This is a genomic window from Tistrella mobilis KA081020-065, assembly GCF_000264455.2.
Classification (GTDB): Bacteria; Pseudomonadota; Alphaproteobacteria; order Tistrellales; family Tistrellaceae; genus Tistrella; species Tistrella mobilis.
In genome coordinates this window covers 3,559,511-3,615,442 of the sequence record NC_017956.1, presented here as the reverse complement: position 1 = coordinate 3,615,442, position 55,932 = coordinate 3,559,511, and the positions used below count along the sequence as shown (strand labels likewise).

Below are 55,932 nucleotides of genomic sequence, written 5' to 3'. Positions count from 1 at the left end.
TGGCGCGGCCGGTACGGCCGACGGCGCTGCTCGGCCGGCATCCCGCTTCTACCCGGCGGGTGGTGAAGGAGGCCGGTTGCCCGGGTGGGTGACGAGGTATCCGTCGGAGCCAGGTTTCCAACACGAAACGGCCCGGCACTCTGCAGCGCCGGGCCGTTCGAAGCTGGTCGTCCGTTCACCGCCGGAGCCGGCGGGAGCGAATGGCGGAGAGGGTGGGATTCGAACCCACGGTACGCTCGCGCGCACAACGGTTTTCGAGACCGCCCCGATCGACCACTCTGGCACCTCTCCGCTCGGGACGGCGCGGACCTTATCCGAAGAGGGGCGGGGGCGCAAGCCCCGCGTGCGACGGAAGGATGACGATCAGCGGCGGCACTTCAGGGCCGAGGGGTTGACGCCGTGCTGCTTGCGGAAGGCGGCGGCGAAATGGCTGGTGTTGGTGTAGCCGAGATCGGCGGCAACGCGGGTGATCGACGTCTCGCCATCGAGCAGCCGGCGGCGGGCCTCTGCCATGCGCTCCTGCTGAAACAGGCCGTAGACGCTGGTGCCGAACAGCACATGGAACCCCCGTTCCAGCCGGGTGACGCTGAGCCCCGCGGCGCGGGCGAGGTCGGCGAGCGATGGTGCGCAGGAGAGATCGGCCAGCAGCAGATCGCGGGCACGGCGCAGCCGGGCGCGATCGGCGGGGGCTGCGGTCGGCAGGGCCGGTTCCTGGCGGCGGGCTTCGAGGAACAGCCCGACCAGAACGCTGCCCTGCGCCCGGTACCAGAGCGGATGGCGGGCGGCTGGTGACATTTCGCCGGCCAGACGCATCGCCCGGGCGATACCCCGCGCCGTGTCGGTCAGTTCGCGGCCACGATGATCAGCAAGGAAACCGCCTTCGGTGGCAAGCAGACCGACGAGTCCGCCATCGGCCTCGCCGGCCCAGGCGGCAAAGATGTCGGGGCGGACCATGACGGTGACGTTCTCGAGCATGCCCTGCTGGTGATAGCTGCCATGGCGGCCCTGACCGAAGCTGATGCAGCCGGTCTCCGCCCGGATCGCATGGTCCCGCCGGTCGGCTGGGAAGCTGCAGCGGGCGACGCCGTCGAGCCGGCTCGTGAAGCTGAAATGGATCCGGTCGCTGTCGTCATGCAGGGCGAAGCTGGCCGGCCGTTCGAAACGGCCACACCAATGGACCAGCTCCACCCCATCCTGGAGCCGGAGCAGGGTCACCTGCCAGGCGGGCGCCGTGGTGGCCGGATTGCGGCCGGCGATCAGCCGGGAGACCGGTATTTCGGCAGAAGGGGCAGGGCTCTTGATCATCGGCGGACCGGAAGTTCAGGGCCGGGAGGGGCCGGATTTGGCGCGGTTCCGGGTGGAGATCGACCGGATCCGGGCGGAAATGCGAATGCAACGCATTATCATCACGAAAGACCCGGTCGCGCAATGGATGCGACCGCATGTGTGACGGGCGAGGCGCCACAGCCGCACCCACTGACGCCAGGAACCGTTGATGATGATCGACCCGACACGACCGCCTGCCACCAAGGCCGGGCGGGGCCCTGCCCTTTCGCCATTCGGCCTCCTGCCATTCGGGCCGCTTGTTGCCGCTGCACTCGCCGCCACGCCTGCCTCCGGCCAGGCTGCCGAAGACGGTACGACGGCGGTTGAACTCGCGCCCATGACCGTCACCGCGCGGCGGGCCGAGGAGGGCGCCAAGGATGTGCCGTTCGGCCTTTCGGTGACGACGGGCGAGGAGATCGAGGCCCGCCGCCTGCAGACCATCGAGGATGTGCTGCGCGCGACGCCTGGCGTTTCGGTCAACTCCTCCGGCGGCCCCAATCTCTACAACGTCTCGATCCGCGGCGTCGGCGCGCTCTATCAGATGAGCATGGACGACGCGTCGGTGGTGCTGAACATCGACGGCACGGCGCTTACCCCGCACTATTCGGGCCTCGGCACACTTGATGTCGAGCGGGTGGAGGTGCTGAAGGGCCCGCAGGGCACGCTGTTCGGTGGCAATGGCGCGGCCGGTGCGATCAACGTCACGACCCGTCGCCCGACCCGGGAGCTGGAAGGCTATCTGCGCGGTGAATACGGCCAGGAGAACCAGCATCTCGTCGAAGGGGCGGTCGGTGGGCCGCTGACCGAAAATCTGAGCGGTCGCGTGGCGCTGCGCTCTTCCGGATCGGATCTCTGGGTCGACGATCTGAAAACCGGGGATCCGCTGAGCAAGCCCACGGATCTCGCCTTTCGCGGCAGCCTGCTCTGGGAGGATTTTGACGGCACCAGCATCTTCGCCACCGCCGAACGCCAGCAGGTGAAGGAACTGACCAACCTGCTGGTGCTGATGCCCTATCGCGACCCGCCGGTGAACGATCTGACCCCGGGGCTGTTCGACGACAACGAGAAGACCATGGAGCGCTATGCGCTCGAGATTGCCCATGACTTCCGGGACATGCGGCTGACCTCAACCACATCGGTGGCGCGGTCGGACTTCACCGGTCTGGTCGCCTATGACCGGCTGATCCAGCAGGCCATGGGACGGGGCGGCGAATACTGGATCGTCGATACTTCGGAAGAGACCGTTCTCGTCCAGGATGTCCGGCTGTCGTCTCTGCCGGAGGCGCCGGTGTTCTGGGTGGCCGGCATCAACCTGCATCATGGCGACCGGTCCTATGACACGCCGCGCAACACCTATGGCACGGGCAGCGCGGTGGAGCGTGACTTCACCACCCGACGCTATGCCGTTTATGGCGAGGCGACCGTGCCCGTGGCGCCGGACTGGAAGCTGACGGCCGGCCTGCGCCAGGCCTGGGAGGAGAAGACCTATGACGCGGTCTATCATGGCGGCGGCATGGCCACCCCGGACGCCCGCAGCCTTGATGACGCCTACACCACCGGCCGGATCGGCCTGTCCTGGGCGGTGACGCCCGAGACCACGCTGCATCTGCTGGCCTCGCGCGGTTACGATCCGGGCGGGTTCAGCGACTATTCCAATCAGCCGGCCGACAGCGTGCCCTACAAGGCCGCGGTCAATCGCAGCATCGAGGCCGGCTTCAAGACGCTGAGTGCCGACGGGCGTTTCGAACTGGCAGGCGCCGTCTTCTTCAACGACGTCAAGAACAACCATCTGCTGAGCTACGATCCGAACACCTACGTCACCAACGCGGTCAATGCCGATACCCGCAGCCAGGGGGCGGAGATCGACGGGACCCTGCGGCTTGAAAACGGTCTGACGCTGTCGGCGGGACTGACCTTCATCGACGCCCGGATCCGCAGTGATCTGATCGGGCTCGGCGCCGGCGACGTGCAGTCCGGCAACGACGTGCCCGACGTGCCGCGCTGGGCCGGCCGGTTCAGCGTCGGCTGGGTCCACGACCTGCCCGTGCGGCTGGGCAGCCTGCCTCAGCCGGCGCTGAACATCCGTGCCGACTACACCCATGTCGGGGCGCGGAGCGCCGACCCGCAGAACAGTTTCGACCTCGGCGCCTATGACGAGATCGATCTGCATCTGGGCGTGATGAGCGGCGGCGGCGAACTCTACCTCTGGGGCGACAACCTGCTCGACGAGACCCGCGACCTTTACGGCTATTTCTCGGCACCGTTGACGGCCTATGGCGCTCCTGCCCGTGGCAGGACCGTGGGTGTCGGTTTCGCCTGGCAGTTCTGACAGGGAAAGCCCGGATGATCAGATCTTCCCCTCCGGGCAGTATCGCCGCCACGCCCGCCGACCGTGTCGGTGGGCGCGAGCGGCTGCTGCTGCTCAGTCTCTACACCACCCAGACCCTGGCGCTGATGTTTTTCGTCGCGGCGCTGATTGCGATCCTGGCCGAGGCCGGCGCCGATATGGACCGCCTGACCCAGGTCTACATGCTGGGCCTGGTCTGGCCGGCCAAGCTGCTCTGGGCGCCGCTGGTCGACCGGGTGCGCTTCGGCCATGCCGGCCATTACCGGGCCTGGGCGATCATCATGCAGGCCGCGATGGTCGTGGTTCTGGCCGTGATGGCGGGCTTCGATCCGCTGGATGATTTCAGTACCGTCTATGTGCTGTGTCTGGCGCTGGCGCTGCTGTCGGCCACGCAGGATGTGGCGGTGGACGGGCTGGCCTGCCGGCTGCTGCCGGTAGAGGCGCGGGGGAGCGGCAATGCCCTGCAGATCGCGGGCGGGCTGCTCGGCACCATGGTCGGGGCAGGCGGCGTGCTCGCCCTCTACCCGCATCTGGGGTGGCCGGGGGCTATGGCCCTGCTCGCCGCGGTGACGGGGGTGAGCCTGGTTCAGCTGCTGGCCTTCCGTGAGCCCGGGTCCGTGACCGCCGTGATCACGCCCCCGCCATTGCGCCGCCGGCTTGCCGGGCTGCGTCGGCCGGACGTCCTGGGCTGGACGGCGCTGCTGCTGATCTGGCCGGCGGGATCGGGCATGGCCTACGCACTGATCATGCCGGCGCTGGTCGAGGCCGGCTGGTCGATGGAACGGATCGGCCTGGTGGTCAATGTCGCGGGACCGATGGCGGGCATCCTGGGGGCGCTGGCAGCGGGGCGGATCGCCGGACGGATCGGGCGGCGGCCGGCACTGATCCTGGCGGCTCTGGTCCAGCTGGCCGGCATCGCGGTCGTGGCGGTACCGGTGCTGAGCACGGGTGAGGGCTGGCTGCCGGTTGCGGCGGTCTGCCTGTATTTCCTGTTCTACAATCCCGGCGCCACGGTGATGGCGATGGTGATGATGGACCGGGCCTCGACTGCGCGACCGGCCACGGACTACAGCCTGCAAGCGACCTTCCATGCCGCTGTCGGGATGGGCTCGATTTCGACAGGGGCGGCGATCGCCGCGGCCGGCGGGGCGGGCGCCACGCTCCAGGTGGCCGGTATCGCCGGTCTGCTGGCCCTGATGGGCGCGGTACTGCTGCGCCACCCGTCGGGAGGTCGGTCGTGAGTGCAGCCCCCTGGCCGGTACTGGCGCCGGTGCGCGGGCGCATTCGCATCGCCATGGCGATGTCGGGCCTTTCCGCCCTGTCGGCGTTGAGTGCGCTGCTTCTGATCGCATTCGCGGCCGTGCGACCCCTGACCGCTGACGGCGGCTCGCCCTGGTTGCCGCTCCTGATCGCGGCCGGCTGCACGCTTGCCGCCCTCGCGCTCCGGCTTGCCGCCTTCGGTCAGTCGCACCGGGCTGCCTTCCGGCTGGAGCTGATCCTGCGCCGGCGGCTGGCGGCGCATGTCGCGGCCCTGCCCATGGGCCGGGTGCAGCAGATCGGCCCGGCGTCCCTTGCCAAGGTGATGCAGGACGACGTGAAGGCGCTGCATGTCTTCGTCGCCGACGCGACCCCTCTCTACGCCCGGGCCGTGGTCATGCCGGCAGCAACCGCGGTGGCGCTGTCGCTGCTGGACTGGCGGTATGCGGCTGCGGCGCTGGCTGTGGCGCTCGTCGGTCTTCTTGTCCTGATCTTTGCCATGCGAGACGGCACGGCGCTCATCCGTGCCTACAATGCCGCCCGCGAACAGGTGACGGCAGCGGTCACGGAATTCGTCCAGGCCATGCCGGTGGTGCGTACCTTCGATACCGGCCAGGACAGTTTCGGGCGCTATCAGCGGGCGCTCGAAACCTATCTGGACGTCCTGATCCTGTGGTATCGCCGCTCCGGACTGGCGGCGCGGGCCTCGCTCGCCATCCTGGCCCCTTTGCCGACGCTCGCCGTCCTGCTTGCGGTGGGGCTGTGGGGCGGGGGCGAAGAAGAGCCGGGGGCCTGGCTTGCGGCCCTGCTCGTCGGCACGGGGCTGGCCGAAGCGATGATGCCGGCAATGGCGCTGCGTCACATGGTGGCCCGGGCCGGTCTCTCGGCGGCCCGGATCGCCGAGGTGCTGGCCGAGGCGCCGCTGCCGACCATTGATGGTCCTGTCGCTTTCTCCACCCTGCCGCATGACACGACCATCCGGTTCGAGGCGGTGTCTTTCGGCTATGGCCAGGCGGCGATGCAGGCGATCACGGGGCTGTCCTTCACGGCTTCCCCCGGAACCATGACGGCGCTGGTCGGACCGTCGGGGGCCGGCAAGAGCACTGTTGCGGCCCTGCTCTGCCGCTTCCGCGACCCGGAAGCCGGGCGAATCACCATCGGGGGCACCGACCTTCGCGACCTGTCGCCGGACCGGCTGGCGGCTCTGGTCGGTTTCGTCTTTCAGGATGCCTTTCTGTTCACCGGCAGCATCGCCGACAACATCAGGCTCGGCCGGCCGGCGGCCGACATGGCCATGGTGGAGGCAGCTGCCCGGGCCGCCCGTGCGCATGATTTCATCCAGGTCCTGCCCCGTGGCTATGACACGCCCGTGGGTGAGCGGGGGGTGACCCTGTCGGGTGGCGAGCGACAGCGGATCACCATTGCCCGTGCCCTGCTGCTCGACCGGCCGATCCTGGTGCTGGACGAAGCGACAGCCTTTGCCGATGCCGAGAACGAAGCGGCGTTGATGGCCGGCCTGGCCGCCTTGATGCGTGGCCGCACGGTGATCATCATCGCCCACCGTCTGTCGACCATTCGCGGCGCCGACCGGATCCTGGTGCTGGATCGCGGCCGGCTGGTCGAGGCCGGGCCGCATGATCAGCTGGTGGCAGCGGACGGGCTCTATGCCCGGCTGTGGCGTGCGCATGAACGGGCGCGCGCCTGGGCCATCGGCCCCGATGTCATTGACGATGGCCGGGCGGGAGACATGGTATGAGCGACAGCGCAGCCTCATCGGGCGGTGTATCCCCGTTTCATCGCACGTTCACCCGCCTGTTCAGGGCCATGGGCCCTCACGCCCCGGCGCTGCGCCGGGCATTGGCGGAACTCGCAGCGGCCGCCGCTCTGCAGGGGGCGGCACTGGCCTTGCTCGCCCCGCTGCTGACGGCGGCGCTTGGGGGTGATCCGCAGGCTGCGCTGCCCTGGTTCGCCGGGGTCTGCGGCCTTGCGGCGGCGGCGGCAGTGCTGCGCTGGCGGGCCCAGGGCTTCGACTATGGCGGCGACATGGCGCGAGCGACCCACGAGCTCAGAACCCGGCTGGGAGCCCAGCTGAGGCGGATGCCGCTCGAACGCCTTCAGGACCGGCGGACCGGCGAGATCAGTGCGGCCCTGCTCGGGAATGTCGACGAGACCCTGCACTACGTGCTGACGGTGGCCAATCTTCTGCTTCAGGCGCTGGTGACGCCGCTGGTTGCGGCGGCGGGGCTGGTTTTTGTGGACTGGCCGGTTGCGGCGGCGCTGGCTGCGGTTTTCCCGCTGATCCTGTGGCTGACTCGCTGGCGGCGGCCCCGGCAGGGCGAACAGATGCGCCGCCTGGCCGAAGCCCATGCCCGAAGCGCTTCCGACATCACCGAATACCTTCAGGGGCTGGCCGTCCTGAAGTCGGCGGGCTGCGCCGGGGAACGGGCCGCGGCGCTAGACCGGAGCCTGACGGCACTGGAGGCGGTGCAGGTCGAGGATCACCGCCGGGCGGCAGGGCCAAATCTGACGGTGGCGAGTGCAACAGAACTCGCTCTGCTCGCGGTAGCCGGCTTCGGACTCTGGCGGGTGACGGCCGGTCTGCTCGATCCTGCGGCGCTTGCGGCGGTGCTGGTGGTGACGGTGCGCTTTGCCGAACCGCTCGCCACCGTCACCGCCTATACGGTGGTGATCGATCTGATCGAGGCGGCGCTCGACCGGATCGACGCGCTGATGGCCGTTCCGCCTCTGCCGGTCGCGATGAAGCCACGGCAGCCGGAGCATTTCGACATTGCCTTCGAGGATGTCACCTTCAGCTATGCGGCGGCGAAGGGGCCGGCGCTGCGCAGGGTGTCGGCCCGCCTGCCCGAACGCAGCCTGACGGCTCTGGTCGGTCCCTCGGGCTCGGGCAAGACCAGCTTTGCCCGGCTGATCCAGCGTCATGCCGATCCGGCAGAGGGGCGGGTGACGATCGGCGGCGTCGACCTGCGGGACATCGCGCCCGACCGGCTGGACCGGCTGGTGTCCGTGGTCTTCCAGACCGTGCACCTGTTCGACGATACCGTGCTGGCCAACATTCGCATCGGCCGGCCCGAGGCGGATGACGCGGCGGTGATGACAGCGGCACGGGCGGCGCTCTGCGACGGTTTCGTGAGCCGCCTGCCCGAGGGCTGGCAGACCTGTCTTGGCGAGGGCGGTGCACGGCTTTCAGGGGGGGAGCGCCAGCGAATCGCCATCGCCCGGGCGCTGCTGAAGGACGCGCCGATCGTGATCCTGGACGAGCCGACGGCCGCGCTCGATACCGAAAGTGAGGTCGCGGTACAGGTGGCGATCGATGCCCTGGTCCGCGACCGCACGGTGATCGTCATTGCCCACCGCCTGTCGACGGTGCGGGGAGCCGACCGCATCCTGGTACTGGAGGCGGGCTGCGTGGTCCAGGAGGGGCGCCACGACGATCTGGTCGCCGTGTCCGGCCGCTATCGCGCCCTCTGGACGGCTCTCACCGGCTGACAGGGGCCATGCAGAGCACGCAGATGAAAAACGGCCGGCCCCGTCACCAGGGCCGGCCGTTTTCATTGGTCCGAAGGGCGCCGTGCCTCAGTGGCGGGCGACCATCGTCCCGCCTCAGCGGCGGGCAACCATCGTCCCGCCTTAGCGGCGGGCAACCATCGTCCCGCCTTAGCGGCGGGCAACCATCGTCCCGCCTTAGCGGCGGGCAACCATCGTCCCGCCTTAGCGGCGGGCAACCATCATCTTCTTGATCTCCGCGATCGCCTTGGCCGGGTTCAGGCCCTTGGGGCAGGTCTTCGCGCAGTTCATGATGGTGTGGCAGCGATACAGGCGGAACGGATCCTCGAGCGTGTCGAGGCGGTCGCCGGTGTCCTCGTCGCGGCTGTCGGCCAGCCAGCGATAGGCCTGAAGCAGGATCGCCGGGCCCAGATAGCGGTCGCTGTTCCACCAGTAGCTGGGGCAGCTGGTCGAGCAGCAGGCGCAGAGAATGCACTCGTAGAGACCGTCGAGCTGCTCGCGCTCTTCGGGGCTCTGGAGGCGTTCACGCGCCGGCGCCGGGCTCTGGCTGCGCAGCCAGGGCTTGATCGACGCATACTGAGCGTAGAAGTTGCTCATGTCGGGAACGAGGTCCTTCACCACCTGCATGTGGGGAAGGGGGTAGATCTTCACCTCGCCATTCACGTCCTCGATCGGCTTCAAACACGCAAGCGTGTTGCCGCCGTCGATGTTCATGGCGCAGGAGCCGCAGATGCCTTCACGGCACGAACGGCGGAAGGTGAGGGTCGGATCGACCTCGTTCTTGATCTTGATCAGCGCGTCCAGAACCATCGGACCGCAATGATCGAGATCGACCTCGTAGGTGTCCACCGACGGCGTTTCGCCGCTGTCGGGGTTCCAACGGTAGATCTTGAAAACCTTGACGTTCTTCGCGCCGTCCGCCTTGTAGGTCTTGCCCTGGCGGATCTGCGAATTCTTGGGAAGCCGGAACTGGGCCATCGCTCGTCTCGTCCTCGGTCGACGTGGGGTCGTTAAGGCGGCGTCAGTAGACGCGCGCCTTCGGCGGGAACACCTCGACCTCGTTGGTCAGCGTCGTCATATGCACCGGGCGATAGTCGAAGGCGACCTCGCCCTCGTCCGAGCAGTAGGCGACGGTGTGCTTCATCCAGTCCTTGTCGTCGCGGTCCGGATAATCCTCGCGGGCATGGGCGCCCCGGCTTTCCGGCCGGTTTGCGGCACCGGCGATGGTGACCAGCGCCTGACCCAGAAGGTTGTCCAGCTCCAGCGTCTCGACCAGATCCGAGTTCCAGACCAGCGAGCGGTCGGTGACGCGGAGATTGTCGCGCTGGGCGTAGATCTTGTGCATCTCGGCCAGACCCTCTTCCAGCACCTCGCCGGTGCGGAAGACGGCGCAGTTGTTCTGCATGGTGCGCTGCATCTCGTCGCGGAGTTCCGCGGTCGAGACGGTGCCGTTGGCATGGCGCAGCTTGTCGAAGCGGGCGATCGCCCGTTCCGAGGCATCGGCGCCGATCGCCTTGTGCGGCTGGCCGGGGGTGACGATCTCGGCGGCGCGGATCGCGGCCGCGCGGCCGAACACCACCAGGTCGAGCAGCGAGTTGGAGCCCAGACGGTTGGCGCCGTGCACCGACACGCAGGCCGCCTCGCCGATCGCCATCAGCCCGGGCACGACCTCGTCCGGATTGCCGGCCGTGGGACGAACGACTTCGGTGCGATGATTGGTCGGGATGCCGCCCATGTTGTAATGGACGGTCGGCAGCACCGGGATCGGCTCCTTGGTCACGTCGACGCCCGCGAACACCTTCGCGGTTTCGGCGATGCCCGGCAGGCGCTGATGGATGATCTCGGGATCGAGATGCTCCAGGTGCAGATGGATGTGGTCGTTGCGCTTGCCGACGCCGCGGCCCTCGCGGATCTCGATGGTCATCGCGCGGCTGACGACGTCGCGTGAGGCAAGATCCTTGGCCGAGGGTGCATAGCGCTCCATGAAGCGCTCACCATTGGAGTTGGTGAGATAGCCGCCTTCGCCGCGCACGCCCTCGGTGATCAGGCAGCCGGCGCCGTAGATGCCGGTCGGGTGGAACTGCACGAATTCCATGTCCTGCAGCGGCAGGCCGGCGCGCAGCACCATCGCATTGCCGTCACCCGTGCAGGTATGGGCCGAGGTGCAGGAGAAATAGGCCCGGCCGTAGCCGCCGGTGGCGATCACGACCAGATGCGAGCGGAAGCGGTGCAGGATGCCGGTCGCCAGATCCCAGCTCATCACGCCGCGGCACGCGCCCTCGTCGTCCATGATCAGGTCGAGCGCGAAGTGCTCGATGAAGAACTCCGCGTCGTTCTTCAGGGCCTGCTGGTAGAGGGTGTGCAGGATGGCGTGGCCAGTGCGGTCGGCGGCGGCACAGGTGCGCTGGGCGCGTCCCTGGCCGAAGCGGGTGGTCATGCCGCCGAAGGGGCGCTGATAGATCTTGCCCTCTTCGGTGCGCGAGAACGGCACGCCGAAATGTTCGAGCTCGATGATCGCCGGGATCGCCTCGCGGCACATGTATTCGATGGCGTCCTGGTCGCCCAGCCAGTCCGACCCCTTGACGGTGTCGTACATGTGCCAGCGCCAGTCGTCCTCGCCCATGTTGCCGAGTGCGGCCGAGATGCCGCCCTGCGCCGCCACGGTGTGGCTGCGGGTGGGGAACACCTTGGTGATGCAGGCGGTCTTCAGACCCTTCGCGGCCATGCCCATGGTCGCACGCAGACCGGCGCCGCCGGCGCCGACGACCACGATGTCGTATTCATGGTCGATGATCTTGTAAGCCGTGGTCATTTCGCGTTCAGCCTCCGAAGGCGAGCTTCAGCACCGAGACGACGCAGGCGATGCCGACGATGACCACGGCGAAGGTCATGGCGGTCAGCGACGCGATCTTGCATGCCTCGTTGTGCACGTAATCCTCGATGACGACCTGCAGGCCCAGTTTTGCATGCCAGAACAGGCTGACCAGGAAAGCGATCATCAGTGCGGCGGAGACTGGCGAGGACATCCAGTCCACCATCTCCAGCCGGCCGGCGCCCAGATGCGCGATCACCGAAATCACGAACCACAGGGTCAACGGCACCATGGCCATGGCGGTCACCCGCTGAAGCCACCAGTGCTGGACACCTTCTTTAGCCGAGCCCAGCCCGCGAACGCGGGCGAGGGGATTGCGCAAGCTCATCTTGATCGTCCTCGAACCAGCCGCAGTTTCTGCAGTCTTTTCTCGCCCATCAGACCGACAGGCCGATGATCCAGGCCAGCAGGGTCAGGCCGCCGGCGGCGACCAGAACGATGCGGCCCACCTTCTCGGCCTGTTTGACGTCGAAGCCGTAGCCTGCATCCCAGACCAGGTGCCGGATGCCGTTCGCCATGTGGTAGAACAGCGCCAGCGTCCAGCCGAACATCAGCAGCATGCCGAACCACGAGCCGAGAAAGCCCTGCACGGTTTCGAAAGACTCAGCGCCCGTCGCAGCGGCGATCAGCCACCAGGCGAGCAGCAGGGTGCCGACGCTCAACGCCACGCCGGTGGCGCGGTGCGAGATCGACATGAGCGCCGTCAGCGGCAGGCGGTAGACCTGCAGATGCGGCGAAAGCGGTCGGTTGTCGGTCTTGGCCATGGGCTTCTAGAACCTGCACTCCAGGGGCTCGTCCCGGCATGGCGAGGATACCCCGCCGGGCGGCTCAACGTTTACGGCTTGAAAACGCACGCCTTTCGTCACGCCGTACTGAATAGGCCCACCCGCCGCCCAAGTCAACGAAAGCCCGGCGAAAGTCGCACCCCCCACGCCATGCGCAGGCACAGGGGGCAGGAACCGGGCGCCCGAAGGTTGTGGGCGGCGGCGCTGTTCAGCCGCGGCGCGGCACCAGCACGGTGTAATCTAGGTCGAGAACGACGTCGGCAAGATATTTGCCGTCGGCATCTTTGAGCGGGAAGTCGGCGGCGGCCCGATTCTTGGTGGCAATGAGACGCAGTCGCAATACACCCAGATCGGTGCGCCCGGGCAGGGCGTCGGCCGAGATCACTTCGGACCAGGCGTGGATGGTGTCGCCGGCGAAGGTGGGGTTGGCATGGGCACCGGCATTGATCGCCGCCACCCGCACCACATTGGCCAGGCCGTTGAACGACAGCGACCGGGCCAGGCTGATGATGTGACCGCCATAGATCAGCCGCCGGCCGAAGCGGTTGCCATTGGCTTCCAGCTGGTTGAAATGGACCTTGGCGGTATTCTGATAGAGGCGTGTCGCGATCTGATGCTCGGCTTCTTCGATGGTCATGCCGTCGACATGATCGATGCGCTCGCCGGGGGTGTAGTCCTCGAAGGCGTGCGGCTCCCCCGAGAGGGCGAAATCAAAGCCGCGGGCGTCGAGGTCAGTCGGCACCACCAGATCGCTGGCATCCACCGCCTTGGGCAGATCGGATGGCGGGCAGTCATGGGTGGCGGAGACATCAGTGCCGGGGGCGCGGCGCTTCACCATCACCCAGCGGACGTAGTCCAGCACCATCTCGCCCCGCTGATTGCGCCCGGTGGAGCGCACCCAGACCACACCGGTCTGGCCGTTGCCGTTGGGCTTGAGGCCGATGACGGTGGAGCGGGTGGAAAGCGTGTCGCCGGCAAAGACCGGCACGCCGAACCGGCCGCCGGCATAGCCCAGATTGGCGACCGCGTTCAGCGAGATGTCGGGGACGGTCTTGCCGAAGACGATGTGGAAGACGAGCAGATCGTCGATCGGCGCGCCGCCGAGACCCAGGCTGCGGGCGAATTCGGCCGAGGAATTCACTGCGAAGCGGGTGCCGTAGAGCGCGGTATAGAGCGACTGGTCGCCCTCGGTCACCGTGCGCGGGGTGGCGTGGACGATTTCCTCACCCAGGGTGAAGTCTTCGAAGAAGCGGCCGGGATTGGTCTTCTGTGCCATCGGTTCCGCCTCAGCCCAGGGTCTTGATCTGCTCTGCCATGTCGAGCAGGCGGCGCGCGCCGACCACATGCAGGTTCTCGACCAGCTTGCCGTCGACCACGACCACACCCTTGCCTTCGGCTGTGGCGGCCTGATGGGCGGCAATGATCTTTTCGGCCTTGGCGATATCGGCCTCCGACGGGCCGAAGGCCTCGTTGGCGGCGGCGAGCTGCTTGGGATGGATCAGGGTCTTGCCGTCCATGCCGAGTTCCGCACCCTGGCGGCAGACGCGGGCGAAGCCCTCTTCGTCGTCCAGATCCAGGTGCACGCCGTCCATGACCGCGAGGTCGAAGGCGCGGGCGGCCAGGATGCACAGCGACAGGCTGGCGAGGAAGGGCAGGCGCTCCGGGGTATGGGCGCAGTGGAGATCCTTGGCGAGATCCGAGGTGCCGAGCACCAGGCCGGCAAGGCGCGGAGTGGCGCCGGCGACTTCTTCGGCCCTCAGGATGGCGAGCGGGGTTTCCATCATCACCCACAGCTTCAGATCGTCGGGCGCCCCCGCATCGCGCAGTACCGCTTCCGCCTGACGCACGCCTTCGGCACCGTCGACCTTGGGGATCAGCACGCCATGGGCGCCGCTCTTCGCCGCCGCGACCAGATCCGCATGGCCCCAGGGGGTGGTGAGCGCATTGACGCGCATGATCAGCTCGCGATTGCCATAGCCACCCTCGGCCAGTGCCGCCACCACATTGGCGCGGGCGGCATCCTTCGCATCCGGCGCGCAGCTGTCTTCCAGGTCCAGGATCAGCGCGTCGGCCGCGAGGCTCCGGGCCTTGTCGAGGGCGCGGGTATTGGCACCCGGCATATAAAGCATGCTGCGGCGGGGACGATTGGTCTTGGCCATGTCGCGGGCTTCCGTGGCTGGGGTGAATGGTGGAAAGGCGATCCCCGGCCGGACCCCGAGAAGGCCGCCCCCGCGGCGCCGGATCCGCGGGCAGGGATCCGTGCGGCGGGACGGGAAGAAGGCCCGGCCGGCTCGCGCGCGACTATAAACCACCTTGTGCCGCTGCGAAAGCGTTGCGCAGATCCGTTCCGCAACGCAACAAAGTTGCCGACCCGCGCCTGCAGGATGTGCAGGTCCGGGCTGCAGCCGCCGACGGTGCGCAGGGGTTGAAGCCTCCGGCCCGGCCGTGCAAGCATCCAGGTCCGCGGCGCCTGCGAACACGGGCTGCCGCCGGAAGCCGGTCGCCACCCCCGACTTCCGTCTCCCGCCCCTGATCCCCTCTATGTCCGGTGCAGCCCGGGCGATACCGCATGCGCTGCCGGACCCTGCGTTTTGGGAGTACCGCCGATGACTGTCCTCAGCATCCAGTCACGGGTGAGCTTCGGCCATGTCGGCAACTGCGCCGCCACACTGCCGCTGGAGCGGCTGGGCCAGGAGGTCTGCCCGATCGACACGGTGCGGTTCAGCAGCAACCCCCGCTATCCCGGCTGGCGGGGCACCGTGATCGACGAGACCGAGATGCGCGGCATCGTCGAGGGGCTGGACGCCCTGCCCGAAGAGGCTGGCGGCGGGCTCGGTTTCGTGCGCGCCGTGCTGACCGGTTATTTCGGCAGTGCCGGCCAGGTGAGCGTGGCGGCTGAGGCGGTGGACCGGGTCCGCCGGCGGGTGCCCGGGGCCTTCTATCTGTTCGATCCGGTGATCGGCGACTATCCGGGCGGGCGCTATGTCCAGCCGGGCGTGGCCGAGGCGATGGTCGAACATCTGCTGCCGCGCGCCAATCTGGTGGTGCCCAATCATTTCGAACTCGACCATCTGACCGGCCGCCACACCCACACCCGCGCCGAGGTGATCGAGGCGCTGGACCGGCTGGCGGCCATGGGGCCCGAGATGGCGGTGGCGACCTCGGTCAAGGTCGCCGAGACGGCGGCGGGGTCGGTGGAGGTGATCGCGGTCGGCCGCGCCGGCCGCTTCCGGATCGAGACCCCACTGGTGCCGGTCCATTTCTCGGGCACCGGCGACATGTTCTCGGCCGTGCTGCTCGCCGACTGGCTGGCCCATCGCGACCTGTCCCGCGCCATCCGCCGGGCGGTCGCCGCCACCTGGGCGGTGGTGGAGGAAAGCCGCAAGCTGGGCGGGCCGGAACTGGCCCTGGTGGCGGCGCAGGAGGCGATGCTGGCCGCCGATTACCGTGCGGTCGGGGTCCATCCGCTCTGACATCGGCCGGTCGCCACCTCAGCCGTCGCGCTGCCAGCCGTCGAGGATCACCGCGGTCGAGACCGACTTGACCGCGGTGTGCCGGGCCAGGTGGTCGCGCAGGCCGTCGAGGGCTGCGACCGACAGGCAGTGGACGATGATGATCAGGTCGGGCGTGCCGGTCACCGCCCAGGCGGCGCGGCATTCCGGGCGCTGGCGGATGGTGGCGAGCAGGCCGCGATGGCTGCCGGTGCGGGCGACGATCGAGAACAGGGCGTCGATGCCGCGATCTGCGGTGGTGGCTGCCGGCAGGGCGGTTTCGACCGTGAAGCGGCGGATAACCCCCTGCGCCTGCAGGCGATCGATCCGGCGGCGGATGGCGGGACGCGAGGTGCCGATCAGGGCGGCCAGCGTGCTGATGCTGCGGCGGGCGTCTTCACGCAGCAGGTCGATCAGCTGCAGATCGGTCTCGCTCAGGGACGGCTCCGGCGCGTTGCGGCGCCGGCCGGGTGAGGCCTGGTCCTGAGACATGATCATGGGTTCCGGTGCGGATGCGTGCCCCCTGGTTATTGCCCAAGGGTTTCATTATGGTAGGAAGTGTTCAATTTGAACTCTGGTCTGGCGAGCAATGCAACGGTTAAGTGTGCGGTGACTGCGGTCGCAACTTATAGCTTCCAAATCGATGTGGGGACGTCGATTTGCGGGGCCTGCGGCCGTACCCCCGCCATCGCCAGTCATGGGAAGACATCATGTTCGATACGGGACCGATGTCCGCTGCACCCGCGCCCTATCTCTCGCGCGACGATCTTGCCGGCCGGCTGCCTGCGGGCAGCTGGCAGCGGGTGGTGTATGACGAATTCGCCACCACCATCTCGAGCCCGGTCCGGCCTTTCCCCTGCGTCTTCGGGGTGAAGGGCTTCGAGACCGACCAGCTGCGCTATCTGTTCATCGACGACGAGGCCGCCGATCCCGACGGGCCGGCGGCCGACCGGCTGGCCGCGGCGCTGGGCCGTTTCGTGGCCGAGGCCCGCAGCTTCGGGCCCCATGCCTCTCTGGTCGCCTTCTTCCGCCCCGGCCGCGTGGCCGGGATCGAGGAATACCGGGCGCGGATGTGGGGGCTGCTGGCGGCGCTGGCCCGGCGCGATGCGGCGCCCTGGCCGGCGGAGATTCCAGCCGGCACCGATGAACCGCTCTGGGAGTTCTGCTTCGCGGGCGAGCCGGTCTTCGTGGTCTGCAACACCCCCGCCCATATCGCCCGCCAGAGCCGGCGGTCCAGCACCTTCATGCTGACCTTCCAGCCGCGCTGGGTGTTCGACAAAATCCTGGGGACGGAACAGGCTGCCGCGACGTCGTTCGCCAAGGTGCGTCGGCGGCTGGTCGCCTTCGACATGCTGCCGGCCTCGCCCGATCTCGGCCGCTATGGCGCACCCGAGACCCGCGAGCATCGCCAGTATTTCCTGGACGACGCCAACCGGCCGGCACCCGCCTGCCCGTTTGCGCGGCTCAGGGATACCGATGCGGAGGTGGTCTGAGCCATGGTCGAGATCCTGACCCGCCACCTGACCCCGCCGGCCCTGCCTGACCTGATCCGGACGCTGATGCCGGAACAGGGGGCGGTCGAGGTGCAGCGCGACCGGCCGGGCAAGGAACATGCCTGGCATGCCCATCCGGTGGACGAGACCCTGGTGATCCTGGAGGGGAGCCTGCGATTCTATTGGGCGGACGCGTCCGGCAACACCGAGACCCTCTGCCGCCAGGGCGATGTGATCCGGCTGCCGGCCGGTATCCGCCACGGTTCGGTGGCGCTGGAGGGGGGCGTAGTCTATCTGATCGCGCCCCGCATCGTGGAGCTGGGAGGAGGAGGGACCGCATGAGCGAGGGCGGCCGCGAACTCGCACGCAATCTGGGCCCGCTCAAAGGGGCGGCGGTGATGCTGAACATCGTGCTGGGGGCGGGGCTGCTGATCCTGCCGGGCCTGGCGGTGCGGCAGGCGGGCGATCATGCCCTGCTGGCCTGGGGCATCTGTGCGCTCGCCGCCCTGCCGCTGCTTGCGGTGTTCGTGATCCTGGGGCGGCGGTTTCCGGATGCGGGCGGCATCGGCCATTTCGCCGCCCGCGCCTTCGGCCCCGCCTGGGCGCCGGCCTCGTCCTTCATCCTGCTGGGGGCGGTGGCGATCGGCCTGCCCTCGATCGCGCTGACCGGCGGGTATTATGCCGCGGGTGCGGTGGGCGGCAGCCCGCATGCCTGGGCGGCGGGGCTGGTCACGGCGGGGTTTGCGGTGAACCTGCTGTCGGCCGCGGGGGCCGCCAGGGTCAACCAGGCGATGGCGGCCGTGCTGCTGGTGCTGCTGGGCGCGATTGCGGTGACCGGCGCCGTGCTGGTCCCGGAAGCCGCCACCCCCCTGCCGCTGCTGCCGGACCAAGTGGACTGGGGGCTGGCTCTGGCGCCGTTCATGATGATCTTCTTCGCCTTCACGGGCTGGGAGATCGCGTCCAACCTGTCGGAGGAGTTCCGCGACCCGGCCCGGGATTTCCCGCGGGCGATGGCGCTGTCTTTCGTGGTGGCGGTGGTGCTCTACCTGGTCATGGCCTGGATCGCCCAGACCCGCGATCTGGACGGCCGGTTCGAAACCCCGTTCGCGGCGATCATGGACGGCCGGTTCGGGGCTGTCGGCGGCCGGGCGGTGGCGGCGGTCGTGACCGTGATGATCCTGGCCAATCTGGCTGCCGCCATCTGGGGCGTGTCGCGGATGATTTTCGCCCTCGCCCGCGCCGGCACCCTGCCGTCGGCGCTGGCCGGCCTGCGGGGCGACCAGCCGGTCAGGGCGGCCGGTGTACTGGTCGTGGTGTTGCTGGCGGTGATCGCCGCCGACGCGGCCGGCTTCAGCCGGGTCGATGTCCTGCTCGGCATCGCCGGACAGAATTTCCTGATCCTGTACGGGGTTGCGGCGGCGGCGCTGTTCCGGCTGTCGGAAGGCCCGGGCACCCGGCTGCTCGCCGCCGCCTGCGTGGTTCTGGTGGCCGGCCTCGCCCTGGCCCAGGGCGGATCGGTGATCTATCCGCTGGTGCTGGCGGCGCTGGGGCTTGCCGTCCAGCGAAGACCGGCGGCCATGTCGAAGTTGCGGGCAGCACCGCCGAAGGCAGACCGCAGCAACCGCACCCGGTAGGTCCAGCGGTGCAGCGGGTGTTCGAGGGTCAGGCCCATGGCACCCATGAACTGGTGCAGGTCGTAGATCACCCGGGTGGCAATGTCCTGGACATAGCCGAGGGCGATGGCCGCCTCTGTCGGGGCCCGATGCTCTGCTGCCTTCAGGACCAGAAGTCGCGCCCCTTCGATACGGGTCGCAGCCTCGGCCAGCCGGTGCTGGATCGTCTGGAAGCTGCCGAGCGGCCGGCCGAACTGGCGCCGGTCGCGGACATGACTGACGACGCTGTCGAGTGCCCCGTCGAGTGCCCCCGCCATCTCAGCTGCAATCGCGATCCGCCAGAGATCGGCGAGAGCTGCCGGATCGGCGTTGATCGGCTCCCAGTCGGGCCCCCGTTCGGTGAACCGTCCCATCGGATAGGCGAAGAGACTGTCCACCGTCACCACCTGACCTGGTGCCGGCCGGGCGATCGCCGCCCTGCCCGGGCCGAGTCTCAGCACGCTGCGGGCCTGGGGGAGGAAACGGACCGGTTCGCCCGCCGCCTCTTCGAGCACGGCAAGGGGCCGGGGAAGGTCGGCCGGCAGGGCGCTGCGCAGCAGGGCCGAGGCAGCACATTCAACGACCACCGGCAACCGTGCGAGCCTGCGGACCAGTTCGGCGGCGGCGACAGGGCCCAGGGTCTCTTCGTTGGCCGCATCGTAGAAGCCGTTGGCATCCAATGTCGCATCGAGCGTTGCCGACCAGGCGAAACGAGCATAATCGGGTGCGACCGCCCACCCGGCCTCGGGGGCTTCGGTCATGCGGTCGAGCATGGCGAAGAAGGCGGTCTGATCCTCGTTCGGAGTGAAATCCATCACGGAGCCTCTCTGGGCAGGTCGAGGTGGCGTCGGGCAATCAGCCCCAGCTGGATTTCGGCGGCACCGGCGGCGATGCCGGCGACGATCGCCCGCTCGTGATGGGCGAGCAGGTCGGGATCGCCACCGGTCGAGACGCCATCACCGCTGAAACTGTGGGGTAGGAAATCCAGGCCGAAATCGGTTACGGCATGGTCGGCGGCGATCACAGCCACCCGGGCGATGTTGGACTCAGGACCCGGTGCAGCACCGCGTGCCCGCTGGTCGACCACCCGATAGACCAGCATCCGGGCCGCCTCGCAGGCGGCGAAGGCGGCGCCGGCCCGGCTGCGGATGACCGGGTCGTCGAAGCGGCCCCGCGCAGCCAGATCGGCAACCATGCCGTCCAGGACCCGCGCCGAGAGTTGATAGCGCGGGATGCCGACCCGTTCATTGGCGAGCGCGTAGGCGATGATCGACCAGCCTTCGCCCTCGGCGCCCAGCCGGGCCGTGGCCGGTATCCGGACGTCGGTGAAGAAGGTCTCGTGTATGTCGCCATGGCCGATCAGGCTGGGGATGGCGCGCACCTGGATGCCGGCGGTCGACATCGGTACCAGGAAGATCGCGATCCCCGCGCGATCGCTGCCCGATCCGGCCTCACCCGATCCGACCCGGGCCAGCAGGAAGCAGTGATCGGCCAGCGCGGCATAGGAGGTCCAGATCTTGGTGCCGTTGATCACGTAGTCGTCGCCGTCGCGTTCTGCGCGGGTTCGCAGGGCGGCCAGATCCGAGCCGGCCCCGGGTTCCGAAAACCCCTGGCACCAGATCGCCTGCCCCGCCGCCATTTCGGGCAGATAGCGCTGCTGCTGCTCGGGCGTGCCATAGCGCATCAGCGTCGGGCCGATCCAGTTCACGTTCATGTATTGGGCGCCCCGCGGCTCGCCCGCCGCCCACATTTCCTCGCCCAGAATGAAGTGCTCCCAGGTCGGCCGGTTCTCGCCGCCCCATTCCCGCGGCCAGTGCGGTACCAGCAGGCCTTCGGCTGCGAGCTTGGCGCAGAATTCCAGGCTGAAGGCGGTCTGCTCCCGCGAGCCGGGGCCGTGGCGGGCAATGCTGTGCCAGTCGGCCGGCAACTCCCGGCGCAGAAAATCCCGGATCCGGGCGCGATAGGCGCGGTCTTCCTCGGTCCAGTTGAAATTCACGGACGGAGCCCTCCCCTTGCTGGCGCAGATTTGCCTGCCGGCGGGGGCGCGAGGACGGCCATCCCGTCCACGGCGACGGCCCGATCAGGCAGGCAGATCAGCGGATTGACCTCGAATTCGGCCAGCCGGCCGCCGCTGTCGGCGGCGAGCTGCGAGAGTGTCGCCACCACCCCTGCCACCGCGACGAGATCGATCGGTGGTGCGCCGCGAAAACCGTTGAACACCCTGGCCCCGCGAAGGCCGCGCAGCATGGCCAGTGCTTCACTGATATCGACCGGGGCGAGGGCTGTGCGGGTGTCGCGGAGCAGTTCGGTGAACACCCCGCCCAGACCGACGGTGACCGTCGGGCCGAACCCTTCCTGATCGCGGATGCCGATGATCACCTCTACGCCGGGCGGGATCATTTCCTCGACGGTGATGCCCGTGATCCGGGCGCCGGGGGCTGCTGCGCGGCAGCGTGTCAGGACCCTCTGGAACGCCTCGGCCGCGGCCTCGGGCCCGGTGACGCCCAGCATCACGCCGCCCGCCTCGGTCTTGTGCGGGATGTCGGGGCTGTCGATCTTGATCGCGACCGGACCCGCAATCCGCTCCGCAAGCTCAGCTGCCCCGGCGGCGTCGGCGGCGCGCCCGCCTTGGGGCAGGGCGATTCCACAGGCGGCGAGGATCGCCTTGGATGCGCCCTCGCCGAGCGGTCCAGGTCCGGCATCGGTGAACAGGGCTCTGACCCTGTCGCGATCATATGTCGCCAGGGCAGACCGGACCGGCCGGCGGCGACGGGCCCCCCGGTCGTGCCAGGCACGGAGGGTGCGGAAGCAGCGGCGCATGGACCGGAACACGATCAGGTTCGGATCGGCTTCGGCCTCGCGCGTGCCGGGGCCTTCAAGAAGCTGGGTCAGCCAGACCAGGCAGATCGGTTTGCCATGTCGCGCAGCCAGTGCGCTCAGATGCGGCTGACGGGCAGTGGCGGTGTCATAGGCGTAGGGGTAGCCGAAAACCAGCGTGCCGAAGGCCGGATCACCGAGCAGCGCGTCGGCGCAGTCGAGCAGCGCCGACATGTCGTTGATGATCTGTGCCGTGGCATCGACCGGATTGCGGGGCTGGACGAAAGGCGGCAACCCGGCGCGTAGCCGTGCCCGCACCGCCTCGGACGGCTGGGGCAGGGCGACACCTTCCGTCTCGGCGCAGTCGGCGGCCATGATCGCGGCACCGCCCGAGCCTGAGAGCACGGCGACGCCGGAGGCGTCCGGGCGGGTGCCTTGGCGAAGAAGGCCGCTGTTTCGACCAGGGCATCGAAGTCTTCGACCACGATCGCACCGGCGCGATCGAACAGCGCGGTCCAGGCTGCGTGAGAACCGGCGAGGGACCCGGTATGCGACATGGCCGCGACGGCCCCCTCCTCGCCGGTCGCAAGCTTGAAGACCACCAGCGGCTTGTCGCGCGCCCAGGCCCGTTCGGCTGCCGCCAGAAAACGCCGTGGATCCGGGGCGCCCTCGAAGGCGCAGGCGATCACAGAACAATGGGGATCGTCGGCCAGGGCCGAAATCCAGTCGGCGACATCGACATCGGCGGAATTGCCGCAGCTCAGCACGTGGCTGAAAGCGACGCCGCGATCCATCGCCTGGGCAAGGGCGAAGCCGAGCGCGCCCGACTGGCAGATCAGCCCGATCGCCGGGCCCTCGGTCACCCGGCCTGCGGGCACGCCGGCGAAGGTGACCCGGGCGCCGGAGACATAGTCGAGCATCCCGACGCAATTGGGGCCGAGCAGCCGGAGTCCGGCTTCGGCTGCGCGGGTGGCAAGCCGGTCCTGACGGGCGGCATCCTCCGGATCCCCGGTCTCGGCAAAGCCCGAAGCATAGACGATCGCAGCCGGCACGCCGGCCGCAATGCAGTCTTCCAGAACCTCTTCGACGGTCGGCGCCGGGGTGGTGATCACCACCAGATCCGGCACTTCGGGCAGGACCCCGACCGAAGCATGGCAGGGCCGCCCGTCGATCGTGTCGTAACGTGCATTCACCAGATGGATGCGGCCGTCATAGGCATCGAGATTGCCGAGCGTGCGGGCACCGAAAGAGCCGGGGCGCATGGAGGCACCGACGATGGCGATGCTCCGCGGAGCATAGAGTGGGAGCAGCGCTTCCCGCGTCCAAGGATCGCCGCGGGCGGCGGATGCGGCAGTCGTCATGAGCGTTTCTCCTGGGGCGTCTTCGTGGCCGCGTGGGGGTCGCCACCCAGGAAGGCGTCGACGGCGGCGGCGTGGTGGGCCGAGGTAACGAGGGCGATCTGGGTTGAAGTCTCGATCTGCAGCATCACCTCGTGGCTTTCGGTCTCGGCCATGGCGAGCAGACGCTTCATGGCAAGCCTTGCATCGGCAGGAAGCCGGGCGAGGCGGGTGGCGCAATCGAGCGCCTGTGCCGCCAGCTCGGCACGCGGCACCACTTGGGCGACCAGACCGGCTTCCGCGGCGGCACGGGCCGTCAACACCTCATCCAGATAGATCAGGCGCCGGGCCATGGCCGGCCCGGCCAGCCGGACCAGCTGGTAGGCGAGGCCGAAATCGCTGGCGAGACCCTGCTTCAGAAAGGCCGTGCCGAAACGGGCGTCGTCGGCTGCCAGAACCAGATCACAGCCGAGAGCCAGGGCAAAACCGGCGCCATAGGCGGGGCCGGCGACGGCCGCCACTACCGGCTGGGGCATGGCCCTGAGCAGTCGCGGTATGTCGTGCATCCGGGCCAGATCCCGCCGGCGCTGATCGACGGTCTTCGCACGGTTGGTGCGCATCTCCCTGACATCGCCACCGGCGCAGAAACCGCGCCCGTGGCCGGTCAGGATCACGGCACCGGTTCCCGCATCGGCCGCGATGGTGCGAAGGGCTTCGAGCAGGCCGTCTGCAACTGCCGTCGAGAGGGCGTTAAGCCGCTCCGTACGGTCGAGCGCCACCATCGCCACGCCCGGAGCGGGGTGGCTCACCTCTACGAACATCCTGTCGTCCTCGTGCTGCGGCCGGCTCAGGCGCCGGCGGTGCCGCCCGGCGCATCCCGCCCGGGCGGGTGACGGGCCACCTGGGACACGAACAGATCGGCGATGAACTTCGCATCCTCACCCAGCCGACGGGTATCGCCATCGGCGATGAGCGCCTGGATGCAGATGCCGCTGATCGTGCCCGAGATGGTCCTGACGTACTGGTCGATATCGAGGCCGTCGCGCAGTTCTCCCATCTCGCGCGCCTGCAGCAGATAGGTGCGCAGATTGTCGCGATAGGCGGCGTGCAGCAGGGCGATACGGGGCTTGAGTTCCGGCACGGCGCCGGCCGAGTCGACGATCAGATGATAGAGGGCGATCGCCGAATCGGGCATGTCGCGCACCGCCTCGATCTGGACCCTGATCCTCTCGACCAGCGCCGCACAGCCGCGCTTGCCGGCGGTACGGCGTTCGACATGGCGCAGGAAACGGTCCTGCACTGCATCGATCACGGCTTCGAGCAGGGCGAGCTTGGTGCCGAAACGCTGGACCGGCAGGCCGCGGCTATAGCCGGCATCGATGCCGATCTGTGCCATGCTGGCGCCGACGGTGCCGTGGCGCGCGATCAGCGCGAGTGCTGCCCGGAGCATCTTCCGGTCGGATTCCTCCCGGCGCCTCTGTTTCGAGCCCAGCGGCTCGGTCCGGTCCGTCGAGGCGATGTCGGTCTGCATGGCGCGGGTCTGCCCTCAGCTTTTGGTCGGATGGCGGATGGTCGGGGGGGATGTCAGGGGGCGGGCGGTGGTGTCAGCCCATCAGTTCCGGCAGCCAGGTGATGATGCCCGGGAAGGCGATGAAGGCTGCAACCACCACGAAGTCTGCGGCCAGGAACCACAATATACCGCGGAAGATGGTGGTCAGCGGGACTTGCCGGCCCAGCACGCCCTTGAGCACGAAGACATTGAGGCCGATGGGAGGCGTGATCATGCCGATCTCCAGGAACTTGACCAGGAAGACGCCGAACCAGATGAGATCGATTCTGGCCTGGTCCAGCACCGGCAGCAGCACGGGCAGGGTCAGCAGCATTGCGCCCAGCGGATCCAGAAACATCCCCATCAGCAGGTAGATCACCGACAGCCCGATCAGCAGGGTCAGCGGGTCGGCCTGCAGCGCCATGATGGCGTCGGCGATGTAGTGGCTGGCGCCGGACAGGGTCAGGAAGCGGGTCAGCAGATTGGCGCCGACCGCGATCAGGAACAGCGACGCGGTGGTGACGATGGTTTCGCGGATCGACTGCCAGAGGCCGGCAAGCCCGATGCTGCGGCGAAACAGGGCGATGACGATCGCGAAGAAGGCACCTACCGCCCCCGCCTCGGTGGCGGTGAACAGGCCGAAGAACATGCCACCGATCACGATCACCAGCAGGGCGAAGACGGGCCAGCTTTCGCGCAGCTGCCGCATCCGCTCTGCCATGTCGGGGCGCTCTCGCATCCGGGGGGCATAGTCGGGCCGGATCACCGCTACCGAGATGATCACCCCCATGTAGAGCAGGGCGGTGAGCAGACCTGCGCCGATGCCGCCGATGAACAGTTTCGAGATCGGCACTTCGGCGAAGACGCCGAACAGGATCAGCAGGATCGAGGGTGGAATAAGGGCGCCGAGGGTGCCGGCTGCGGCGATCGTGCCGGTGGCGAGTGCCGGTTGATAGCCGGCCTTCAGCATTTCGGGCACCGCGATCCGGCCCATGGCGGCGCAGCAGGCGATCGACGAGCCGGTGACCGCTGCGAAGCCGGCGGAACCCCAGACCGAGGCGACGGCAAGCCCGCCGGGCAGCCAGGCGAGCCAGCTGCGTGCGGTCTGGAACAGCCCGCGGGTCAGCCCGGCATTGAAGCAGACGAAGCCCATCAGCAGGAACATCGGCACCGAGGACAGCGTCCATTTCGATGCGAAATCGTAGGGCAGCGATGCAAGCATGCCGAAGGCGGGACGTGGGCCGATCAGGTAGTAGATGCCCGAGAAGGACACCGCGATGAGGGAGATGCCGATCGGCGCCCGCAGCATCAGCAGGCCCATCAACACCACGAGGCCGAGCAGGCCGATGATCTCGCTGTCCATCAGCCATGCACCTTGCCGGTCATGTCGTCATCCGTGCGGTCGGTATCGATCGGCACCTCGTTCAGACCGCTTTCGGCGCCCGTCCAGAGGATGACGGTGCGGTAGAGCAGGACCAGGGCGAAAAGGCCGAACCCGACGGGCAGGAAGAAATAGGCCTCCCAGACCGACAGCCGGTCGCCGTTCTCGACGATGAAGCTGCCAGCCGCCATGCGCTTCATGGCCTCGTCCCAGAGCGGTACGACCATCAGGCCGGCAATCCCGGCCGAGAGCAGGCAGACGGCACCGCCCAAGATCCGCTTCCAGCGTCGGGTGAGGTGCTGGAAGAGCACCTCGACCGCGACATTGCGGTCGAGGATCTCGGTCAGCGCCAGCGGCAGGAAGGCGGCCGCGACCATGTACCATTTGGTGACCAGGGTCGCGGTCAGCGGCACCGGCCAGGTGAAGAGGTTCTTGAGCAGAACGTCGACCACGATCTGCAGCATCATCAGGATGACGGCGACGCCGCCGATCGCGGCCGAGAGGGTCGACAGCCGGTTCAGGATGCGGCCGAGTGAGCGCATCGGACGGAATTCCTCATGGGCGGGGCGTCAGAGAGCCGAGGGGTCGATCCTGGTGAAGATCTCCCGGTCATAGATCGCGGCCACGGCGGCGACGTCCGTCTTGTCGACGTCCTGCATCAGCCCCTCCCACTTCTTCACCAGCCCACGCAGCCGCGCCACCCGCTCGGTCGCATCGGTGATGCCGTATTTCTCGGCATTGATTTTCGCGACCGTGTCGAGATCTGCTTCCCGGAAGGCTGCCGAAGCGGCGGCGAGTTTTTCGTCGGGTTTCACGATCTCGACCCCGCCGGTTTCGGGATGGGTCAGGAAGACATTGTTCTCGGCGAAGTAGTTGATCGTGGTCCAAGCATGGCCCTCGGCCGCCGCGGCCAGGAAGGCGCGGCGATGTTCGGGGGTCATGTCGTCCCAGACATCGCGGTTCACGTCATAGAGCGCGCTGCCCAGATAGAGGCCGATCGGGATGTCGAGCACGTAGTCGACGATGTCGCCCAGCGACATGCTCTTCAGCGTGTCCAGCCCCTGGGTGTTGCCGTCGAGCTGGCCCTGGTTGAGCGATTCGTAGACATCCGTTGAGGTGACCAGCACCGATTTGCCGCCCATCGCCTCGATCCAGCGGCCGAAGGGGCCGATACCACGGATGGTCTTGCCGCGGAAATCGTCGAGCGAGGCAATCTTCTTCGTCGACATCAGGTAGTAGGGGCCAGCCACAGAGAAGCCCAGGAAGACCTGGTTCAGGGCATCGAATTCTTTCAGGCAGGGCGCGCACGAGAACATGTAGTCGTTGATCGCCCCTGCCATGACGACCGGATCGGAGGAAGCGGTCGACATGTCGATCAGGAGGTTGGTCTGGGGAAATTCCGCCCGGGTATAGGCAGGGATCACATAGCCCACATCGACCACGCCATCGCGTACGCCGTTGGTCATCTCGGCGAAGGAGAGCAGCGTGCCCGGGAACACCTTGCCGGTATAGGTGCCGTCGGTCTTCTGCGCGATCAACTCGGCGAACTTGTACATGCCGCCATTGAGCGCGTTCTTGCTCACCGTCCCGCTGGCGATGCGCAGCTCCGTCGCGGATGCGGACAGCGTGCCGGCCCCGATTGCGAGCCCCAGCACGGCGGCAGCGCCGGTGCGCAGGATCCTTGCCCCGTTCATCTTCCTGTTCCCTCCCGTGATCTTGGCAATCTTCGGATTGCATGCCCGGAGCGTATTTGATAGCTAGTCAGCAAGCAAGTGAAATGACCGGGCACATCCGCATGTGGTATGCCCGGCGCTCAGGAAGGGTAAGGCGTTGTTTTCACTCGACGGTAAAGTTGCGGTCGTAACCGGCGGTGGCCGTGGGATCGGCAAGGGGATCAGCCACGCCCTGGCTGAGGCAGGGGCCAGGGTGGTCTGCACCGGCCGTGCCGAAGCGCCGCTGGAGGCTACGGTCGCGGCGATCCGTGCCGCCGGTGGTACGGCGCTGGCGGTGCCGCAGGACATCACCGCCCCGGGCGCAGCCCAGACGATCGTCGCGCGGACACTGGAGGCTTTCGGCCGGCTGGACATCTGGGTCAACAATGCCGGCAGTGCCGACCCGGCCGATGTCGGCCCGCTGATCGATATCGACGAGGGGCAGTGGGACCGGGTGGTCGACCTCAACATGAAGGCGACCTTCTTCGCCGCTCAGGCGGCGGCGCGGGCGATGACCGACGGCGGCTCGATCATCAACATCACCTCGCGCTCGGGCTCCCATCCCAACCCGATGACGGGTCAGTACGGTGCCGCCAAGGCCGGGGTGGAAAACCTGACCCAGACCATGGCGGTGGAATGGGGCCATCGCAACATCCGGGTGAATGCGGTCGCCCCGGGTGTGGTGGTCACGGAGGAGAATGCCGAATTCATGTCGGGTCCGCGGGCACAGAAGCAGATCGACACCGTGCCGCTGGGCCGGTTGGGCACGCCGGAAGATGTGGCGGGCATCTGCGTCTATCTGGCGGCCGACGAGGCGGCCTGGGTCTCAGGCACTGTCATCCAGGTCCACGGCGCCAGCCGCATCCCGATCGGCTACATGGCCTATCTGCACAAGATCGCCAAGGCTCGCAGCGCCTGAGAAAGATCGGAGGCCGGCCGCGGTCTCAGACGAAGCCGGGCCCGTGCACCCAGGCGACGAAGCTGTAGCGGCAGCCGCGGGTGACGGGCGTGACCTCGTGGACGACATAGGACGGAAAGGCGATGGCGGTGCCCCGGCGGCGGGGTCCGGTGATCGGCACCGCCTGGGGTTCGAGAATCAGGTCGCCGCCCTCGTATTCCTCTGGCGCCGAAAGCTGGATCGAGATGCCGAGCTTGCGGCGCCGGGCGCGCGGGCCTTCGCCGCGGTCGACATGGCGGATATAGCCGCCGGCGATCTCCGCATCATAGCGGGCGATCTGGAAGGCTTCGTCGAAGCCGTCGAGGGCGAAGCCGAAGCGGGTGCGGTTGAGAAGGGCCGTCACTTCGGCCATCCGCCGGTCGACCGCGGCGGTGAGGTCGGGGTCGGGGCTGCTCTCGGCGTCGAACCACAGCACGCGTGATCGGCGGATGCCGGCCGACTGCACGCCCTTGACCAGAGAGGCGGTATGGCCGCCCACGGCATCGAAGGCGGCGATCAGCGCATCGCAGAGTGCATCGTCGAAGACGCCGTCGAGGGCCGCGAATCCGGCCGGGCGCAGGCCGCTTGCCGGATAGACCGCCTCGTCGCGGAGCGGGGCCGGGCGGAAGGCCGGCACAGAAAGATCAAGACGGTCGGCCGGCCCCATATGGATCTCCGGATCAGGCCTCGGGTGTGCTGCCGAGGCGGGGGGTGAGATGGTCGCGCAGCAGGGCTTCCGCAATTTCCACCGCGGTCAGCGCCTGGCCGCGATGCAGGTTGTCGGCCACGATCCAGAGATCGAGCGTGCGCGCATCGCTCCGGTCCGACAGCAGGCGCGAGACATAGACCGGCGCCTCGCCGACGATCTCGACCGGGGTGGTGGCGGCATCCTGGTCGGCCTCGCCGCCCGGCACCGGGGCGGTGACCGCCAGATCGCGATCGTCATGCAGCGCCGCCCAGGCCGCGGCCGGGTCGATCGCGCGCTCGAAGGTGACGGAGAGCGCGATGCTGTCGCCGATGAACACCGGCACCTGTGCGGTGATGATCCGGGCGGCGATGGCGGGGCCGAGCAGGGCGCCGATGGCACCGGCAATCTCGTGCTCTTCCCGCGTGCGGCCGGTGGCGGCATCGTCGGCCTCGGCGCCGATCACGTTGAAGGCGATCTGCTTCGGAAACTGCTCGGGATCGCGGCGGTTGCCGATGAAGATGTCCTTGGTCTGGTCGAACAACTCGTCCATCGCCGCCTTGCCGGCGCCCGAAACGGATTGCAGCACGGTGGCGGAGAGGGCGGTCACAGGGACCAGGGCATGCAGCGGCTTCAGTGCCATGGCGATCGCGACGGCGGCCGCCGGCGGGCAGGCGACGGCACGGTGGCGGCTCCAGGCCCTGAGCGCGCGCGGGTTCACCGGCACCAGGGCCTGGGGCACGCCGTCGATGCTGCGATAGGCGCCGGTCATGTCGACCACCACCGCACCCGCGGCAGCGGCGCGGGGGCCGTGCACCCTGGCGATGGCCGGCAGGCCGGCGAAGATCGCGATCGCAACGCCCGCGAAATCGAAATCGGCAAGCTTCACGAGCGGCACTTCGTGGTCGTCGCCATAGGTGAGGGCGTCGCCGCGCTGAACCTCGGTCTCCAGCGCGCGGACCCGTTCGACGCCGATTCCGCGGGCCGCCAGAACCTGCAGCACCTCGCGTCCGGCGGCACCGGCGGCACCGATCACCGCGATCACATCGGCCATGACGTCTTCCTTCGATCTCGTCTGAAAAGGGCGGAAGCGCCGTCGGGGAGGCCTCGGCCCGTTGCGGGGAGGAGGCGGTCCGGAACGGCATTGCGCCCGCCGGGCAGCGGCGAAACTCGCCGATGCCTTGCGGGCGCAAGATAGGGGCGGAGCCCTGCCGATGGAAGGGCTTCGCCGTTCTGTCGTCGTAAAGATCGTCTCGGCAAGGGCCGGCCGGGGGCCGGGGCGTGGTGCCTCAGCCCAGCTTCGCCAGCTCCTCGACGATCGCCTCGCCCATGGCCTGGGTCGAGACCCGGGTCATGCCAGGCTGCATGATGTCGCCGGTGCGCAGGCCGCGCGCCAGCACGTTGCGGACCGACTGCTCGACCTGGTTCGCCGCCTCGTCGAGGTCGAAGGAATAGCGCAGCATCATGGCGAAGCTGAGCACGGTGGCGAGCGGGTTGGCGATGCCCTGGCCGGCGATGTCGGGGGCCGAACCGTGCACCGGCTCGTAAAGGGCGCGACGGCGGCCGGTCTCGTCGGGATCGCCCAGCGAGGCCGAGGGCAGCATGCCGAGCGAGCCGGTCAGCATCGCGGCCTCGTCCGACAGGATGTCGCCGAAGATGTTGCCGGTGACGATCACGTCGAACTGCTTCGGATTGCGGACCAGCTGCATGGCGGCATTGTCGACATACATGTGGCTGAGCTGGATGTCCTCATAGCCCTCGCCGTGGAGCTTGATGACCTCTTCGCGCCACATCTCGGTGGTCTCGACCACATTGGCCTTGTCGACCGAGCAGACCTTCGAGCCGCGCTTGCGGGCCAGATCGAAGGCGATCTTCGTCACGCGGCGGACTTCCGGCGAGGTGTAGACCATGGTGTTGATGCCGCGGCGGGTACCGTCGGGCAGGGTCTCCACGCCGCGCGGCGTGCCGAAATAGAGGTCGCCGGTCAGCTCGCGGATGATCAGGATGTCGAGGCCCGCCACCACCTCACGCTTCAACGTCGAGGCATCGGCCAGCTCGTCGAAGACGATCGCCGGGCGCAGATTGGCGTAGAGCTGCATTTCCTTGCGCAGCTTCAGCAGGCCGCGCTCGGGCCGGATCTCGAAGGGCAGCGGCTCCCATTTCGGGCCGCCGACCGCGCCCAGCAGCACCGCATCGGCGCCCATGGCGAGGTCCAGGGTCTTGTCCGCCAGCGGCGTGCCGTAGGCGTCGATGGCGGCGCCGCCGACGAGATCTTCTGCGATATCGAAGGAGAGCCCGCGGGCCTTTTCGAACCAGCCGATGATGCGGCGAACCTCGCCCATCACCTCGGGGCCGATGCCGTCACCCGGCAGGATCAGCAGCTTCTTGTTGGCGGCCATGTGTCGCGTCCGTCTTTCTGTCTCGAATGGGGGGCGATCGTCTGGGGGAGCGGTCGTCGCATCGAAGACGGCCGCGGCCGGGTTTTGCCTCCCGCCGCGGCCCTCCTCAAGGGTCGGATCGGTCGTTCAGCCGGCGGCGTAGAGCCAGGGCTGGGCGGCCTTCTGCTTCGCCTCGAAGGCAGTGATCCGGTCTTCCGAGGTCAGCGTGATGCCGATGTCGTCGAGGCCTTCGAGCAGGCAGTGACGGCGGAAACCGTCGATCTCGAAACGGATCGGCTCGCGGCCCTGGGCGCGGATCTCCTGCGCCGCCAGATCCACGGTCATCACCGCGGTCTCGGGGTTCTCGGCCAGCGGCATCAGGCTCTGCACCAGGGCCTCGTCCAGCTTGACCGGCAGGATGCCGTTCTTGAAGCAGTTGTTGTAGAAGATGTCGGCGAAGCTCGGCGCGATCACGCAGCGGATGCCGAAATCGAGCAGCGCCCAGGGGGCATGCTCGCGGCTGGAGCCGCAGCCGAAATTGTCGCCGGCGAGCAGGATCTTCGCCTCGCGCCACGGCGCCTTGTTCAGCACGAAATCGCCGGTCTCGTTGCCGTCGCGATCATAGCGGACGTCCGAGAACAGGCCGACCCCCAGGCCGGTGCGCTTGATGGTGGTCAGATACTGCTTCGGGATGATCAGGTCGGTATCGATATTGACCCGCGGGAAGGACGCGGCGATGCCGGTCAGGGTCGTGAACTTGTCCATGGGATCAGGCTTTCGGCCGGAAGTTCAGAGAGCGGGGCTCAGAGGGCGCGCACATCGGCGAGCGTGCCGGAGATGGCAGCGGCAGCGGCCATCGACGGGCTCATCAGATGGGTGCGGCCACCGCGGCCCTGCCGGCCCTCGAAATTGCGGTTCGACGTGGAGGCGCACCGCTCGCCTTCGCCCAGCCGGTCGGCATTCATGGCAAGGCACATCGAGCAGCCCGCTTCGCGCCATTCGAAACCGGCCTCGACGAAGATCCTGTCCAGACCCTCGGCCTCGGCCTGCTTCTTCACCAGGCCCGAGCCGGGCACGACCAGCGCCTGCACGCCCTCTGCGACCTTGCGGCCCCGGGCGATGGCTGCCGCCTCGCGCAGATCCTCGATCCGGCCGTTGGTGCACGAGCCGATGAAGACCTTCTGCACCGGCACGGCAGCAAGCGGCGTGCCGGGCTCGAGGCCCATATAGCTCAGCGCCCGCTCCATGGCCGCGCGGCGCATGGGGTCGGCGACCTCGGCCGGGTTCGGCACGGTGCCGGTGATCGGCGCCACATCCTGCGGGCTGGTGCCCCAGGTCACCTGCGGCACGATGCTGGCGGCATCGATGGTGATCTCGTCGTCGAACACCGCACCTTCGTCGGAGACCAGCGTCCGCCAATAGGCGGCGGCCTGCTCGAACATCTCGCCCTTGGGCGACATCGGCCGGTCGCGCAGATAGTCGATGGTCTTCTCGTCGACGGCGACCAGGCCGGCACGGGCGCCGGCCTCGATCGACATGTTGCAGACCGTCATCCGGCCTTCCATCGACAGGCTGCGCATCGCCGAGCCGGCATATTCGACCACGCGGCCGGTGGCGCCGCCGGTGCCGATGCGGCCGATGATCGCGAGCACGATATCCTTGGGGCCCACACCCTGGGGCAGATCACCCTCGACATTGATCCGCATGGTCTTCGACGGCGATTGAACCAGGGTCTGGGTCGCCATCACATGCTCGACCTCGGAGGTGCCGATGCCGAAGGCCAGGGCGCCGAAGGCACCATGGGTCGAGGTGTGGCTGTCGCCGCAGACGATGACCGTGCCGGGCAGGGTGAAGCCCTGCTCGGGCCCGATCACGTGCACGATGCCCTGACGGTCGTCCATGATCGGGAAATAGGGCACGTCGAAATGGGCGCAGTTCTCTTCCAGCGTCTCGACCTGGGTGCGCGAGACCGGATCCGCGATGCCCTGGGCCCGCTGCACGGTCGGCACGTTGTGGTCAGCCACCGCCAGCAGCGCGTCGAGGCGCCGCGGCTTGCGGCCGGCGACACGCAGGCCCTCGAAGGCCTGCGGGCTCGTGACCTCGTGGATGAGCATGCGGTCGACATAGATCAGGGCCGAACCGTCCTCACGGCTCTCGACCAGGTGGCTCTCCCAGATCTTGTCGTACAGGGTACGTGGGGCGGACATCGGTTCCTCGTTCACGCTTGGGCGGTCAGCGGGCCGTCTTGACGGCGGCGATTTCCGCTGCGCGACAGATTGCGTCGCATCGGCTGCTTCGACGGCAAGAATAATATGTCATCGCGCCCTTGGGAAGCGGAAAGAAATGTTTAAATTCAATAAGTTAACAGGTGGGGCCCCATTTTGGTATACCAATTGGGCATTCCGGTTGGCCGTCCTGCCCCCGCCGGCGGGTGGGCGATGCCCTGCGGGAGGGCGACGCGGGGGCGACCCCCAAACGAAAACCGCCGGCCATCCCGAAGGACGGCCGGCGGTTCGAAGCCCTGCGACTGCTGGCCCCTTGCGGGATCAGCCGGCGGCCTGGCCGCGGGTGTCGCGACGCTCGGCGATGCGGGCGGCCTTGCCGGTCCGGCCACGCAGATAGTAGAGCTTCGCGCGACGCACGCGGCCGCGGCGGACCACGTCGATGCTCTCGATCAGCGGGCTGTAGAGCGGGAACACGCGCTCGACGCCCTCGCCATACGAGATCTTGCGGACGGTGAACGAGGCGTTCAGCGAGCCGCCCTTGCGGGCGATGCACACGCCCTCATAGGCCTGCACGCGCTCGCGGTTGCCCTCGACGACGCGCAGGTTCACGCGCACCGTGTCGCCCGGCTCGAAATCCGGCACGGCGCGGGCGGCGGTCAGCTGCGCGATCTGCTCCTGTTCGAGCTGCTGGATGATGTTCATCGCACCCTACCTCTTTCGACATCCGGCGGGCGGACCGGGCCGCCTGCCTTCGCCATGTTGGGGGCCGCGCCCCGGGCGCAGGCCAGTTTCAAGTCAATGCTTTCCCGGATGATCCGGGGGTCTTCCAGGTCTTCAGCGTCTTCGGTCTTCAGCTTCTTCCGGCGACCCTGACGGTGCCCGGACGAAACACCGGGGCCGGCAAGGTTGCGCGGCGTCAGGTCCCGCCGCCGCTGCCGCGGCGGCGCGCCTCACGCCGCGCCCACAGATCGGGCCGTCGCTCCCGCGTCACCGCCTCTGCCCGGTCCTGTCTCCAGGCCCGGATCCGCTCGTGGTGGCCCGAGGTCAAAACCTCCGGCACCGCGCGCCCTTCCCAGACATCGGGACGGGTGTAGTGCGGGTATTCGAGCAGGTCGTCCTCGAAACTTTCCTCTGCCTGGGAGGCATGGGCCCCCATGACACCCGGCAACAGGCGCACGCAAGCGTCGATCATGACCAACGCTGCGAGTTCCCCACCGGAGAGGATGAAATCACCGAGGCAGATCTCCTCGAACGGCCGGGCATCGAGAAGGCGTTGATCCACGCCTTCGAACCGGCCGCACAGGACAATGACGCCGGGCCCGGCGGCCAGACGTCTGATCCGCGATTGGGTAAGCGGTTGCCCGCGCGGAGTCAAGTAAATCAAGGCGTGGCCGGGGCATTTTTCGATCGCGGCATCGATCGCGGGGGCCAGGACATCGGCCCTCATGACCATGCCGGGACCGCCCCCGGACGGCGTATCGTCGACCGCGCGATGCCGGCCGAGACCATAATCGCGCAGCTGCGTGACGCCGAGCTTCCAAAGCCCGCGGTCGAGCGCCCGCCCCGCCAGGGAATGCCCCAGCGGCCCGGGAAACATCTCGGGATAAAGGGTCAGGATTTCGGCAGACCAGGGACTCTCGCCCCTGCCGTCCTCGATCCCGTCCCCGGCCGCGGGGCCGCTCATTCCAGCCCCTCCGGCGGATCGATCACCATCCGTCCGGCTGCGACCGACACTTCGGGAACATAGGCGCGGGTGAAGGGCAGCATCATCGATGCCCGGTCGCCCGGCCGGTCGATCTCCAGAATGTCGCCCGCGCCGAAATCGTGGACGGCCCGCACGCGGCCCACCACGGCGCCCGCCTGATCCACCACCTCGAGGCCGATCAGATCGGCCTGATACCAGGTCTCTTCGTCATCCTCGATCGCCGGCAGGGCGGAGCGGGGGACGTGGAGCCGGGTGCCGGTGAGGGCGGCGGCGGCATCGCGGTCGTCCACGCCATCCACCTTCACCACCAGCCCCACCTTGTGGGGGCCGGTGATGCGGATGCGGAAGGCGCGGGTGCCGGTGCGGTCATAGAGGGGGCCGTAATCGGCCACCGCCTCGGGATCCTCGGTGAACGGGCGCAGACGCACCAGCCCGCGCACCCCCTGGGGGGCGGCAAACTCGGCGATGCAGACCAGTTCTGCCGGATCGACCGGGGCGGGCTGCGGCGGGGCAGCCCGGCCCCCGGTGGGGCCGGCGGGACGTCCGGGGCGGGACATGGACGAACGGTGTTCCCTCTATGGATCGGGCCGGAAGCCTTGGCCCGGATCAGGCCTCGGCGGCAGCGGCTTCGGCGGCGGCAGCGGCGGCGGCCGCTTCCTTCATGCGCTCCTGCGCCTTCGCCTTCGGCTTGCCCTTGCTCGGGTTGCTGCGGTCGACCTTGGCGATGATGCCGGCGGCGGCCAGGAAGCGGGCGACGCGATCGGTCGGCTGGGCGCCGACGCCGACCCAGTACTGGGCGCGCTCGGTGTTCAGCACGATCCGGTTCGGATCGTCCTTGGCCGCCAGCGGGTTGTAGGTGCCGATCTTCTCGATATAGGCGCCGTCGCGGGCGTTGCGCGAATTGGCGACGACGATGCGGTAGACGGGGCTCTTCTTCGCACCCAGGCGGGTCAGGCGGATCTTCACGGACATCGGATGGAGGGTCCTGTATCGGAGGTGGTGTCTTCTTTGGAAAGACGGGGATCTTGGGAAGCGTGCGCGCGGGATGAGGCGGGGCGGAATGGCCCGGATCACATGCGCGGCAACAGGTTCTGCAGGCCGCCGCGCATCATGCCCTTCTTGCCGAGCTTGCCGACCTGTTTCATCATCTTGGCCATGTCCTGGTGCTGCTTGAGCAGCTTGTTCACGTCCTGGACGCTGCTGCCCGAGCCGGCGGCGATGCGCTTCTTGCGCGAGGCCTTGATGATCTCGGGATTGCGGCGTTCCTTCGGCGTCATCGACATGATGATCGCCTCCTGACGAACCAGGATCTTCTCGTCCAGCTTGGCGTCGTTCAGCTGCGCCTTCATCTTGGCGACACCCGGCAGCATGCCGAGCATGCCCTTCATGCCGCCCATCTTGCGCAGCTGGCGCAGCTGCTTGGCCATGTCGTCGAGATCGAAGCCCGTGCCCTTCTGGATCTTGGCGGCGAGCTTTTCGGCCTCTTCGCGGTCGATGGTCTCGGCCGCCTTCTCCACCAGCGAGACCACGTCACCCATGCCGAGAATGCGCGAGGCGATGCGCTCGGGGTGGAAGGTCTCGAGCTGGTCGAGCTTTTCGCCCTGACCCAGCAGCTTGATCGGCTTGCCGGTGACCGAACGCATGGCCAGCGCCGCACCACCGCGGGCGTCGCCGTCGACGCGGGTCAGTGCGATGCCGGTCAGGCCGACACGGTCCTGGAACGTCTTGGCGATGGTCACCGCGTCCTGGCCGGTCATGGCGTCGGCGACCAGGATGGTTTCGTGCGGGCGGGCCTTCGACTTGACCGCCGCGACCTCGTCCATCAGCACGTCGTCGATATGCAGCCGGCCGGCGGTGTCGAGGATGACGACGTCATAGCCTTCGCGGGCGGCGATCTTCATCGCGCGCTCGGCGATCGCCACCGGCTTTTCGCCGAAGACGATCGGCAGGCTGCCGACCTCGGCCTGCTTCGCCAGAACTTCCAGCTGCTGCTGCGCCGCCGGGCGGTAGACGTCGAGCGAGGCGAGCAGAACGCGCTTCTTGTCGCGCAGGCGGAAACGGCGGGCGAGTTTGGCGGAGGTGGTGGTCTTGCCCGAGCCCTGCAGGCCGACCATCATGATCGCGACCGGGGCCGGCGCGTTCAGGTCGACCTCGACCGCGTCGCCGCCCAGCATGTCCGTCAGATGATCGTGGACGATCTTGATGACCATCTGCGCGGGGTTGATGCCACGCAGCACCTCCTGGCCGACGGCGCGTTCGCGCACGGCGGAGATGAAGTCCTTGACGACGGGGAGGGCGACATCGGCTTCCAGCAGCGCGATGCGCACTTCGCGCAGCGCCGCGGTCACGTCGGCTTCGGTCAGCGCACCACGGCGCTTCAGGCGGTCGAAGACCTCGCCGAGCCGGCCGGTCAGATTCTCGAACATCGTATCGGTTTCCGTCTCGCTCGGAGCGGGCCGGCGACGATCGCCGGCCTCTGATGCTCCCATCGGCGGGGACACATGCCTTCGTCGCCGAAGGTCCGTATCGCCCGACCGGGCGGGCGCCGGCCGGCCCCCGGCATCGGCCCCCGTTCCAGGGTGGTGATGCTGAAGATCGATCGGCGTGACGTTCCGCACAAGGGTGATGGCGGCGGATGTCGCCCGCCCTCGCGCGAAGACAGGCTTGTGACTCAATCCGGTGGCCCTTGTCAAGTCGCTGCCGCAAAGCGGCCATTGCCGCGGCCGCGCCGACAGGCTAGAACCCGCGGATGTGCATGACGATCCGCCATGGCGCCGGCCCGGGATCCCGTCTCTGTCGGGCCCCCGAAACCGGCGGAACCGGTGCCCCGGCGCCGGTGATCCGCCTCGCAAGCGAGGCGGAGACGGAGGCCTTTGCGCAGCGCCTGGCGCCGGTGATGGCCGCCGGCGGCATGGTCCTGCTCGACGGCGATCTGGGGGCCGGCAAGACGGCGTTTTCGCGCGCGCTGATCCGGGCGCTTGCCGGTGCCCCGATCGAGGTGCCGAGCCCGACCTTCACCCTGGTCCAGCTGTATGATCTGCCGGACCTTCCGGTCGTTCATGCCGATCTTTATCGGATCGAGGATCCGGACGAGATCGACGAGCTGGGGCTGTGGGAGGCCGCGGAAGACGGGCTGGCGCTGATCGAATGGCCGGATCGTGCCGGCGGCCGGCTCGATCCGGGGGCGCTGCGCCTGTCGATCGCCATCGCGCCCGACGGCGCACGGCTGGTCACGCTCCACCCGTCCGGCGACTGGACGGCGCGGCTCGGCCATCTTACCTCTGGGAACCCGGCCGCGCCCGGTTCACCGCCACGGACATGCTCATGACCGATACCCCTTCCGCAGCCCCGGTCCCGACCGATGCCCGCGATCTCGATCGCGCCCGCTTCGTCGCCCGTGCCGGCTGGCGCGGTGCCGAACGCACGGTGCTGGCGGGCGATGCCTCGTTCCGGCGCTATGACCGGCTGAAGCTCGATCGCCAGACCGCCGTGCTGATGGACGCGCCGCCGCCGCATGAAGATGTGCGCCCCTTCCTGAAGGTGGCGGCCCATCTGAAGGCGATGGGCTATGCAGCACCCACCATTCTGGCGGCCGACGCCGAGACCGGCTTCGTGCTGCAGGAGGATCTGGGCGACGATCTGGTGCGGGTGGTGCTGGACCGCGACCCGACGCTCGAGACCGCGATCTATGCGGCGGCCGTCGACCTGCTGGCCGATCTGCACGACCGGCCGGGGGCGGCGGCGCTGGATGTGCCGGTCTATGACGCGGCGACGCTTGAACGCGAGGCCCTGCTGCTGATCGACTGGTACTGGCCGCTTGCGCTCGGCCGCGCGGCGACCGCGGCCGAGCGCGCAGGCTTCCTCGACCGGCTGAGACCGCTGATCGACCAGGTGGCTCGGCCCGAGGTGCTGGTGCTGCGCGACTATCATGCCGAAAATCTGCTGTGGATGCCGGCCCGGCGCGGGCTGTCGCGGGTGGGGCTGATCGACTTCCAGGACGCGCTGATCGGCCATCCCGGTTATGATCTGGTCTCGCTGCTGGAGGATGCCCGCCGCGACGTGGCGCCGGATCTGGCCGAGGCGATGGTGGAGCGCTATCTGCGGCGCAGGCGCGATGCCCTGGACGGCGAGACCTTCCGCACGGCGCTGGCCATCCTTGGGGTCCAGCGCAACATGAAGATCGCCGGCATTTTCGCCCGGCTGCATCTGCGCGACGGCAAGCCGCGCTACCTGAACTACCAGCCGCGGGTCTGGGGGCTGATCGAGCGCGATCTGGTGCATCCCGCCCTGCATGCGCTGGCCGACTGGCTGGACGAGACCTTGCCCTGGGATGCCCGCGGCTGCACCCGGCCGCGCGATCCGGACGCGGCCGGCACGACGACGACTGAAGGAGATCCCGCATGACCAGGACCGACCCCATCCGCTTTGCCGGTGCGCCCCGGACGGCCATGGTGCTGGCGGCAGGGCTCGGCACCCGCATGCGGCCCCTGACCGAGACCCGTCCCAAGCCGCTGGTCGAGGTGGCCGACCGGCCGCTGATCGACTGGACATTGGACCGGCTGACAGAGACGGGTGTGCGTCGGATCGTGGTCAATACCTACCATCATGCCGGGCAGATGCGCGCCCATCTGGACGCGGTGCGCCCGCGGTTGCCGGCCGGGGTGGAACTGCTGGAAAGCCACGAAGAGGATCTGTTGGAAACCGGCGGCGGCGTGGCGAAGGCGCTGCCGCTGCTGGGCGATGCCCCCTTCTTCGTCAGCAATGCCGACCAGCTGCTTCTGAACGGTCCGCGGCCCGCGGCCGAGGTGCTGGCCCGCGCCTTCGATGCCGGGCGGATGGATGCGCTGCTGCTGCTGGTGCCGATGCCCTATGCGCTGAGCGTCGGCGGCACCGGCGATTTCGTCATGGACCAGACCGGCCGCCTGCGCCGCCGGCGGGAACGCGAGGTCGCCCCCTTCCTCTATTCCGGCCTGCAGATCCTGAGCCCGGCGCTGTTCGAGGACGCGCCCGCCGGCAAATTCTCGCTGAACCTGCTGTTCGATCGGGCGATCGAGCGCGAGCGGCTTTACGGCGTGGTCCATGACGGCGCCTTCGTCGCCGTGGGCACGCCCGACGCGGTCAGACTGGCCGACCGGGTGGTCCGCGGCCGGTACGACCGGATCGGCTGAGGCCATGGCCCGCTGGCCGCAAGGGGTCTGGCGCATCCCGGCCGGGGCCGGCTTTCTGGATGCGCTGGCCCGGGGGCTAATCGCCGCGGCCGATGGTGATCCGGACCGGCTGGGGCGGATGACCGTGCTGCTGCCGACCCGGCGCGCGATCGACGAACTGGCCCGGGCCTTTCTGATCGCCGCCGACGGCGAGGCGGCCTTGCTGCCGCGGCTGAAGCCGCTCGGCGATGTCGAGGCCGAAGAGCTGATGCTGGCGGAGGCGGGCGATCCCGGCAGCGCCGCCGACATCCTGGACCTGCCGCCGGCCATGTCGCCGCTGGCCCGCCGACTGCGGTTGGCGCGGCTGATCGAGCGCTGGAGCGCCCGCGATCACGGTCAGGCCCTGACGCTGGATGAAGCGGCGCGGCTGGCCGATGCACTGGCGCGCCTGCTCGACGAGGCGCTGGTCGAGGATGTGGATCTGGCCTGCCTGGACCGGCTGGTGCCCGAAGCCTATGCGAAGCACTGGCAGGAGGTGCTGGCCTTCGTCGACATCGTCCGCCGCTTCTGGCCCGAGATCCTGGCCGAATCGGGCGCGATCGACGCCATCGACCGCCGCAACCGGCTGATCCGGGCCGAGGCGGCGCGGCTGGAAGCCATGCCGCCCGCCGACCCCGTCATCGTGGCCGGCTCGACCGGCAGCCAGGCGGCGACGCGGGCGCTGATCCGGGTGATCGCCCGCCTGCCCAACGGGGCGGTGGTGCTGCCGGCGCTGGACGAAACCCCGGACGAGGATACCCGTGCCGCCATCCGCCAGGATCCGACCCATCCCCAGCATGGCCTGACCCGACTGCTCGACGAGCTGGGCCTGAGGCCCGCGGCCATACCGGTCTGGCCCGGTGTGCCGGCGGCGGCGGTGCGGGCCGGCCGCGACCGGCGGGTGCTGCTGGCCGAGGCCTTCCGCCCGGCGGAGACCACAGACCGCTGGGCCGACCTCTCCCATGTCCGGGCGGCGGCGCTGGAGGGGTTGACCCGGCTGGAGGCGCCGGATCCCCGCACCGAGGCGACGGCCATTGCACTCGCCCTGCGCGAGACGCTGGAAGTGCCGGGTCGGACGGCGATGCTCGTCACCCCCGACCGCCGCCTTGCCCGCCGGGTGACCGGCGAACTCCGCCGCTGGGGGCTGGATATCGACGACAGTGCCGGACGGCCGCTGATGTCGTCGGGACCGGCGGTGTTTCTGGACCTGATCGCGCGGGTGGCCGCCGAGCGCATGGCGCCGGTGCCGCTGCTGGCCCTGGTGAAGCATCCGCTGGCCGGCGGCGGCCTGGCGCCGGGACGGTTCCGGGCGGGTGGGCGGCTGCTGGAACGCAGCCTGCTGCGCGGGCCACGGCCCGCGGCCGACATCGCCGGGCTGCGCGCGGCGCTCGACGGCGCGCTGGCGGACGGGGAGGCACGCGAGGCCGGACGCATCCGCCGCGCGGCCGCGGAACTCAGGCCCTGGATCGACCGGCTGGAGGCCTGTCTCGGCGATTTCGCCGCGGCGATGACGGCCGGTGAGGCGCCGTTCGATGCTCTGCTCGACGCCCATGTCGCCGCGGCCGAGGCGCTGGCCGAGGTGGCGGCCGCCGATCTTGCCGAGGCGATGGCCGCGGGCGGCACCGCCGCCCTGCCCGAGACCGGTGCCGAACGGCTTTGGCGCGGCGAGGCCGGCGAGGCGCTGATGCAGGCGCTGGCGGAGCTGCGCGACGAGGCGGGGGTTCTGGGCGATGTGCCGACCGCGCGCTATCCCGCCCTGCTGTCGGCCTTGCTGGCCGAACGCACGCTCAGGCCGCGCTGGCGCAGCCATCCCCGGTTGCAGGTGCTGGGTCCGCTGGAAGCGCGACTGCTCTCGGCCGATCTGGTCATTCTGGGGGCGATGAACGAGGGCGACTGGCCGCGTGATCCGGGCCCCGACCCCTGGCTCAGCCCGGCCATGCGCCGGCAGGCGGGCTTCCCGCCGGCCGAACGGCGGATCGGCCTGTCGGCGCATGACGCCTGGGCCCTGCTGTCGAGCCCCAATGTGATGGTGACCCGCTCGGCCAAGGTCGACGGCACGCCGACCGTGCCCTCGCGCTGGCTGCTCAGGCTGGATGCGGTGATTGCCGGTGCCGGTCTGGCCCGGGCCGAGGCGGCAGCGCGGGTGGCCATACCGCTGATCGCCTGGGCGCGGGCGCTGGACATGGTGGCGCCGGGCCCCCGCCCCGGCCCGCCGGCACCGGTGCCGCCGGTCGACCGGCGGCCGCGCCGGCTGTCGGTCACCCAGATCGAGACCCTGATGCGCGACCCTTACGCCGTCTATGCCCGCCATGTTCTGGGGCTGGAGGCGCTGGATCCGGTGGATGCCGACCCGGGTGCCGCCGAGCGCGGCCGGTTCATCCATGCGGTGCTGGACCGGTTCCTGCGCGAACAGGCGCCGGCCCCTGCCCCTCTGCCCGAGGATGCGGTCGAGCGGCTGCTGGCGCTGGGGCGACGGGTTACGGACGAGCTGCGCCTGCCGCCTGCGGTGCTGGCCTTCTGGTGGCCGCGTTTCGAGCGCATCGCCGCCTGGTTCGCCGGCATCGAACGCGCCCGTCGCGCCCATATTTCCGCCACCCTGACCGAGATCCGCGGCGAGTTCGCCTTTGATGCACCTGGCGGGCGGTTCGTGCTGTCGGCGATCGCCGACCGGATCGACCGGCTGCCCGACGGATCCTTCGCGATCATCGACTACAAGACCGGTGCACCGCCCTCGACCAAGGAGGTGCAGCGCGGGTTGGCCCCGCAGCTGCCGCTGGAGGCGGCCATTCTGGATCGTGGCGGGTTTGCCGGCGTGCCCGGTGCGACCGTGTCGGAACTGGCCTTCTGGCGGCTGTCGGGCCGGCGGCCGGCCGGGGAGCAGCGCTTCGTGCTCAAGCCCGGCGGGGATGCCCGGGCGCTGATCGATGATGCGGCGGCGGGGCTGGTGCGGCTGATCACCGCCTTCGACCGGCCCGACCAGCCCTACCATGCCCGACCGCGCGCCTGGGCGGCCCCGCGCTACTCGGATTACGTCCATCTCGCCCGCGTCCAGGAATGGCAGGCCGGGGAGGACGAGGCATGAGCCGGGAACAGGCGATCGCGGCCGATCCGGCCCTGTCGGTCTGGGTGGGTGCCTCGGCCGGCACCGGCAAGACCAAGGTGCTGACCGACCGGGTGCTGCGGCTGATGCTGGCCGGGGCGGCACCCGAACGGATCCTGTGCATCACCTTCACCAAGGCGGCTGCGGCGGAGATGGCGCTTCGCCTGTCGGGCCGCCTGGCGCGCTGGGCGACGGCGGATGCCGGGCTGCTGATGGAGGAGTTGATCACTCTGCTCGGGCGCTCTCCCGAAGCTCCTGAACTCGCCGCGGCACGGCGGCTGTTCGCGCGGCTGCTCGACACGCCGGGCGGTATGAACATCCAGACCATTCATTCGCTCTGCCAGTCGCTGCTGCGGCGCTTCCCGCTGGAAGCCGGGCTGCCGCCGCATTTCGAACTGATGGACGAGCGCGATGCCGCCGAGCTGATCGCCGGCGCCCGCGAGCGGCTGTTCGCCGAGGCGGCGGGCGATGCCGAACTGGGGGCGGCGGTCGACCGGCTGGCGACCCTGTTCGATGCCGAGGCCTTCGCCGGGCTGATGACCACGGTGATCGGCGAACGCCACCGGCTGGGCCGGATCGTGGCCGCGGCGGGATCGCTGGAGGCCGCCTGCCGACGGGTGGCGGCGGCCCATGACCTCGATCCGCGGGCGACGCCCGAAAGCGAGCTGGCGGCCGCCTGTGCCCCGGGCGGCTTCGACGAGGCGGGGCTCAAGGCCGCAGCCGAGGCCCTGGTCGCGTCGTCCGGCAAGGACGATGTGGTGCGCGGCCGGGCGCTGGCCGGCTGGCTGGCGGCCGGTGAGGCGGAGCGCGTCACCCGCTTCGAGGACCGGCTGGGCGCCACCATGACCGCCGAGCGCAAGCCGCGTGCCCGGCTGATGGTGAAGGCGACCCAGGAAGCGGCGCCAGCGGCCTTTGCGGCGCTCCGCCGCGAACAGGACCGGATGGTGGAGCTGGAGGATCAGCGCCGCGCGGCTGCGACGGTCGCGGCCTCGGTGGCGCTGCTCCGGGTGGGGCACCGGCTGGCGGAACTGTATGACGGACAGAAGCGCATCCGGGCGCGGCTCGATTATGACGATCTGATCCTGGGGGCGGGGCGGTTGCTGGATACGCCCGGCATCGCGCCCTGGGTGCTCTACAAGCTCGACGGCGGCATCATGCATCTGCTGCTCGACGAGGCCCAGGACACCAGCCCCGAACAGTGGAAGGTCGTCGAGCGGCTGACCGAAGAGTTTTTCGCCGGCGACGGTGCGGTCCACGAGCAGGCGGGCAGCGATGCGGACGGCCTGCCGCTGGCCCGCACCGTGTTCGCCGTCGGTGATCCGAAACAGTCGATCTACCGCTTCCAGCGCGCGGACCCGGCCGGCTTCAAGCGCATGCAGGCCTTTTTCGAGGCCCGGGTGACCGGGGCTGCGCGCGGGTGGCGGCCGGTCGAACTCCGCCAGTCCTTCCGGTCGGTCCGCGCGGTGCTGGATGCGGTGGATGCGGTCTTCGCCCGCCAGCCGGCGGCCGACGGCGTGGTCGAACCCGGCCGGACCCTCAGGCACGAGGCGGCCCGCATCGGTCAGGCCGGGGTGGTGGAAGTCTGGCCGCTGGCGGTGGCCGAAAAGCCGGACCCGGACGATGCCTGGGTGGCGCCGGTGGTGCGCGAACCCCAGGACGATCCGATGGGCCGGGTGGCAGATGCCATCGCCGACACGCTCCGCCGCTGGCTGGACGAGGGCGAGATGCTGGAGGCGCAGGGCCGGCCGATCCGGGCGGGCGATGTGCTGATTCTGGTCCAGCGCCGCAACGCCTTCGTCGGCCGGATGGCCCGGGCGCTGAAGATGGCGGGCGTGCCGGTGGCGGGTGTCGACCGCATGGCGCTGATCGACCAGATCGCCGTGGCCGATCTGGTGGCGCTGGGGCGCGCCCTGCTGCTGCCCGAGGATGATCTGACCCTGGCGGCGGTGCTCAAGGGACCGATCATCGGCCTGGACGAGGCGGCGCTCTACCGGGCGGCGGTGGATCGCCGCACGCCCGAGGGACGGATGCCGCTGATCCGGGCCCTGCGGGAGCGGGCCCGCGGGGATGACGAGCTTCGCGCCGCGGCCGGGACCCTGTCGACGCTGGCCCGCGCGGCCGACCGGATGGGGCCTTATGATTTCTACGCCGATCTGCTGGCGGCCCGGGGTGGGCGGCAGCGGCTGGTGGCGCGGCTTGGTCCCGAGGCCGAGGATGCGATCGACGAGTTCCTGAACCTGGCGCTTGCCTTTGAGCAGACCGAGCCGCCGAGCCTGGAAGGCTTCCTCGCCTGGGTCGGGCGCAGTGCGGTGGAGGTCAAGCGCGACCTTGAGCAGGGCCGCGACGAGGTCCGGATCATGACCGTGCACGGCGCCAAGGGGCTGCAGGCGCCGGTGGTGTTCCTGCCCGACACGATCCGCCTGCCACGCCCGCCGGCAGGGCCGGTCTGGCTGGAGGATCCGGCGCCGATGCTGCTGATCTCGCCCGGATCGGCGGATGTCTCCGACACGGTGCGCGACGCCCAGGCGGTGACGGCGGTGGAAGACCGGCAGGAATACCGCCGGTTGCTTTACGTCGCCATGACCCGGGCGGCCGACCGGCTGTATGTCTGTGGCTGGCACGGCAAGACCGAGGCGCCCGCGGACAGCTGGTATGCCCTGGTTCAGGGGGCGTTGGCAGGGATGGCGGCACCGGTGGAGATGGTGCTGCCGGGCGGTATTGCCGGCCCCGGCTGGCGGCTCACCTGCCCGCAGGATGGCGCTGTTGAGCGGAAAGCCGCCGAGGTGGCGGAACCCGACGTCGTGACGGTCGGCCTGCCGGCGGCACTGCATCCCGATCGGGGGGTACCGCCCGAACCGGTGCCGTCGCGACCGCTGGCGCCGTCGCGTCCCGATGACGACCCGCCGCCCGCCCGATCGCCGCTGGGCGACGCCGGCGTGCGCCATTTCCGGCGCGGCCGGCTGGTGCATCGCCTGCTGCAGGTGCTGCCGGATCTGGATCCGGAAGCCCGCGCCGGGGCCGCCCGCCGCTTCCTGGCCGCCCCCGCCCATGGCCTGGCACCCGACGAGGTCGAGGGACTGGCCGCAGAGGTGGAGGCGGTGCTGATGCACCCGGATTTCGCGCCGATCTTCGGGCCGGGCTCGCGTGCCGAGGTGCCGCTGGGTGCCGTGATCGGATCCCGCGTGGTTTCCGGCGCGGTCGACCGGCTGCTGATTTCTGCCGACCGCGTGCTGGTGGTGGACTACAAGACCGACCGGCCGCCGCCATCCGATCCGGACAGGGTGGCCCGGCACTACCTGCGCCAGATGGCCGCCTATCGTGCGGTGCTGCGCCGGATCTATCCCGGCCGGCAGGTGGAGACGGCGCTGGTCTGGACCGACGGGCCGTCGCTGATGCACCTGCCGGACCGCCTGCTCGACCGCTGGGCCCCGGATCCGGATCCCGGCGATCTTCTGGAACACCCTGGTTGAATTGCGCCCGATCAACGGATTGCCGCCGTGCATCCGACGCAAAGGTCGGTGTGCTTGACCGTCTTCGCGCGGCTTTCTACATTGAGCCAAGCGTGCCCGCCGGCCTCGTCGTGCCGGCTTCCGCCGGCCTCCGCGGCCGCTCACGATTTGAGGGGACAACTCCCATGGCCATCGCCACCGTCACCGACAGCTCGTTCGAGCAGGATGTGCTGAAGTCCGAAACGCCCGTCCTGGTCGACTATTGGGCCGAGTGGTGCGGCCCCTGCCGGATGATCGCTCCGGCGCTGGAAGACCTGTCGAAGGAATTCGACGGCAAGGTCACCATCGCCAAGCTGAACATCGACCACAACCCGCAGACCCCGTCGAAATACGGTGTGCGCGGCATTCCGACCCTGATGGTCTTCAAGGGCGGCCAGATCGCGGCGACCAAGGTCGGCGCGATGCAGAAGAGCGATCTGGCGAAGTGGATCAAGTCGGTCGTCGGCTGACTTCCGCTTCCGGTCCTGCCGGAAACGCTGTCGAAGCCCGCATCGTCCCCGGGGGCGGTGCGGGCTTCGCTTTGTCCGGCGGTCCTGCGGCGCCCGACCCCGGTGCCGCGACGGGATGCGCGCTGGATGCGATCTATGCCGGTGCCATGGCGGCACGTCCGGCCAGACCGGGCTTCGACCGGGATCTGCGCCGGCCGGACCGGCTGCTGGGGCTGATCGCCGCCGCCGGGCTGATGCCCGATCCGGACCGGGTGATCCTGGTGACGGGATCGAAGGGCAAGGGCAGTACCGCCCGGTTGATCGCGGCGGGGGAGACGGCCGCCGGCCGCCGGACCCTGCTGTTCACCTCGCCCGAAGAGACCACCGCGCTCGACCGCATCCGCCTGGACGGCGCGGTGATCGGGGCGGAGGATTTCCTGCGCCACCATGCGGCGCTCGCCCCGCAATTCGAGGCCCTGGCCGCCGGTTTGCCGGCGGGCGAGGCCTTGTCGCCCTTCGGCCAGTTCCTGGCCATCGCCCTGTCCCATGCGCGGGAGGTCGGGGCCGACCGGCTGGTGATCGAAACCGGCCGGGGCGCTGCCCATGACGAGGCCGGCCGGCTTCGGGCGCGGATCGGCGTAGTGACCGCGATCCTGCCTGAACATCTGGACCGGCTGGGGCCGACACTCGCCGATGTCGCGGCCGAGAAGCTCGACATCCATGGGCGGTGCGGCCGGACCATTCTGACCGCCACCGCCGCCAGGACCGGCAGGGACGCGGGGATCCGTCTTGCCGATGCTCTGGTCGTCGGGGCGCCGCCGGTCGATGCGGCCGATGACCGGCCGGGCTGGCTGCGCCAGGATCTGGCGCTGGCCCGTGCGGCGCTTGTGGCCGACGAGATCGACCCCATGGCAGCCGTGGTCGCCGAGGCGCTGGACCGGATGGCGGCTTCGGTGCCCTCCTGGGGGCGAGCCACGACCGCAGACGGGCGCGAGATCGGCTGGGAGGCGGCGGTGCAGGCGGCGAGCCTGGATGCCGGACGCCTTGCCCGGCTGGGGCAGGCGGGCTGGCGGGTCCTGCTGTCGGTCACCGACGACAAGGATGTCGACGGGCTGATCGACGCGCTTGCCATAGCGGGGCTTCCTGCCCACGGCGTGGTGCTTCAGGGGCGGCGCGGGCCGCTGGTTCATGGTCCGGGCGTGCATCGCCGGCTGGCGGCCCGGCTGGGACAGGGGCCGGACGCGCCGCTTTACGGGCCCATCGATCATGACGACGTGCCGGCCATGGTCCGGCTGCTGTACGATACCGGCGGTGCCGATGCGGCCCCCGTGCTTGCGGTCGGCACCCAGACCTTCCTGCGCCTTGTGCGCGCCGCCATCAGGACCGGAGCCGATGCCCGATCGCAGTCGCCGTGACGTCGCCCCCCGCAGCCGCGACGACGTGATGGGACGCCTGCAGCTGCGCCTGCCCGCATCGATGCCGCTGGATGCAGAGGCTGCCGCCGTCGTCGCGACGGTCGCGGGGCGGATGGCCGGGGATCTGATCCAGGCCGGAAGTTTTGAGCAGGTCTTCGACGGCATGAACCGCAGCCTGGTCGAGGCCGGTCTGCCGGTTCGCCGGGTGTATCTCGCTTTCCGGACCCTCCATCCGCTGATTGCGGCCGTGTCCTTCTTCTGGCAGGCCGGGCAGCCGGTGGAGCGCATGGTGATGGCACATGGCCTGACCGGCGTGTCCGAGGCCTGGCAGCGGTCGCCGCTCAACTACATGCTGACCCACGACATGCACTGGATGCGCCGCCGGCTGACCGGGCCCGAGGCGAGCCGGGAATTCGCGCTGTTCGAGGATCTGGTCGCGGAGGGCATGACCGACTATGTCGCCACCGCCACCGCCTTCGGCAGCGGGCTTGGCGGCAACGGCGTGCTCGCCTCGTGGGCCGCCGACGCACCCGACGGGTTCAGTGATCGCGATCTGGCCATCCTTTCGGCCCTGCAGGTGCATCTGGCGGCAGCCTGCCGGCTGGCCTTCACGGCCCAGGTATCGGATACGGTGGCGATGACCTATCTGGGCCAGCATGCCGGTCGGCGGGTGTTGTCGGGCCAGATCCGCCGCGGCGACGGCGAGTTGATTCCGGCGGCGATCTTTCTGTCGGATCTGCGCGGGTCCACCGCCATGGCCGAGCGGCTGGGCGTCGGCCGGTTCATGGAACTGGTGAACCGCTATTTCGAATGCGCGGCCGAACCGGTGCTGGGCGCGGGGGGCGAAGTGCTGTCGCTGATGGGCGACAGCGTGCTCGCGATCTTCCCGCTGGCGGTCTATGGCGACGAGGTGGAGGCGGCCTGCGATGCGGCGCTTGCGGCGGCGCGCGATGCCGAGCGCCGGCTGGAGTTGTGGAACCGCGAACGCGCGGCCGAGGGCGAGCCGCGGGTCGATTTCGGCATCGGCCTGCATCTGGGGCGGGTGATGTTCGGCAATATCGGCACCGCCGAACGGCTGCAGTTCACCGCCATCGACCGGTCGATCAACGAGGCGGCGCGGCTGGAGGATTTGAGCAAGACGCTTGGCCACCGGATCATCGCCAGTGGCACCTTTGCCGCCAGGGCCACCGCCGCCTGGCGGTCGCTGGGCCGGGTGCAGCTGCGCGGCTCGGCGCGGGAACAGGAGGTGTTCACCCCGGCGCCTGCCGCCAACCGCCTGGCCCTGGCTGCCGGCACCGATGCGGGCGGGCCGCCCTGCCCCGTGCCGCCCGATCTGGTGGTTCATGCCGATTGGAGCGTCGATGCCCGCAAGCGCTGGATGGCGGTGGCGACGCGGATGGAGGATGGCCGCTATGCCGCGGGTGTCCCGGAACCGGTGGGGCCGGTCGACAGCCTGATCACCCGGCTGATCGAGCGTGCCCGGGGTGGACGTAGCCGGGGTGGGCGGGTGCTGCTGGGGCTGGACGTGGTGCTGGGCCTGCCGGCGGCCTATGCCGGGCTGCTCCGGGCCGAACGCTTCTCCGACGCCCTCGACCGCTTCGCGGCCGCGCCCGAAGGGCTTGAGCCGGCGGCCCGGCCCGAGGAGATTTCGCCCGAGCGGCCGTTCTTTCCGCGCCGCCCGGGGCAGGGGCAGGGCGGCCCGGCCGAGCTTGCCCGCCGGCTGGGGCTGGACGGGCCCGACGATCTGCGGCGGATCTGCGAGCATGCGACCATCGCCCGTCGGGCGGCGGCCCCGCTGTTCTGGACCATGGGCCCCGCCCAGGTCGGCCGTGCGGCCGCCCATGTCTGGCGGCATCTGCTGATCCCGGCCCGCCGCGCGGGGCTGGATCTGGGGCTCTGGCCCTTCGATGGCCGGCTGGGCGAACTGGTCGCCCGCCATACCGTTACCGTGGTCGAGGCCTATCCGGCGGCCTTCCATCGCCATCTGGGGGTACGGCTGGGCCGTCAGGCGGCCAATGGCCGGGGCAGCAAGCGCAACCGCAACGATCGTGCCGCCAATGCCGCGACACTGATGGAAGCGGCACGCCGGCTGGATTTCGTCATCGACATGCCGCTGGTTGCCGAACTGGGTGACGGCTTCGGCAATGGTGCCCGGGGCGAGGACCAGTTCGATGCCGTGGTCGGGCTGATGGGCATGCTGCAGGTGCTGGCCGGGGCCCGACCCACGGGAGAGCCGCGGCTGGCGCCGGTCACGACCGTGGAGGGCTGGATCCTGGGGCAGTCCCCGGCCGAGCTGAAACTGCCCGAGGACAGTTTTTCGTGATCAACCGGTCGCTTCCGCGGTCCGGATATGGGCGGCGAGTGGGGCGAGGAACAGTGGCGTCGCCGCCTCGGTGATCAGATGACCCAGCCCCTCGATGACGTGCAGGCGGGCATTCGGGATCCGCTCTACACCTTCCCGCGCCCGGTCCAGCGCCACCACCGGGTCGGCGGTGCCGTGGATGAACAGGGTGGGGCATGTGATGCGGCCCAGCAGTTCGCGGCGATCCATCGTGCTCTCGATCGCCGCCATCTGGCGGCCGGTGCCGAGCGGCCGGTAGCTGCGGGTGACCGCCTGCGTGATCCGCCGCCGGTGCTCGTCGTCGGACGCCTGAAGGGCCGTGCCGTCGAGCAGGCGGGACTGGGCGACGAACAGCTCGATATCGGGGGCATGGAGCAGGCGTTCCGCCCGGGCGGCGCCCAGGGCGTCGCGGACATCGGCCTTCGCTTCCACCTGCCGGCGGCCGCCGGTCGATGACAGGCAGGTGAGCGAGGCCACGCGGGCCGGCTCAGTGGCGGCGATGATCTGGGTGATCCGCCCACCCATCGAATAGCCGACCAGATGCACCCGATCGAGGCCCAGACGGTCGAGCAGGGCGATGACGTCGCGGGCCATGTCGAACAGGTCGTAGGCCTGGGGCGGCGGGGCGTCCGGCTCTCCCAGCACCACCGGTCCGAAGGCGGAAGAGAGCCCGGCATCGCGATTGTCGAGCAGCAGGATCGGATGGTCTGCACCAAGCTCGTCCAGGAAGGCCGCAGGCCATTCAGGCCCCTGCATCGACAGCCCGTGGACGAACACCACCGGCAGCCCGCCGGGCCGGTCTGCCGGCAGCAGGGCATGGGCGATGGCGACGTGCCCCAGATCGGCGACGGAAAAGGCGGGTATGGCAGTCATGGATGCAGATCCTGAACGGAGATCGGGCACGGGTCAGGCGGCAGCCTCGGCATCGGCGGTTTCCACGGCGGCGAGGACATCGCCGACCAGATAGAGCGAGCCGAAGATCAGGATGCGGTGGGCGATGTCGGGATCGGCGGCGGCGATCGCGGCCTGCCAGCCTGCGGCGGGGGCGGCGTCGATCCCCGCCCGGCGGGCGAGACCGGCCAGCATGTCCGGGTCATGCGAGGGATGACCGGGTATGGCGATGGTCGCGAGCCGGACCCGGCCGGCGAGCGGCGCGAGCCCCGCGATCACGGCTGTGGCATCCTTGCGGGCGAGCAGGCCCAGCACCATCAGCAGCGGCCGGTCCGACCAGGGGCCCAGGGTGTGGCGGACGAGCGCATCCACCGCATCGGGATTATGGCCGCCATCGATCCAGATCTCGTGCCGACCGGCCGGATCGAGCGCCGGCAGCGCCCGGGCGATCTCTGCCGTCACCGGCTGCAGCCGCCCGGGATGACGGGTGGTGCGCAGCCCTTCGGCCAGGGCGTCGGCCCGACCGAGCGGCGCCAGTGCCGGTATGTCCGCGGCGGCAAGCCGGGCGAGGGTGAGTGCGAGACCGGCATTCCAGGCCTGGTGGTCGCCGATCAGGGCCGGCAGCGGCCAGGCGCCCGCAGCCGGGCCGCCGCTGATCACCAGCCGGTCCGTGTCGAGCGAGGCCTGCCAGTCGCGGCCGCCTTCGGTAAAGGGGGCCTGCATGCGCAGGGCGGCGGCACGGATGACGGCGGCGGCATCGGGCGTCTGGGCGACGGTGGCGGCGGGGCGACCCTGCTTGATGATCGCCGCCTTTTCGGCCGCGATCAGCGCCGGGGTGTCGCCCAGGAATTCCATGTGGTCGAGCGCAATGCGGGTGATGCCGACCGCGGCCGGCCGGGCGACCAGGTTGGTGGCGTCCAGTCGCCCGCCGAGCCCGGTTTCCAGGATCACCAGATCGGCCGGGGTTTCGGCGAAGGCGAGGAAGGCGGCCGCGGTGGTGATTTCGAAGAAGGTGATCGGGCGGCCGGCATTGACCTCTTCGATCCGGGCCAGCAGCCGGGCCAGAACCGGTTCGGCAATCGGCCGGCCGCCAAGGGCGATGCGTTCGTGGAAGCGGACCAGATGCGGCGAGGTATAGGCATGGGCGCGGAGCCCGGCGGCGCGGGCGATCGCCCCGAGACAGGCCACCACCGAGCCCTTGCCGTTGGTGCCGGCCAGATGGATGACCGGCGGCAACCGGTCCTGCGGATTGCCGAGATCGGCGAGCAGACGCAGGATCCGGTCGAAACCGAGTTCGATCTCGGTCGCGTGCAGCCGGCCCAGCCGGTCGAGGATGGTGGCGCTGTCATCCATGGGCCGGCAGCCCCTTCACGTCGGATGGCACCCGGGCCTTCGGGGCCCGGGCGCAGTATCAGGCCTTGCGCGGCTCGTCGGTCGCAGCCGTGCCCAGGGCGGGCTCGGCACGCGGTGTCGCCTCGGCGGGCCTGGCCGTGGCATTGCCGGCGGGCTTGCGCGGCGGGGTGACGGTGTTGGTCACCGGCTCCGCAAGCGCGGTGCCGGGCTTGGGGGCTGCCACCGGCGGCAGCTTCAGCAACAGCTTCAGCGTCCGGGCCAGCGTTTCCTTCAGCGCGTTGCGCGGCACCACCATGTCGAGCATGCCGTGTTCCATCAGGTACTCGGCGCGCTGGAAGCCCTCGGGCAGGGCCTCGCGGATGGTGGTCTCGATCACCCGCTGGCCGGCAAAGCCGATCAGGGCCCCGGGTTCGGAGATGTGGATGTCGCCGATCATGGCGAAGGAGGCGGTGACGCCGCCGGTGGTCGGGTCGGTGAAGACCACGACATAGGGCAGGCCGGCTTCCTTCACCCGGTCGACGGCGACCGTGGTGCGGGCCATCTGCATCAGCGACAGCGCGCCTTCCTGCATGCGGGCACCGCCCGAGGCCGGGAAGACGATCAGCGGACGCTTCTTCTGCACGGCGACAGCGGCGGCCTTGACCAGGCCTTCGCCCACGCCCATGCCCATCGATCCGCCCAGGAAATCGAAATCGAACACCGCAGCCACGGCCGGCACGCCGCCGATGCGGCCCTCGCCCACCTGGATGGCGTCGGTCTCGTCGGTCTTGGCCTGGGCCTCGCGCAGACGGTCGGTATAGCGCTTGCGGTCGCGGAAGCGCAGCGGATCGGCCGTCACCTTGGGGGTGTCGATCCGGTCATAGGCGCCGTCGTCGAACAGCATGGCGAGCCGCTGCTTCGCCGGCAGGCGCATGTGATGTCCGCAATTGGTGCAGACATGCAGATTTTCCACCAGATCGCGGTGGAAGATCATCTGCTCGCAGGACGGGCACTTGTGCCAGAGATTGTCCGGCGTCGCGTCGGGCTTGCGGACCAGGGCCTGGATCTTCGGACGGACGAAGTTCGACAGCCAGCTCATGCGGTTGGGGTCTCCGTTCGGATGCCTGGGGCGGGGCGGGTCACGGACGTCGCCGTCAGGCGCGGGCGGCAGCGCTCTGCACACCGCCTGCCAGCCGGCTGACCAGATCGCGGACCCGGTCCGGCGCGGTTTCAGGCGCGCCGTCGGCCACCGCCTGTTCGACCTCCTGCACGATCGCCGAGCCGACCACGACGGCATCACCGATCGCCGCGAAGGCGGCTGCCTGTTCGGGAGTCTTTATACCGAAACCGATCGCCACCGGCAATTCGCTCGCCGCGCGAATCCGGGCGACCGACGGTGCCACCCTGGAGATGTCTGCCGAGGCGGTGCCGGTGATGCCGGTGATCGAGACATAATAGAGGAAGCCGCTCGCCCGCCCGACCACCGAGGGCAGACGCTCAACCGAGGTGGTGGGGGCGACCAGGCGGACCAGGGCAAGACCCGCGGGATCGGTGAAGCGGACCAGCTCCTCCTCTTCCTCGGCCGGCAGATCGACCACGATCAGCCCGTCGACGCCGGCGGCCATCGCATCGGCGGCGAAGCGCTCGGCACCATAGGCGTAGATCGGATTGTAATAGCCCATCAGGATAACGGGGGTATCGGTATCGGTCGCCCGGAAGGCACGGACCATGTCCAGCACCTTGATCATGGTGACGCCTGCGGCGAGGGCACGCAGCCCCGCCCGCTGGATCGCCGGGCCGTCCGCCATCGGGTCGGTGAAGGGCACGCCCAGCTCGATCACGTCGGCACCCGCTTCGGCCAGCGCGGCCAGCACCCGGGCGCCGGTGTCGAGATCGGGGTCGCCCGCGGTCACGAAGGTGACCAGCCCGGCCCGGCCTTCGGCCTTCAGCGCCGCGAAACGGCGATCGATGCGGGCGGTGCCACCCGGCACGGCGGAACGGTCGAGGGTCTCAGCCATGGCGCTCACAGGTCCACTCCCAGGGCTTCGGCGACGGTGAAGACGTCCTTGTCGCCGCGGCCGCACATGTTCATCACCAGAATGGCGTCGCGGGCCAGGGTGGGGGCGGTCTTGACCACCTGCGCCACCGCATGGGCGGGTTCCAGCGCCGGCAGGATGCCTTCAAGGCGCGCGCAGAGCTGGAAGGCGTCGAGCGCCTCGCGGTCGGTGACGGCCGCATATTCCACCCGGCCGATAT

General features: G+C 69.5%; 51 protein-coding genes and 1 tRNA gene (2 of these 52 only partly in view). 19 read left to right on the top strand and 33 right to left on the bottom strand.

Annotation, left to right across the window (positions count from 1 at the left end; all coding sequences use genetic code 11):
* Nucleotides 1-92: the 3' portion of a DUF1272 domain-containing protein gene (locus tag TMO_RS30535; protein ID WP_014746798.1), read on the top strand. It extends 154 nt beyond the left edge of the window; the window shows 92 of its 246 coding nt (coding positions 155-246); its start codon lies off the left edge, out of view; its stop codon occupies nucleotides 90-92.
* A gap of 109 nt (nucleotides 93-201) precedes the next feature.
* Here TMO_RS30535 and TMO_RS16550 read toward each other — a convergent pair.
* Nucleotides 202-291, bottom strand: a tRNA-Ser gene (locus TMO_RS16550).
* A 72-nt stretch (nucleotides 292-363) separates the two neighbouring features.
* Nucleotides 364-1,305, bottom strand: coding sequence for a helix-turn-helix transcriptional regulator (locus tag TMO_RS16545; RefSeq protein WP_014746797.1), 942 nt, complete (start codon nucleotides 1,303-1,305; stop codon nucleotides 364-366).
* Here TMO_RS16545 and TMO_RS31710 point away from each other — a divergent pair.
* Genes TMO_RS31710 through TMO_RS16525 form a run of 5 tightly spaced genes read left to right on the top strand, consistent with a single transcriptional unit; the run spans nucleotide 1,298 to nucleotide 8,437 of the window.
* Nucleotides 1,298-1,450, top strand: a complete 153-nt coding sequence (locus tag TMO_RS31710; RefSeq protein WP_014746796.1) for a hypothetical protein — start codon at nucleotides 1,298-1,300, stop codon at nucleotides 1,448-1,450. The genes TMO_RS16545 and TMO_RS31710 overlap by 8 nt on opposite strands.
* A 45-nt stretch (nucleotides 1,451-1,495) precedes the next feature.
* Entirely contained in the window at nucleotides 1,496-3,655 is a 2,160-nt protein-coding gene (locus tag TMO_RS16540; protein ID WP_014746795.1) for a TonB-dependent receptor, read from the top strand.
* A gap of 14 nt (nucleotides 3,656-3,669) precedes the next feature.
* Entirely contained in the window at nucleotides 3,670-4,914 is a 1,245-nt protein-coding gene (locus TMO_RS16535) for an MFS transporter (RefSeq protein ID WP_014746794.1), read from the top strand.
* Nucleotides 4,911-6,686 (top strand): ABC transporter ATP-binding protein, encoded by a 1,776-nt coding sequence (locus TMO_RS16530; RefSeq protein WP_014746793.1) that lies wholly within the window; start codon nucleotides 4,911-4,913, stop codon nucleotides 6,684-6,686. Before TMO_RS16535 ends, TMO_RS16530 begins: the two co-directional genes overlap by 4 nt.
* On the top strand, nucleotides 6,683-8,437 hold the full coding sequence (locus TMO_RS16525; RefSeq protein ID WP_014746792.1) for an ABC transporter ATP-binding protein: 1,755 nt from the start codon (nucleotides 6,683-6,685) through the stop codon (nucleotides 8,435-8,437). The genes TMO_RS16530 and TMO_RS16525 overlap by 4 nt, the downstream gene beginning before the upstream one ends.
* Before the next feature lie 222 nt (nucleotides 8,438-8,659).
* Here the strand turns inward: TMO_RS16525 and TMO_RS16520 are convergent, their stop codons facing one another.
* From TMO_RS16520 to TMO_RS16495, 6 genes are all read right to left on the bottom strand, one after another.
* Nucleotides 8,660-9,433, bottom strand: coding sequence for a succinate dehydrogenase iron-sulfur subunit (locus TMO_RS16520; protein WP_014746791.1), 774 nt, complete (start codon nucleotides 9,431-9,433; stop codon nucleotides 8,660-8,662).
* Between the two features lie 43 nt (nucleotides 9,434-9,476).
* Nucleotides 9,477-11,267 (bottom strand): succinate dehydrogenase flavoprotein subunit, encoded by a 1,791-nt coding sequence (sdhA, locus tag TMO_RS16515; RefSeq protein WP_014746790.1) that lies wholly within the window; start codon nucleotides 11,265-11,267, stop codon nucleotides 9,477-9,479.
* Nucleotides 11,268-11,274: 7 nt separating this feature from the next.
* Nucleotides 11,275-11,655: a succinate dehydrogenase, hydrophobic membrane anchor protein gene (gene sdhD, locus TMO_RS16510; protein ID WP_014746789.1), complete on the bottom strand. Its 381-nt coding sequence runs from the start codon at nucleotides 11,653-11,655 to the stop codon at nucleotides 11,275-11,277.
* Nucleotides 11,656-11,704: 49 nt separating this feature from the next.
* On the bottom strand, nucleotides 11,705-12,091 hold the full coding sequence (sdhC, locus tag TMO_RS16505; protein WP_014746788.1) for a succinate dehydrogenase, cytochrome b556 subunit: 387 nt from the start codon (nucleotides 12,089-12,091) through the stop codon (nucleotides 11,705-11,707).
* A 229-nt stretch (nucleotides 12,092-12,320) separates the two neighbouring features.
* A complete protein-coding gene (locus tag TMO_RS16500) occupies nucleotides 12,321-13,388 on the bottom strand; it encodes a MaoC family dehydratase (protein WP_014746787.1) in 1,068 nt (355 codons plus the stop codon).
* A gap of 10 nt (nucleotides 13,389-13,398) precedes the next feature.
* Nucleotides 13,399-14,271, bottom strand: coding sequence for an HpcH/HpaI aldolase/citrate lyase family protein (locus TMO_RS16495; RefSeq protein WP_014746786.1), 873 nt, complete (start codon nucleotides 14,269-14,271; stop codon nucleotides 13,399-13,401).
* Nucleotides 14,272-14,718: 447 nt separating this feature from the next.
* Here TMO_RS16495 and pdxY point away from each other — a divergent pair, with 447 nt between their 5' ends.
* Entirely contained in the window at nucleotides 14,719-15,585 is an 867-nt protein-coding gene (gene pdxY, locus TMO_RS16490; RefSeq protein WP_014746785.1) for a pyridoxal kinase, read from the top strand.
* An 18-nt stretch (nucleotides 15,586-15,603) separates the two neighbouring features.
* Here the strand turns inward: pdxY and TMO_RS16485 are convergent, their stop codons facing one another.
* On the bottom strand, nucleotides 15,604-16,095 hold the full coding sequence (locus tag TMO_RS16485) for an Lrp/AsnC family transcriptional regulator (RefSeq protein WP_187297791.1): 492 nt from the start codon (nucleotides 16,093-16,095) through the stop codon (nucleotides 15,604-15,606).
* Nucleotides 16,096-16,331: 236 nt separating this feature from the next.
* Between TMO_RS16485 and TMO_RS16480 the strand changes: the two genes are divergently transcribed.
* The 3 genes from TMO_RS16480 to TMO_RS16470 are packed head-to-tail and all read left to right on the top strand — an operon-like array spanning nucleotide 16,332 to nucleotide 18,730.
* On the top strand, nucleotides 16,332-17,096 hold the full coding sequence (locus TMO_RS16480) for a YqcI/YcgG family protein (protein ID WP_041606749.1): 765 nt from the start codon (nucleotides 16,332-16,334) through the stop codon (nucleotides 17,094-17,096).
* A 3-nt stretch (nucleotides 17,097-17,099) separates the two neighbouring features.
* Nucleotides 17,100-17,438 carry a cupin domain-containing protein gene (locus tag TMO_RS16475; RefSeq protein ID WP_014746782.1) on the top strand — a complete coding sequence of 113 codons (339 nt, stop codon included), beginning with the start codon at nucleotides 17,100-17,102 and terminating at the stop codon, nucleotides 17,436-17,438.
* Nucleotides 17,435-18,730: an APC family permease gene (locus TMO_RS16470; protein WP_014746781.1), complete on the top strand. Its 1,296-nt coding sequence runs from the start codon at nucleotides 17,435-17,437 to the stop codon at nucleotides 18,728-18,730. Before TMO_RS16475 ends, TMO_RS16470 begins: the two co-directional genes overlap by 4 nt.
* On the opposite strand, the gene TMO_RS30530 is transcribed toward TMO_RS16470, so the two are convergent.
* From TMO_RS30530 to TMO_RS16430, 9 genes are all read right to left on the bottom strand, one after another.
* Complete coding sequence (locus tag TMO_RS30530; protein ID WP_041605055.1) at nucleotides 18,619-19,563, bottom strand: acyl-CoA dehydrogenase family protein; 945 nt, start codon at nucleotides 19,561-19,563, stop codon at nucleotides 18,619-18,621. The two genes, TMO_RS16470 and TMO_RS30530, sit on opposite strands and share 112 nt — an antisense overlap.
* Nucleotides 19,563-20,744: an acyl-CoA dehydrogenase family protein gene (locus TMO_RS16460; RefSeq protein WP_014746780.1), complete on the bottom strand. Its 1,182-nt coding sequence runs from the start codon at nucleotides 20,742-20,744 to the stop codon at nucleotides 19,563-19,565. The genes TMO_RS30530 and TMO_RS16460 overlap by 1 nt, the downstream gene beginning before the upstream one ends.
* Nucleotides 20,741-21,799 carry an acetate--CoA ligase family protein gene (locus tag TMO_RS29595; RefSeq protein WP_187297790.1) on the bottom strand — a complete coding sequence of 353 codons (1,059 nt, stop codon included), beginning with the start codon at nucleotides 21,797-21,799 and terminating at the stop codon, nucleotides 20,741-20,743. The genes TMO_RS16460 and TMO_RS29595 overlap by 4 nt, the downstream gene beginning before the upstream one ends.
* Nucleotides 21,685-22,926 carry a CoA-binding protein gene (locus TMO_RS31270; protein ID WP_014746778.1) on the bottom strand — a complete coding sequence of 414 codons (1,242 nt, stop codon included), beginning with the start codon at nucleotides 22,924-22,926 and terminating at the stop codon, nucleotides 21,685-21,687. The genes TMO_RS29595 and TMO_RS31270 overlap by 115 nt, the downstream gene beginning before the upstream one ends.
* The gene (locus TMO_RS16450; protein ID WP_187297789.1) at nucleotides 22,923-23,711 is read right to left on the bottom strand and encodes an enoyl-CoA hydratase/isomerase family protein; all 789 of its coding nucleotides are present in this window, start codon (nucleotides 23,709-23,711) and stop codon (nucleotides 22,923-22,925) included. The genes TMO_RS31270 and TMO_RS16450 overlap by 4 nt, the downstream gene beginning before the upstream one ends.
* 38 nt (nucleotides 23,712-23,749) lie before the next feature.
* Nucleotides 23,750-24,433, bottom strand: coding sequence for a TetR/AcrR family transcriptional regulator (locus tag TMO_RS16445; RefSeq protein WP_014746776.1), 684 nt, complete (start codon nucleotides 24,431-24,433; stop codon nucleotides 23,750-23,752).
* 73 nt (nucleotides 24,434-24,506) lie between these two features.
* The gene (locus TMO_RS16440) at nucleotides 24,507-25,814 is read right to left on the bottom strand and encodes a TRAP transporter large permease (RefSeq protein ID WP_014746775.1); all 1,308 of its coding nucleotides are present in this window, start codon (nucleotides 25,812-25,814) and stop codon (nucleotides 24,507-24,509) included.
* Nucleotides 25,814-26,374, bottom strand: a complete 561-nt coding sequence (locus TMO_RS16435) for a TRAP transporter small permease (protein ID WP_014746774.1) — start codon at nucleotides 26,372-26,374, stop codon at nucleotides 25,814-25,816. The genes TMO_RS16440 and TMO_RS16435 overlap by 1 nt, the downstream gene beginning before the upstream one ends.
* A 27-nt stretch (nucleotides 26,375-26,401) precedes the next feature.
* Nucleotides 26,402-27,526: a C4-dicarboxylate TRAP transporter substrate-binding protein gene (locus TMO_RS16430; protein ID WP_014746773.1), complete on the bottom strand. Its 1,125-nt coding sequence runs from the start codon at nucleotides 27,524-27,526 to the stop codon at nucleotides 26,402-26,404.
* Nucleotides 27,527-27,662: 136 nt separating this feature from the next.
* Here TMO_RS16430 and TMO_RS16425 point away from each other — a divergent pair, with 136 nt between their 5' ends.
* Nucleotides 27,663-28,463, top strand: a complete 801-nt coding sequence (locus TMO_RS16425) for an SDR family NAD(P)-dependent oxidoreductase (protein ID WP_041605054.1) — start codon at nucleotides 27,663-27,665, stop codon at nucleotides 28,461-28,463.
* Between the two features lie 25 nt (nucleotides 28,464-28,488).
* Here the strand turns inward: TMO_RS16425 and TMO_RS29585 are convergent, their stop codons facing one another.
* The 10 genes from TMO_RS29585 to ffh form a co-directional block, all read right to left on the bottom strand.
* The gene (locus TMO_RS29585; RefSeq protein ID WP_014746771.1) at nucleotides 28,489-29,148 is read right to left on the bottom strand and encodes a 2OG-Fe(II) oxygenase; all 660 of its coding nucleotides are present in this window, start codon (nucleotides 29,146-29,148) and stop codon (nucleotides 28,489-28,491) included.
* A gap of 13 nt (nucleotides 29,149-29,161) precedes the next feature.
* Nucleotides 29,162-30,220, bottom strand: coding sequence for an aspartate-semialdehyde dehydrogenase (locus TMO_RS16415; protein ID WP_014746770.1), 1,059 nt, complete (start codon nucleotides 30,218-30,220; stop codon nucleotides 29,162-29,164).
* A 235-nt stretch (nucleotides 30,221-30,455) separates the two neighbouring features.
* On the bottom strand, nucleotides 30,456-31,565 hold the full coding sequence (leuB, locus tag TMO_RS16410) for a 3-isopropylmalate dehydrogenase (RefSeq protein ID WP_014746769.1): 1,110 nt from the start codon (nucleotides 31,563-31,565) through the stop codon (nucleotides 30,456-30,458).
* Between the two features lie 126 nt (nucleotides 31,566-31,691).
* Nucleotides 31,692-32,309 carry a 3-isopropylmalate dehydratase small subunit gene (gene leuD, locus TMO_RS16405; protein WP_014746768.1) on the bottom strand — a complete coding sequence of 206 codons (618 nt, stop codon included), beginning with the start codon at nucleotides 32,307-32,309 and terminating at the stop codon, nucleotides 31,692-31,694.
* A gap of 38 nt (nucleotides 32,310-32,347) precedes the next feature.
* Nucleotides 32,348-33,751: a 3-isopropylmalate dehydratase large subunit gene (gene leuC / locus TMO_RS16400; protein WP_041605052.1), complete on the bottom strand. Its 1,404-nt coding sequence runs from the start codon at nucleotides 33,749-33,751 to the stop codon at nucleotides 32,348-32,350.
* A 339-nt stretch (nucleotides 33,752-34,090) separates the two neighbouring features.
* Nucleotides 34,091-34,471 (bottom strand): 50S ribosomal protein L19, encoded by a 381-nt coding sequence (gene rplS, locus TMO_RS16395; protein ID WP_014746766.1) that lies wholly within the window; start codon nucleotides 34,469-34,471, stop codon nucleotides 34,091-34,093.
* Between the two features lie 214 nt (nucleotides 34,472-34,685).
* The gene (trmD, locus tag TMO_RS16390) at nucleotides 34,686-35,453 is read right to left on the bottom strand and encodes a tRNA (guanosine(37)-N1)-methyltransferase TrmD (protein ID WP_014746765.1); all 768 of its coding nucleotides are present in this window, start codon (nucleotides 35,451-35,453) and stop codon (nucleotides 34,686-34,688) included.
* Nucleotides 35,450-36,031, bottom strand: coding sequence for a ribosome maturation factor RimM (gene rimM / locus TMO_RS16385; protein WP_014746764.1), 582 nt, complete (start codon nucleotides 36,029-36,031; stop codon nucleotides 35,450-35,452). Before rimM ends, trmD begins: the two co-directional genes overlap by 4 nt.
* A 49-nt stretch (nucleotides 36,032-36,080) precedes the next feature.
* Nucleotides 36,081-36,446: a 30S ribosomal protein S16 gene (gene rpsP / locus TMO_RS16380; protein WP_014746763.1), complete on the bottom strand. Its 366-nt coding sequence runs from the start codon at nucleotides 36,444-36,446 to the stop codon at nucleotides 36,081-36,083.
* Between the two features lie 98 nt (nucleotides 36,447-36,544).
* Nucleotides 36,545-37,900, bottom strand: coding sequence for a signal recognition particle protein (gene ffh / locus TMO_RS16375; RefSeq protein ID WP_014746762.1), 1,356 nt, complete (start codon nucleotides 37,898-37,900; stop codon nucleotides 36,545-36,547).
* A gap of 329 nt (nucleotides 37,901-38,229) precedes the next feature.
* Between ffh and tsaE the strand changes: the two genes are divergently transcribed.
* From tsaE to TMO_RS29575, 8 genes are all read left to right on the top strand, one after another.
* The gene (gene tsaE, locus TMO_RS16370) at nucleotides 38,230-38,802 is read left to right on the top strand and encodes a tRNA (adenosine(37)-N6)-threonylcarbamoyltransferase complex ATPase subunit type 1 TsaE (RefSeq protein ID WP_014746761.1); all 573 of its coding nucleotides are present in this window, start codon (nucleotides 38,230-38,232) and stop codon (nucleotides 38,800-38,802) included.
* On the top strand, nucleotides 38,799-39,878 hold the full coding sequence (locus tag TMO_RS16365; protein ID WP_014746760.1) for an aminoglycoside phosphotransferase family protein: 1,080 nt from the start codon (nucleotides 38,799-38,801) through the stop codon (nucleotides 39,876-39,878). Before tsaE ends, TMO_RS16365 begins: the two co-directional genes overlap by 4 nt.
* The gene (locus TMO_RS16360; RefSeq protein ID WP_014746759.1) at nucleotides 39,875-40,642 is read left to right on the top strand and encodes a nucleotidyltransferase family protein; all 768 of its coding nucleotides are present in this window, start codon (nucleotides 39,875-39,877) and stop codon (nucleotides 40,640-40,642) included. Before TMO_RS16365 ends, TMO_RS16360 begins: the two co-directional genes overlap by 4 nt.
* Nucleotides 40,643-40,646: 4 nt before the next feature.
* Nucleotides 40,647-43,742 carry a double-strand break repair protein AddB gene (gene addB / locus TMO_RS16355; protein ID WP_014746758.1) on the top strand — a complete coding sequence of 1,032 codons (3,096 nt, stop codon included), beginning with the start codon at nucleotides 40,647-40,649 and terminating at the stop codon, nucleotides 43,740-43,742.
* Nucleotides 43,739-47,230, top strand: a complete 3,492-nt coding sequence (gene addA, locus TMO_RS16350) for a double-strand break repair helicase AddA (RefSeq protein ID WP_014746757.1) — start codon at nucleotides 43,739-43,741, stop codon at nucleotides 47,228-47,230. Before addB ends, addA begins: the two co-directional genes overlap by 4 nt.
* Before the next feature lie 164 nt (nucleotides 47,231-47,394).
* Complete coding sequence (gene trxA / locus TMO_RS16345; RefSeq protein ID WP_014746756.1) at nucleotides 47,395-47,718, top strand: thioredoxin TrxA; 324 nt, start codon at nucleotides 47,395-47,397, stop codon at nucleotides 47,716-47,718.
* A gap of 71 nt (nucleotides 47,719-47,789) precedes the next feature.
* Entirely contained in the window at nucleotides 47,790-49,112 is a 1,323-nt protein-coding gene (locus TMO_RS29580; RefSeq protein WP_014746755.1) for a Mur ligase family protein, read from the top strand.
* Nucleotides 49,090-51,435 carry an adenylate/guanylate cyclase domain-containing protein gene (locus TMO_RS29575; RefSeq protein ID WP_014746754.1) on the top strand — a complete coding sequence of 782 codons (2,346 nt, stop codon included), beginning with the start codon at nucleotides 49,090-49,092 and terminating at the stop codon, nucleotides 51,433-51,435. Before TMO_RS29580 ends, TMO_RS29575 begins: the two co-directional genes overlap by 23 nt.
* On the opposite strand, the gene TMO_RS16330 is transcribed toward TMO_RS29575, so the two are convergent.
* The 5 genes in view from TMO_RS16330 to trpB are tightly spaced (at most 58 nt apart) and all read right to left on the bottom strand, a layout consistent with a single transcriptional unit that may run on beyond the window.
* Nucleotides 51,436-52,326, bottom strand: coding sequence for an alpha/beta fold hydrolase (locus tag TMO_RS16330; RefSeq protein ID WP_014746753.1), 891 nt, complete (start codon nucleotides 52,324-52,326; stop codon nucleotides 51,436-51,438).
* 33 nt (nucleotides 52,327-52,359) lie between these two features.
* Nucleotides 52,360-53,697 (bottom strand): bifunctional folylpolyglutamate synthase/dihydrofolate synthase, encoded by a 1,338-nt coding sequence (locus TMO_RS16325; protein ID WP_014746752.1) that lies wholly within the window; start codon nucleotides 53,695-53,697, stop codon nucleotides 52,360-52,362.
* A 58-nt stretch (nucleotides 53,698-53,755) separates the two neighbouring features.
* Complete coding sequence (gene accD, locus TMO_RS16320) at nucleotides 53,756-54,775, bottom strand: acetyl-CoA carboxylase, carboxyltransferase subunit beta (protein ID WP_014746751.1); 1,020 nt, start codon at nucleotides 54,773-54,775, stop codon at nucleotides 53,756-53,758.
* Between the two features lie 55 nt (nucleotides 54,776-54,830).
* A complete protein-coding gene (trpA, locus tag TMO_RS16315) occupies nucleotides 54,831-55,694 on the bottom strand; it encodes a tryptophan synthase subunit alpha (protein ID WP_051045400.1) in 864 nt (287 codons plus the stop codon).
* A 5-nt stretch (nucleotides 55,695-55,699) separates the two neighbouring features.
* Nucleotides 55,700-55,932, bottom strand: partial view of a tryptophan synthase subunit beta gene (gene trpB / locus TMO_RS16310; RefSeq protein ID WP_014746749.1) — the 3' end only. 982 nt of this gene lie beyond the right edge of the window; only the last 233 of its 1,215 coding nucleotides appear in the window; its start codon lies beyond the right edge, outside the window — the gene reads right to left on this strand; its stop codon occupies nucleotides 55,700-55,702.

Excerpts from the sequence above, each read along its gene's own strand:
- TMO_RS16445 (WP_014746776.1), bottom strand. The coding sequence starts at position 24,433 with ATGCAGACCGACATCGCCTCGACGGACCGGACCGAGCCGCTGGGCTCG.
- trmD (WP_014746765.1), bottom strand. The coding sequence starts at position 35,453 with ATGAGCGGCCCCGCGGCCGGGGACGGGATCGAGGACGGCAGGGGCGAG.
- sdhD (WP_014746789.1), bottom strand. The coding sequence starts at position 11,655 with ATGAGCTTGCGCAATCCCCTCGCCCGCGTTCGCGGGCTGGGCTCGGCT.
- leuB (WP_014746769.1), bottom strand. The coding sequence starts at position 31,565 with ATGGCCGCCAACAAGAAGCTGCTGATCCTGCCGGGTGACGGCATCGGC.
- trxA (WP_014746756.1), top strand. The coding sequence starts at position 47,395 with ATGGCCATCGCCACCGTCACCGACAGCTCGTTCGAGCAGGATGTGCTG.
- TMO_RS16360 (WP_014746759.1), top strand. The coding sequence starts at position 39,875 with ATGACCAGGACCGACCCCATCCGCTTTGCCGGTGCGCCCCGGACGGCC.
- TMO_RS30530 (WP_041605055.1), bottom strand. The coding sequence starts at position 19,563 with ATGGATTTCACTCCGAACGAGGATCAGACCGCCTTCTTCGCCATGCTC.
- TMO_RS16330 (WP_014746753.1), bottom strand. The coding sequence starts at position 52,326 with ATGACTGCCATACCCGCCTTTTCCGTCGCCGATCTGGGGCACGTCGCC.
- rpsP (WP_014746763.1), bottom strand. The coding sequence starts at position 36,446 with ATGTCCGTGAAGATCCGCCTGACCCGCCTGGGTGCGAAGAAGAGCCCC.
- TMO_RS29595 (WP_187297790.1), bottom strand. The coding sequence starts at position 21,799 with ATGTCGGCGCTGCTCGACTGCGCCGACGCGCTGCTCGGTGATCCGGCC.
- TMO_RS16325 (WP_014746752.1), bottom strand. The coding sequence starts at position 53,697 with ATGGATGACAGCGCCACCATCCTCGACCGGCTGGGCCGGCTGCACGCG.
- TMO_RS16475 (WP_014746782.1), top strand. The coding sequence starts at position 17,100 with ATGGTCGAGATCCTGACCCGCCACCTGACCCCGCCGGCCCTGCCTGAC.
- TMO_RS29585 (WP_014746771.1), bottom strand. The coding sequence starts at position 29,148 with ATGGGGCCGGCCGACCGTCTTGATCTTTCTGTGCCGGCCTTCCGCCCG.
- TMO_RS16500 (WP_014746787.1), bottom strand. The coding sequence starts at position 13,388 with ATGGCACAGAAGACCAATCCCGGCCGCTTCTTCGAAGACTTCACCCTG.
- ffh (WP_014746762.1), bottom strand. The coding sequence starts at position 37,900 with ATGTTCGAGAATCTGACCGGCCGGCTCGGCGAGGTCTTCGACCGCCTG.
- accD (WP_014746751.1), bottom strand. The coding sequence starts at position 54,775 with ATGAGCTGGCTGTCGAACTTCGTCCGTCCGAAGATCCAGGCCCTGGTC.
- leuC (WP_041605052.1), bottom strand. The coding sequence starts at position 33,751 with ATGTCCGCCCCACGTACCCTGTACGACAAGATCTGGGAGAGCCACCTG.
- TMO_RS16495 (WP_014746786.1), bottom strand. The coding sequence starts at position 14,271 with ATGGCCAAGACCAATCGTCCCCGCCGCAGCATGCTTTATATGCCGGGT.
- TMO_RS16440 (WP_014746775.1), bottom strand. The coding sequence starts at position 25,814 with ATGGACAGCGAGATCATCGGCCTGCTCGGCCTCGTGGTGTTGATGGGC.
- TMO_RS16540 (WP_014746795.1), top strand. The coding sequence starts at position 1,496 with ATGATGATCGACCCGACACGACCGCCTGCCACCAAGGCCGGGCGGGGC.
- TMO_RS16480 (WP_041606749.1), top strand. The coding sequence starts at position 16,332 with ATGTCCGCTGCACCCGCGCCCTATCTCTCGCGCGACGATCTTGCCGGC.
- TMO_RS16365 (WP_014746760.1), top strand. The coding sequence starts at position 38,799 with ATGACCGATACCCCTTCCGCAGCCCCGGTCCCGACCGATGCCCGCGAT.
- TMO_RS16525 (WP_014746792.1), top strand. The coding sequence starts at position 6,683 with ATGAGCGACAGCGCAGCCTCATCGGGCGGTGTATCCCCGTTTCATCGC.
- sdhC (WP_014746788.1), bottom strand. The coding sequence starts at position 12,091 with ATGGCCAAGACCGACAACCGACCGCTTTCGCCGCATCTGCAGGTCTAC.
- TMO_RS16435 (WP_014746774.1), bottom strand. The coding sequence starts at position 26,374 with ATGCGCTCACTCGGCCGCATCCTGAACCGGCTGTCGACCCTCTCGGCC.
- rplS (WP_014746766.1), bottom strand. The coding sequence starts at position 34,471 with ATGAACATCATCCAGCAGCTCGAACAGGAGCAGATCGCGCAGCTGACC.
- TMO_RS16415 (WP_014746770.1), bottom strand. The coding sequence starts at position 30,220 with ATGGCCGATGTGATCGCGGTGATCGGTGCCGCCGGTGCCGCCGGACGC.
- addB (WP_014746758.1), top strand. The coding sequence starts at position 40,647 with ATGGCCCGCTGGCCGCAAGGGGTCTGGCGCATCCCGGCCGGGGCCGGC.
- rimM (WP_014746764.1), bottom strand. The coding sequence starts at position 36,031 with ATGTCCCGCCCCGGACGTCCCGCCGGCCCCACCGGGGGCCGGGCTGCC.
- trpA (WP_051045400.1), bottom strand. The coding sequence starts at position 55,694 with ATGGCTGAGACCCTCGACCGTTCCGCCGTGCCGGGTGGCACCGCCCGC.
- TMO_RS16430 (WP_014746773.1), bottom strand. The coding sequence starts at position 27,526 with ATGAACGGGGCAAGGATCCTGCGCACCGGCGCTGCCGCCGTGCTGGGG.
- TMO_RS16545 (WP_014746797.1), bottom strand. The coding sequence starts at position 1,305 with ATGATCAAGAGCCCTGCCCCTTCTGCCGAAATACCGGTCTCCCGGCTG.
- tsaE (WP_014746761.1), top strand. The coding sequence starts at position 38,230 with ATGACGATCCGCCATGGCGCCGGCCCGGGATCCCGTCTCTGTCGGGCC.
- TMO_RS29575 (WP_014746754.1), top strand. The coding sequence starts at position 49,090 with ATGCCCGATCGCAGTCGCCGTGACGTCGCCCCCCGCAGCCGCGACGAC.
- pdxY (WP_014746785.1), top strand. The coding sequence starts at position 14,719 with ATGACTGTCCTCAGCATCCAGTCACGGGTGAGCTTCGGCCATGTCGGC.
- TMO_RS16520 (WP_014746791.1), bottom strand. The coding sequence starts at position 9,433 with ATGGCCCAGTTCCGGCTTCCCAAGAATTCGCAGATCCGCCAGGGCAAG.
- sdhA (WP_014746790.1), bottom strand. The coding sequence starts at position 11,267 with ATGACCACGGCTTACAAGATCATCGACCATGAATACGACATCGTGGTC.
- TMO_RS31270 (WP_014746778.1), bottom strand. The coding sequence starts at position 22,926 with ATGACGACTGCCGCATCCGCCGCCCGCGGCGATCCTTGGACGCGGGAA.
- addA (WP_014746757.1), top strand. The coding sequence starts at position 43,739 with ATGAGCCGGGAACAGGCGATCGCGGCCGATCCGGCCCTGTCGGTCTGG.
- leuD (WP_014746768.1), bottom strand. The coding sequence starts at position 32,309 with ATGGACAAGTTCACGACCCTGACCGGCATCGCCGCGTCCTTCCCGCGG.
- TMO_RS16535 (WP_014746794.1), top strand. The coding sequence starts at position 3,670 with ATGATCAGATCTTCCCCTCCGGGCAGTATCGCCGCCACGCCCGCCGAC.
- TMO_RS16470 (WP_014746781.1), top strand. The coding sequence starts at position 17,435 with ATGAGCGAGGGCGGCCGCGAACTCGCACGCAATCTGGGCCCGCTCAAA.
- TMO_RS16485 (WP_187297791.1), bottom strand. The coding sequence starts at position 16,095 with ATGTCTCAGGACCAGGCCTCACCCGGCCGGCGCCGCAACGCGCCGGAG.